General features: G+C 37.6%; 53 protein-coding genes and 1 riboswitch (2 of these 54 cut by a window edge). Of the genes, 2 read left to right on the forward strand and 51 right to left on the reverse strand.

Going from position 1 to position 57,671, the window contains the following annotated elements; all coding sequences use genetic code 11:
• The 25 genes from AC6CHV_RS02585 to AC6CHV_RS02705 form a co-directional block, all read right to left on the reverse strand.
• A protein-coding gene (locus tag AC6CHV_RS02585) for an acyl-CoA dehydrogenase family protein (RefSeq protein WP_498078036.1) crosses the window boundary here: on the reverse strand, positions 1 to 532 show its 5' end (the start). 707 nt of this gene lie to the left of the window's left edge; 532 of the gene's 1,239 nt are visible here — the first part of the coding sequence; its start codon is at positions 530 to 532; the stop codon falls past the left edge of the window.
• A gap of 551 nt (positions 533 to 1,083) precedes the next feature.
• The gene (locus tag AC6CHV_RS02590) at positions 1,084 to 1,407 is read right to left on the reverse strand and encodes a hypothetical protein (RefSeq protein ID WP_246006370.1); all 324 of its coding nucleotides are present in this window, start codon (positions 1,405 to 1,407) and stop codon (positions 1,084 to 1,086) included.
• A gap of 670 nt (positions 1,408 to 2,077) precedes the next feature.
• Positions 2,078 to 2,180, reverse strand: a riboswitch (SAM riboswitch).
• A 296-nt stretch (positions 2,181 to 2,476) separates the two neighbouring features.
• Positions 2,477 to 3,376, reverse strand: a complete 900-nt coding sequence (locus tag AC6CHV_RS02595) for an acetamidase/formamidase family protein (protein WP_498078037.1) — start codon at positions 3,374 to 3,376, stop codon at positions 2,477 to 2,479.
• A 124-nt stretch (positions 3,377 to 3,500) separates the two neighbouring features.
• Positions 3,501 to 4,433 (reverse strand): metallophosphoesterase family protein, encoded by a 933-nt coding sequence (locus AC6CHV_RS02600; RefSeq protein WP_498078038.1) that lies wholly within the window; start codon positions 4,431 to 4,433, stop codon positions 3,501 to 3,503.
• Positions 4,434 to 4,476: 43 nt separating this feature from the next.
• Positions 4,477 to 6,078, reverse strand: a complete 1,602-nt coding sequence (locus AC6CHV_RS02605) for an amino acid permease (RefSeq protein ID WP_498078039.1) — start codon at positions 6,076 to 6,078, stop codon at positions 4,477 to 4,479.
• 124 nt (positions 6,079 to 6,202) lie between these two features.
• Entirely contained in the window at positions 6,203 to 7,219 is a 1,017-nt protein-coding gene (locus tag AC6CHV_RS02610; protein WP_498078040.1) for a phosphotransferase, read from the reverse strand.
• Between the two features lie 59 nt (positions 7,220 to 7,278).
• Positions 7,279 to 8,055 (reverse strand): DeoR family transcriptional regulator, encoded by a 777-nt coding sequence (locus AC6CHV_RS02615; RefSeq protein WP_498078041.1) that lies wholly within the window; start codon positions 8,053 to 8,055, stop codon positions 7,279 to 7,281.
• Positions 8,056 to 8,115: 60 nt separating this feature from the next.
• On the reverse strand, positions 8,116 to 8,874 hold the full coding sequence (fabG, locus tag AC6CHV_RS02620) for a 3-oxoacyl-ACP reductase FabG (RefSeq protein WP_440274039.1): 759 nt from the start codon (positions 8,872 to 8,874) through the stop codon (positions 8,116 to 8,118).
• A gap of 280 nt (positions 8,875 to 9,154) precedes the next feature.
• Positions 9,155 to 10,096 (reverse strand): malate dehydrogenase, encoded by a 942-nt coding sequence (mdh, locus tag AC6CHV_RS02625; RefSeq protein ID WP_498078042.1) that lies wholly within the window; start codon positions 10,094 to 10,096, stop codon positions 9,155 to 9,157.
• Positions 10,097 to 10,219: 123 nt separating this feature from the next.
• Positions 10,220 to 10,540 carry a BMC domain-containing protein gene (locus AC6CHV_RS02630; RefSeq protein ID WP_440274037.1) on the reverse strand — a complete coding sequence of 107 codons (321 nt, stop codon included), beginning with the start codon at positions 10,538 to 10,540 and terminating at the stop codon, positions 10,220 to 10,222.
• A 65-nt stretch (positions 10,541 to 10,605) separates the two neighbouring features.
• Positions 10,606 to 12,129, reverse strand: coding sequence for an aldehyde dehydrogenase family protein (locus AC6CHV_RS02635; protein ID WP_498078043.1), 1,524 nt, complete (start codon positions 12,127 to 12,129; stop codon positions 10,606 to 10,608).
• A gap of 128 nt (positions 12,130 to 12,257) precedes the next feature.
• Positions 12,258 to 12,533, reverse strand: coding sequence for a BMC domain-containing protein (locus AC6CHV_RS02640; RefSeq protein WP_498078044.1), 276 nt, complete (start codon positions 12,531 to 12,533; stop codon positions 12,258 to 12,260).
• 5 nt (positions 12,534 to 12,538) lie between these two features.
• Positions 12,539 to 12,811: a EutN/CcmL family microcompartment protein gene (locus tag AC6CHV_RS02645; protein WP_440274035.1), complete on the reverse strand. Its 273-nt coding sequence runs from the start codon at positions 12,809 to 12,811 to the stop codon at positions 12,539 to 12,541.
• Positions 12,812 to 12,860: 49 nt separating this feature from the next.
• Positions 12,861 to 13,493 carry a hypothetical protein gene (locus tag AC6CHV_RS02650; protein WP_498078045.1) on the reverse strand — a complete coding sequence of 211 codons (633 nt, stop codon included), beginning with the start codon at positions 13,491 to 13,493 and terminating at the stop codon, positions 12,861 to 12,863.
• Positions 13,490 to 14,158 carry a phosphate propanoyltransferase gene (gene pduL / locus AC6CHV_RS02655; RefSeq protein WP_498078046.1) on the reverse strand — a complete coding sequence of 223 codons (669 nt, stop codon included), beginning with the start codon at positions 14,156 to 14,158 and terminating at the stop codon, positions 13,490 to 13,492. Before pduL ends, AC6CHV_RS02650 begins: the two co-directional genes overlap by 4 nt.
• Before the next feature lie 21 nt (positions 14,159 to 14,179).
• On the reverse strand, positions 14,180 to 14,473 hold the full coding sequence (locus AC6CHV_RS02660; RefSeq protein WP_121445947.1) for a BMC domain-containing protein: 294 nt from the start codon (positions 14,471 to 14,473) through the stop codon (positions 14,180 to 14,182).
• A gap of 41 nt (positions 14,474 to 14,514) precedes the next feature.
• The gene (locus AC6CHV_RS02665) at positions 14,515 to 14,823 is read right to left on the reverse strand and encodes a hypothetical protein (RefSeq protein WP_498078047.1); all 309 of its coding nucleotides are present in this window, start codon (positions 14,821 to 14,823) and stop codon (positions 14,515 to 14,517) included.
• 139 nt (positions 14,824 to 14,962) lie between these two features.
• The gene (locus AC6CHV_RS02670; protein WP_165918126.1) at positions 14,963 to 16,228 is read right to left on the reverse strand and encodes an aminotransferase class III-fold pyridoxal phosphate-dependent enzyme; all 1,266 of its coding nucleotides are present in this window, start codon (positions 16,226 to 16,228) and stop codon (positions 14,963 to 14,965) included.
• 1,163 nt (positions 16,229 to 17,391) lie between these two features.
• A complete protein-coding gene (locus AC6CHV_RS02675) occupies positions 17,392 to 17,997 on the reverse strand; it encodes an ElyC/SanA/YdcF family protein (RefSeq protein ID WP_498078048.1) in 606 nt (201 codons plus the stop codon).
• A 464-nt stretch (positions 17,998 to 18,461) separates the two neighbouring features.
• On the reverse strand, positions 18,462 to 19,856 hold the full coding sequence (locus tag AC6CHV_RS02680; RefSeq protein ID WP_498078049.1) for a TRAP transporter large permease subunit: 1,395 nt from the start codon (positions 19,854 to 19,856) through the stop codon (positions 18,462 to 18,464).
• Positions 19,857 to 19,901: 45 nt separating this feature from the next.
• On the reverse strand, positions 19,902 to 20,801 hold the full coding sequence (gene prpB / locus AC6CHV_RS02685) for a methylisocitrate lyase (RefSeq protein WP_498078050.1): 900 nt from the start codon (positions 20,799 to 20,801) through the stop codon (positions 19,902 to 19,904).
• Between the two features lie 17 nt (positions 20,802 to 20,818).
• Positions 20,819 to 21,961, reverse strand: coding sequence for a PrpF domain-containing protein (locus AC6CHV_RS02690; RefSeq protein WP_498078051.1), 1,143 nt, complete (start codon positions 21,959 to 21,961; stop codon positions 20,819 to 20,821).
• A 24-nt stretch (positions 21,962 to 21,985) separates the two neighbouring features.
• Entirely contained in the window at positions 21,986 to 23,185 is a 1,200-nt protein-coding gene (locus AC6CHV_RS02695) for an FAD-dependent monooxygenase (protein WP_498078052.1), read from the reverse strand.
• A gap of 38 nt (positions 23,186 to 23,223) precedes the next feature.
• On the reverse strand, positions 23,224 to 24,342 hold the full coding sequence (locus tag AC6CHV_RS02700; protein ID WP_498078053.1) for a cupin domain-containing protein: 1,119 nt from the start codon (positions 24,340 to 24,342) through the stop codon (positions 23,224 to 23,226).
• 29 nt (positions 24,343 to 24,371) lie between these two features.
• Positions 24,372 to 25,220: a fumarylacetoacetate hydrolase family protein gene (locus AC6CHV_RS02705; protein ID WP_498078054.1), complete on the reverse strand. Its 849-nt coding sequence runs from the start codon at positions 25,218 to 25,220 to the stop codon at positions 24,372 to 24,374.
• 207 nt (positions 25,221 to 25,427) lie between these two features.
• Between AC6CHV_RS02705 and AC6CHV_RS02710 the strand changes: the two genes are divergently transcribed.
• Entirely contained in the window at positions 25,428 to 26,315 is an 888-nt protein-coding gene (locus AC6CHV_RS02710; protein WP_341331402.1) for a LysR family transcriptional regulator, read from the forward strand.
• Between the two features lie 79 nt (positions 26,316 to 26,394).
• On the opposite strand, the gene AC6CHV_RS02715 is transcribed toward AC6CHV_RS02710, so the two are convergent.
• The 10 genes from AC6CHV_RS02715 to dctP all read right to left on the reverse strand — a co-directional run bounded on the left by AC6CHV_RS02715 (position 26,395) and on the right by dctP (position 36,233).
• On the reverse strand, positions 26,395 to 27,975 hold the full coding sequence (locus tag AC6CHV_RS02715) for an AMP-binding protein (RefSeq protein ID WP_498078055.1): 1,581 nt from the start codon (positions 27,973 to 27,975) through the stop codon (positions 26,395 to 26,397).
• Positions 27,976 to 28,065: 90 nt separating this feature from the next.
• Positions 28,066 to 28,464, reverse strand: a complete 399-nt coding sequence (locus AC6CHV_RS02720; protein ID WP_341331400.1) for a Zn-ribbon domain-containing OB-fold protein — start codon at positions 28,462 to 28,464, stop codon at positions 28,066 to 28,068.
• Position 28,465: 1 nt separating this feature from the next.
• On the reverse strand, positions 28,466 to 29,599 hold the full coding sequence (locus AC6CHV_RS02725; RefSeq protein ID WP_099363635.1) for an acetyl-CoA acetyltransferase: 1,134 nt from the start codon (positions 29,597 to 29,599) through the stop codon (positions 28,466 to 28,468).
• Positions 29,600 to 29,622: 23 nt separating this feature from the next.
• On the reverse strand, positions 29,623 to 30,033 hold the full coding sequence (locus AC6CHV_RS02730) for a MaoC/PaaZ C-terminal domain-containing protein (protein ID WP_341331399.1): 411 nt from the start codon (positions 30,031 to 30,033) through the stop codon (positions 29,623 to 29,625).
• 14 nt (positions 30,034 to 30,047) lie between these two features.
• Positions 30,048 to 30,479, reverse strand: coding sequence for an FAS1-like dehydratase domain-containing protein (locus AC6CHV_RS02735; protein ID WP_498078056.1), 432 nt, complete (start codon positions 30,477 to 30,479; stop codon positions 30,048 to 30,050).
• Between the two features lie 60 nt (positions 30,480 to 30,539).
• Positions 30,540 to 31,301: a 3-oxoacyl-ACP reductase FabG gene (gene fabG, locus AC6CHV_RS02740; RefSeq protein ID WP_498078057.1), complete on the reverse strand. Its 762-nt coding sequence runs from the start codon at positions 31,299 to 31,301 to the stop codon at positions 30,540 to 30,542.
• Positions 31,302 to 31,323: 22 nt separating this feature from the next.
• On the reverse strand, positions 31,324 to 33,105 hold the full coding sequence (locus AC6CHV_RS02745) for an acyl-CoA dehydrogenase FadE (RefSeq protein ID WP_498078058.1): 1,782 nt from the start codon (positions 33,103 to 33,105) through the stop codon (positions 31,324 to 31,326).
• A 52-nt stretch (positions 33,106 to 33,157) separates the two neighbouring features.
• Positions 33,158 to 34,462, reverse strand: coding sequence for a TRAP transporter large permease (locus AC6CHV_RS02750; protein WP_341331395.1), 1,305 nt, complete (start codon positions 34,460 to 34,462; stop codon positions 33,158 to 33,160).
• Complete coding sequence (locus tag AC6CHV_RS02755) at positions 34,462 to 34,977, reverse strand: TRAP transporter small permease (protein WP_341331394.1); 516 nt, start codon at positions 34,975 to 34,977, stop codon at positions 34,462 to 34,464. The genes AC6CHV_RS02750 and AC6CHV_RS02755 overlap by 1 nt, the downstream gene beginning before the upstream one ends.
• Positions 34,978 to 35,126: 149 nt before the next feature.
• On the reverse strand, positions 35,127 to 36,233 hold the full coding sequence (dctP, locus tag AC6CHV_RS02760) for a TRAP transporter substrate-binding protein DctP (RefSeq protein WP_498078059.1): 1,107 nt from the start codon (positions 36,231 to 36,233) through the stop codon (positions 35,127 to 35,129).
• Between the two features lie 332 nt (positions 36,234 to 36,565).
• On the opposite strand from dctP, the gene AC6CHV_RS02765 reads away from it, so the two are divergent.
• On the forward strand, positions 36,566 to 37,366 hold the full coding sequence (locus AC6CHV_RS02765; RefSeq protein WP_498078060.1) for an IclR family transcriptional regulator domain-containing protein: 801 nt from the start codon (positions 36,566 to 36,568) through the stop codon (positions 37,364 to 37,366).
• A gap of 5 nt (positions 37,367 to 37,371) precedes the next feature.
• Here the strand turns inward: AC6CHV_RS02765 and AC6CHV_RS02770 are convergent, their stop codons facing one another.
• The 16 genes from AC6CHV_RS02770 to AC6CHV_RS02845 all read right to left on the reverse strand — a co-directional run.
• Positions 37,372 to 39,099 (reverse strand): thiamine pyrophosphate-requiring protein, encoded by a 1,728-nt coding sequence (locus AC6CHV_RS02770; protein ID WP_498078061.1) that lies wholly within the window; start codon positions 39,097 to 39,099, stop codon positions 37,372 to 37,374.
• Between the two features lie 11 nt (positions 39,100 to 39,110).
• Positions 39,111 to 40,553 carry an aldehyde dehydrogenase family protein gene (locus tag AC6CHV_RS02775; RefSeq protein ID WP_498078062.1) on the reverse strand — a complete coding sequence of 481 codons (1,443 nt, stop codon included), beginning with the start codon at positions 40,551 to 40,553 and terminating at the stop codon, positions 39,111 to 39,113.
• 20 nt (positions 40,554 to 40,573) lie between these two features.
• Positions 40,574 to 43,222 (reverse strand): aconitate hydratase AcnA, encoded by a 2,649-nt coding sequence (gene acnA / locus AC6CHV_RS02780; RefSeq protein ID WP_498078063.1) that lies wholly within the window; start codon positions 43,220 to 43,222, stop codon positions 40,574 to 40,576.
• Between the two features lie 27 nt (positions 43,223 to 43,249).
• A complete protein-coding gene (locus AC6CHV_RS02785; RefSeq protein WP_498078064.1) occupies positions 43,250 to 44,188 on the reverse strand; it encodes a hydroxymethylglutaryl-CoA lyase in 939 nt (312 codons plus the stop codon).
• Positions 44,189 to 44,203: 15 nt separating this feature from the next.
• Positions 44,204 to 45,415: a CoA transferase gene (locus tag AC6CHV_RS02790; RefSeq protein ID WP_498078065.1), complete on the reverse strand. Its 1,212-nt coding sequence runs from the start codon at positions 45,413 to 45,415 to the stop codon at positions 44,204 to 44,206.
• Positions 45,416 to 45,439: 24 nt separating this feature from the next.
• Positions 45,440 to 47,374, reverse strand: coding sequence for a TRAP transporter permease (locus AC6CHV_RS02795; RefSeq protein ID WP_341331386.1), 1,935 nt, complete (start codon positions 47,372 to 47,374; stop codon positions 45,440 to 45,442).
• A gap of 32 nt (positions 47,375 to 47,406) precedes the next feature.
• Positions 47,407 to 48,513: a TAXI family TRAP transporter solute-binding subunit gene (locus tag AC6CHV_RS02800; protein WP_498078066.1), complete on the reverse strand. Its 1,107-nt coding sequence runs from the start codon at positions 48,511 to 48,513 to the stop codon at positions 47,407 to 47,409.
• 30 nt (positions 48,514 to 48,543) lie between these two features.
• Complete coding sequence (locus tag AC6CHV_RS02805) at positions 48,544 to 49,728, reverse strand: FAD-dependent monooxygenase (protein WP_498078067.1); 1,185 nt, start codon at positions 49,726 to 49,728, stop codon at positions 48,544 to 48,546.
• Between the two features lie 51 nt (positions 49,729 to 49,779).
• The gene (locus AC6CHV_RS02810; protein WP_498078068.1) at positions 49,780 to 50,901 is read right to left on the reverse strand and encodes a cupin domain-containing protein; all 1,122 of its coding nucleotides are present in this window, start codon (positions 50,899 to 50,901) and stop codon (positions 49,780 to 49,782) included.
• Between the two features lie 20 nt (positions 50,902 to 50,921).
• Positions 50,922 to 51,788, reverse strand: coding sequence for a fumarylacetoacetate hydrolase family protein (locus tag AC6CHV_RS02815; RefSeq protein WP_341331382.1), 867 nt, complete (start codon positions 51,786 to 51,788; stop codon positions 50,922 to 50,924).
• A 47-nt stretch (positions 51,789 to 51,835) separates the two neighbouring features.
• Entirely contained in the window at positions 51,836 to 52,564 is a 729-nt protein-coding gene (locus AC6CHV_RS02820) for a FadR/GntR family transcriptional regulator (RefSeq protein WP_341331381.1), read from the reverse strand.
• Between the two features lie 840 nt (positions 52,565 to 53,404).
• Positions 53,405 to 55,405 (reverse strand): family 16 glycosylhydrolase, encoded by a 2,001-nt coding sequence (locus tag AC6CHV_RS02825; protein WP_498078069.1) that lies wholly within the window; start codon positions 55,403 to 55,405, stop codon positions 53,405 to 53,407.
• 70 nt (positions 55,406 to 55,475) lie between these two features.
• Positions 55,476 to 55,796, reverse strand: a complete 321-nt coding sequence (locus tag AC6CHV_RS02830) for a PTS sugar transporter subunit IIA (protein ID WP_440273100.1) — start codon at positions 55,794 to 55,796, stop codon at positions 55,476 to 55,478.
• A 42-nt stretch (positions 55,797 to 55,838) separates the two neighbouring features.
• Positions 55,839 to 56,156 (reverse strand): PTS sugar transporter subunit IIB, encoded by a 318-nt coding sequence (locus tag AC6CHV_RS02835; protein WP_498078070.1) that lies wholly within the window; start codon positions 56,154 to 56,156, stop codon positions 55,839 to 55,841.
• Between the two features lie 33 nt (positions 56,157 to 56,189).
• Entirely contained in the window at positions 56,190 to 57,089 is a 900-nt protein-coding gene (locus tag AC6CHV_RS02840; protein ID WP_498078071.1) for a DUF7916 family protein, read from the reverse strand.
• A gap of 121 nt (positions 57,090 to 57,210) precedes the next feature.
• Positions 57,211 to 57,671: the end of a PTS sugar transporter subunit IIC gene (locus AC6CHV_RS02845; RefSeq protein WP_121445934.1), read on the reverse strand. It continues 862 nt past the right edge of the window; only the last 461 of its 1,323 coding nucleotides appear in the window; its start codon lies off the right edge, out of view; its stop codon occupies positions 57,211 to 57,213.

Here is a 57,671-nt window from a genome sequence, read left to right on the forward strand (position 1 = left end):
CCAAAACAAGAATCCAATCTGCATAAATGGTGCCTGTCGAATAATATTTTGTTCCGTTCAACAATAGCTGGTCGTCTTCCCCTTTTGTCACGTTCGTTAGGAAGCTACCAGCCTTTGCAGTACCAACTTCCGACCATGCATTGCCAACAATATCTCCCTCTAATATCCGCTTGATCCACGTACTTCTTTGCTCACCCTTTGGTGAGTTCAACACCATCTCTACAAAAGCAAAATGTGCTCGTAGTGCTTGAGGTAGATTCGAATCCGCCTCTGCTAATTCAATTAGAAGATTAAATAACTCGGGTAATGTTGCACCCAATCCTCCTTCTTCACGCGGAATCCGAATAGCTCCGAAACCAGCTTCCTTTAACAAGTTAATTTCCTCAAAAAGTAGTTTCCTATCATTCTCTCGTTGAACCGCACCTTCACGTATTCGATGGAATATATCTCTATACCTTGATGCCAATTGTTCATAGTTATGACTAGGGGCACTCCCCCATACACCTCTTGCTTTTTCAGTTGTTATTGTCATTTTCTCTTCCTCCCTATTCATTCATTAAGATAATAAATTGATAGATGCCAAACACCTTATGTGGCAAAAGCTTCTTTATAATGTACATCTCGATGAGAAAACCTAAATCACCCCCTCCAAAAAGATTGATTGTTAACGTGACTAGTTATTAATCCTGGAGTCATCATTGAATCCTATTTTCCACACATCAAAGAATTTTTTCATCAACAAAATAGACACCTCTCTTTCCAAAAATAGTATGAAAAGAAAGATGCCTTTAGTTGTCTAATCGGCAAATTATATATTTATCTAAAAGATAATGTTAATAGATAGCATCATATGTTCCTACTAACACTTTATGAAAACTCAGTGTATATTTCATGATTAAATAACAGTGAACATTAGTCTATGTGATCAGAACATCTGTGTGGATCTTCCAAAAATGGCTTAAGGCACTAGAATAGATTTCTATATACAGCCAATAGATTAAAACTCCACTTTATCTAACTTACTATTCTTTCATTTTGATGACCTTCTTCATATTTCCATTTTCACTTTATTATCTGATATTTTTACGGCCAGAAAAACTTTTGAAGCTCTCTTGTTAGTCCTCCATTTCCAAATCGTATAAATTGATCATGTTCATGCCTCATTCCTTTTTCAATCGTGTAATCTAGAAAAGCCAAAAGGTTGATACGACGGTAATGTATATTTATTATTCCATTGTCAAAAAACCAGTTGTCAATCGTATTAAAAACACCTCTATTTATCCCATACTGGCTATTACACCATTTATAAAATTGCAAATCAGGAAGATTTAGATGTTCACTTTGCTTAAATGAATGAACTTCACTTGTCTTTAAACGCAACATAGTGGATCTTAATTCATATGACATGTAGAATGCCCTCCTTTGTTGTTCCAATTTAAGTTCGTACAAAGTTTGACGAATGTATCGCCCGAAATAACTGGTGCAAAATAATTATTGATCCGTTGTGGTTGCAGCTACTTCCTCTTCCGGATAACGGCAGCCAATTGCATCCCCAATGACAATCGGTAGGTAACCATTGCCACTTGCTAACAAAACATTCCCTTCTACGCATAATTTAAATAAATTCCTGTAAACACAATGACTTCAACATTTTTACGAGTGAATTTTAAAGGAAGTGGTGTGCCAAAAAAGCAGATCGTAATACCCGTTCATTGAATTTTAGATCCCCTGCTCTTACGAGTTCCTGTAACTCACAACGAGTTCATTGTCTATTTCCTTTTTTTCTTTTGAGAAGGTAAGGTTTTCAATACAAGTCTCGTATTGTACTTTATCAAAAATTGTTTGTGACATTAGATTCTCCTCCATTTTTGTTTTTTTATAAAAAAAGGCATCATGCTATTCATTTGAATAACATAATGCCTTTAGTTGACTAATCAGCATAACTATCTAAATTACATAAACATATGTTCAGTAGTCATAATCTCTTTGCCACCATCAGATATGAACCTAGTAAAAATCAAAAATAAAACCTCTTCTTATAATAAGAAGAGGTTAAATATCCGAACACATTTATCTCTTCTTATCTTTTCAAGCATTCAGCTTGATGGAATTGGCACAGTACTAGAAAGCCTGTTGCCGAGGTGTCATAGGGCCATTCCCTCAACCTCTCTGGATAAGAAATTATAATTATATTAAATTGAATATACAACACATGCATTTGGAAGTCAATACCATTTTAACATAAAAAGAAATGTAGATTTTAATTTAAAGAATCAATTCTCCTTCCATATCTATGCAAATAGCCTACTTTGTATGTAATAATCATTATGGATGCACTTTAGCCATCTCATAAAGGACCTGACCCAAACACTAAAATAAAAAGCATTACTGCACTGAGTGCCGGGCACTAAAAGATCTTTCTTTGAAATTGACAAAGAAGTAGCCCCATTATAGAGGGCTACTTCACGAATTTCGACTATTTTAATTTATAATCATATTTCTCTACTATCCATTTAGGTATTTCCATTCGTGCTGTCATTAATGGATCGACAACCTGACAAATTCGTAAATCACCGACAAGTGATAGAAGCATCCCAGCCTCGTCTATTTCAATTCCTAGTTCGTTCACTAAAAATCGATGCATATTTATAGTTGCTGTTTTTGCAGCTTCATCTAATGTTTCTTCAGATGCAATCGTCATAATACTTTCTTCACTATCAAGCATTGGTAGTGGTAGTTCTTCCCCTTTTAAAACATCTACTTTTACCGTTACTTCGCCTGGGATTTCAAGCCCACATATTACGATTTCTCCATCAGCCATCACCGCATGTAAATCGCCCATTGATAAGAGGCCACCCGCTACATTTATTGGTAGGTATAATGTCGAGCCCTTCACGATTTTTTTGCAATCCATGTTTCCACCATGTACTCCAGGTGTACCCGTCGGAATATCCTCGTCTTTGGGTGCTGTTCCTATAACACCAATCATTGGTTTAATCGGAATTTGTATTTTCTCATTAAAGATTGCTTTATCATCTTTTATCGAGATAATCTTTGTCGTTTCGCCAGTTACTATATCCCCTAGAACTCCAAGATTGGGGGCTGTTGTCATAACACCTTTATTGTCAATTTTTATATCAATAATTTTTACCTTTAAAGTATCACCGGGCTCGGCCCCATTAATATACAAAGGTCCTGTGGCCGGATTTATTTTATCCCATCCTACTGAACTAAATGGTTGATCTTCATTTTGAATTTGATTACTAAAGCAATCTAACGTCTGAAAAACGACAGTACTACCGGACTCTACTATTTTAACAGGTTTGTTTGTTGGAGACATGGTTAAAACTGATAGTTCCCTGCTGATATATTCCATCGTTCACCTCTTCTTTACCTTTATACAAAAGCCTTTACTTCTATTTACAGGATGGGAAGTCGATAACCCGTTCTCAACTATTTACGAATTTAGTATCGACTTCCTTCTTACCTCTATAAAATGGTCACCCCGCTGTCAGTGTATAGTTCACCTTACCATCAGGACTGATATCAATTAGTGCACCCCTTAACATTCCTTGGTCATAGTCAGTGCCAGCGTTGATACAGACTGTTCTTCCTATGTTGGTGACACCACGACTTTCGTGAACATTTCCATGTAAGGAGAGTAATGGCTGGTAGTTTTCGATCGCTTTCCGCACAGCCTTGCTTCCAACAGGTCCAGTTGCAAGTGAATCACCATCTAGAATAGGTTTTAAATCTGAATCATACTGAGTTCCTTGATCCAAGTCAGTGTCATATGGTGGGATATGAATATTAAATATACATTTACTCATATCCTTAACCTGTGAGGCTAATTGATTAATTTTCGTATCTAGTTCCTCCTCACTGAACTCACGTGGATACTTGAAGACGCTCGGCTTACCACCGCCGACTGATAGAATTTCATAGCCTTTTATCTCAATTATTTTCCCATCTCCATTTTGGACATGCCTTCCTGAGTTAAGAATTTCATCAAGGTAAAAATCATCAACACTCCCTGGTATCATGACACATGGCACATCAATAGCACTGAACCGTTCGTCAGCAAGTGTAATCCACTCTTTTAACACTTCGACTTGTTTTTCTTGAATAATTCGCTCAGCATCTTTTTCATTTAGTTGATTTAATTTTTCTTCTGTAATAATTAGTGGGTAAAAACCAGCATCGCGCAGGTTTCTTTCTAAATCTGGTAGTTCACTAGACTTTTTCACCTTTACTGTTGAACCATAATATTTACAAGTATAGACTCCCCGTTTTTCAACAACGGGAACAACCATCTTTCCTGTAAAGTCACCGCCATATATCATTAATTCTGCATGATAAAATGTAGCAGCATTCGTAAATTTCCTAAATGCTGTCTCTGCACCATGCAAGTCGCCTGCGTAGAATAGTTTCAAAGCCCTCACCCCATATCACTTTATTAGCATTTTTAAATAGGAATCAATCAGAAGGTATCTCTTGGAATTGTATATCGATATCAATCCCTTTTTTGGCATGTGAACGCTTCATGATGAAATAGATGATAATTGGAATTAACATTAATAACAACGAAACAATAATCATCGTAAATGGTAAGTCACCCCTAAAGAATGGGATTAATAGGTAATAACAAATCGAAACACTAATCGCAGTTGTTAACCAACCAAGAATCGTAATGAGATGAACACCAAAGATTTTTGTTTTTACAACAGGTGGTGAGGAGTTAAATAAAACTTTCTTTCTCGTTGTAAAGACAATTCCAGCGATTCCTAAGAAAATCCATGCTAAGAACCATGTAAATATGGTGTAGGCAATATTTGCAGTCCAAGATGGAACAAAAATATCAAGCATTAAAAACACCCAAGCACCCGCAATTACTGTTCGTAACGCGTAAGTAGGAGAATTCGTTTTTGGATTAAGCTCCATGAATTTTTTTGGAATTAAACGGTCAAATGACCATGCAACAAAGTTTCGAGAAGGACCAAAACCTAAACCTGCTGCTGAGCCAAATGTTGCGACGGCAAAGGCTACTGCAATTAAGAAAATGAAGATCGGACTCTTTGTCATGATTCCAATCATAATTGTAATAAACGGATCGTATCCTTCAAACGGATAGGCCTCATGACCAGCGTTGTATAGGTAATATAAGCTGTTCGACCAAATGTCTCCAAAGTTCACATAGCTCATACCGTAGAAAATAGCCCAGATGACCATTAAGATAGCTAATGAACCAAATAATGCCAATAATTGAGACTTTTGGACATTTCGAACTTCCCCGGCAAGATTTGCACCAAAGGTTGAACCAAGGGTATTAAGAATGACATACGTAGAACCAGCCATTACGGTTGCTCCGAATAAGAACTCTGTTGTATAACCATCTTGTTTGGCAAGCGTTATAACATCCGAGTAATTTAACCCAGTAAGTTGTGTAAAATTAGCAGCAAATGTTCCTTGCCCAGTAATCAAGTTGGCAACCACAAATACAACTGCCCCTACTAAAGTAGCACTTAATGTAATATAAGCTAAGCGAACCATCCACTTTGTTCCCTTATAGTAGATAAAATAGATAAATAACAATAAGGCTGTACCAATAATTGCATGCATGTACTTACTGTCAAAAAACTCTGCCAAACCTAACCATGTGGCATTATTTCCATTAATGAGGGCCATCGAATAGAAAAATTCGACAATGGACCATTTTATAATCCAGTTTAATAGAATTCCTGTCCACGAGATTGAGGTAAAAGTTATCATAAAGCTAGCCATAAGACCTAAGGAAGGATGTAATATTCGGCTAATGTAAATATATTCTCCCCCGGACCTTGGCATCGAGACTGAAAACAACCAATACAAACCTGCAATGATAAACATTTGTGAAACTGCTAAGATAGCCCAAACCATATGTGCTCCTGGATATAAAAATGGAGCCCACATAATATAAACAAGGGCAAACATCAAACCAGGATTTGCGGCTGAATAAATCATTGTATCAATAGGACTTATCTGACGGGCAGTTCCTCCAGTTGACTTCTGTTCAAACAATGCGAGACCAGCTTTTGACATTTCCTCACCCTACTTTCTTTATATCTTAACTCACTAACCAATCCAACCTGTTTATCTATCTGTAACCTCGCCTCCCTAGATATATAGTAAGTTTTCAAATGATGTTGTAAGGGCTTACATTTGTTTAAATTGTCGTATTTTCTAGGTAGTTATTAGCTAAAGGATCCGTTTCAATTGTAAATCGATCTCCGAGTTCTCTCGTCAAGTCATTATCGCGACTTCCTACCCAAGCAATTAATTGCAATCTACGCATCATAATAAAGGTTGGTATTTCTTGTTCCTCTTCCACGGACAGAGAACGAACCTTACGATATCCCTTTATCCAAGAAGCTACTAAAGAAGGTACATAGGACTTATGTTCGATAAAGCTTAAGGAGGTAGCCAAATCATATAGATACCACCCAAAACCACAATCATCAAAATCAATTACCTTAATCTCTTCACCTTCAACAAGTAGATTAGCAAGTCGCAAGTCTGAATGAATTAAACCATATCTACTGTGGTCCTTCCCAAATCGGTTTAATCTCTCTTTAATCTTGAGGGACACTTTCTCATATAATTCGAGCCTCTCCAGAGTAATGGCTTTCCCATTTTTCCATCTTCCCCATTTAGGCTCTGGCCCTAAAATCGTGTCGTAATCCCATGTTAATCTAGTTATATCTCGTAAGTTTTGATGATGGTTTTGACTATGTTCATGCAATTGTGCCGTAATTTTACCAAGGATTTCAAATTGGCTAATCAGCTTGCTTTCGTTATCTTCCTCTGGAGCACTGCCTTCTAGGAAAGTGAAAAGGGTACAGTTGAAAACCTCATTTTCGTGTTTGACGGTTTGAACATACTCCTGATTATCGCCGGGAATTGGAAGAGATACTGTAATATCTGTGTGTTGTCCAATAGACTCTAATAATTTGAGTTCACTTTCAACCTCAGATTTTGTATGATATCCGGGTCGTCCCACCCGTAGAATATACTTTTCTTTGTTTTCTGCTGGATTATGAACTAAGTAAGTCGCATTTTCCGAGTAATTTAATAAATCAACTTTACTTCCAGCAAGAAACGAGAAATGCTGTATCGCCTTGTTTGCAATTTGATTAAATTTTTCTATGGGATCCTTTAAGGGCTCCGCTGAAGACTGGCTCATGTATGATTCTCCTTTCATTCTAGACTGTCATTCCCTTTAACTAGATTACTAGAAGCTTATTAGATGTCTTCTGCAATTAACAGTTCCACTTCCTTCTTAGCAAGAAGGGTCTTCCACTCTTTTGGACATTCTTTGTCTGTAATAATCATCGATATCTCTGATAAGGTACACATTTGAGCAAAAGTCGTTTGCCCGAATTTGGTATGATCACCCAGAATGATTACCTCGTCCGAACGCTCTATCATTTTTCGAGAAACACTCGAGCCACTGATATCATAGTCACTTATTCCGTTTGTTAGGGATATTCCCCCAGCAGAAATGAATGCCTTGTTTGCCTTCAGCATTTCTAGCATCCGTTCGGATAACGGTCCACTCGTATATTTTTGGCTTCGTCTAAATTCCCCACCAGTAAAAATCACACGTCCTTTAAAATATTCAATGGCAAGTAGCATGACTGGAATAGAATGTGTAATTAACGTGACATTCGTTTTATGGGCTAAATGAGGCACAATTTCTAAAGGAGTCGTACCATTCCCAATCATAATAACGTCACCATCTTCAACTAGATTAGCTGCCGCCTTACAAATGGATTGTTTTTCTTTTTTATGAATGGTCGTTTTCTCATCGAAAGGCAACTCCCTAATTTGCGTCTTCGTTTTGATTGCTCCACCATACATTTTCTTCAGAATTCCTTCCTTTTCTAGCCGATCTAAATCACGGCGAATTGTTTCATCAGAAACCTGAAGCTGACTGGCTAACTCTCGAACGTATACCTTTTCTTCCTTATTTAATTCTGCTAAAATTGTGGATTTTCGTTCTTCGAAAGATACTGACATTTATAAATCACCTACTATAACATGACATAAGGTATAAAGTATAATGTTTAATGGAGTCTTTTAGTTTTCTGGTAATATTTGACCACCATCTACGATAATTGTTTGACCTGTGATAAAACCTGCTTCCTTGGTTGCTAAAAATAATGCTGCATAGCCAATATCTTCAACTTTACCAAGCTTTTTCATTGGAATTGATGCCGCCATTTCTTTTAAATACTCATCCCCCATACCTTCTAGTCCTTCAGTTAAAATATTTCCTGGCAAGACTGCATTAACGGTAATGTTCTCACTTGCTAATTCCAGTGCTGCTGTTCTCATGAATCCCAGTTGAGCAGCCTTACTTGCCGCATAATGAGACCATCCTGGATATCCAGTAACAGGACCTGTAATTGATGAAGTGATAACAATCCGACCATATTCGGCTTGCTTCAGGTATGGAATGCATGCCTGTACGGCGTGAAAAGTCCCTTTTACGTTTGTATTCATTACAAGATCCCAATCTTCATTGGTCATATCCTCAAGATTTGCAGAAGGAAAAATCCCGGCATTCGAACATAATACATCAATACTTCCAAACTTTTCATAGACGTTTTTCATTACCTCGCCCATTGATTCACGATTTGTTACATCACCACCAACTGCAAATACATTCCCATTATCACCAGCTAATTCAGTGGCGCAAGCTTCTGCTGCTTCAAGATTACGGGCTACAACTACAACATTTGCTCCCTGCTTTGCAAAAGTAGCTGCGATTCCCTTTCCAATCCCCTTACTACCACCAGTAACAATTACCGTTTTTCCCTTTATTGATTGATACACTTTACCATCTACCCCCTCTTAAACTAGTAAAGAACTGATAACCACACCATCATGAAGGAAAAATGTCTGTACTCTATGGTTGTTGTGTAATGTTGTGGATTTTAAACTTAGTTATTTGTATGCCCCCAAAATACCTAATATTCTCAAAATTGTTACAAGTCATATTGAAAGGCTGCGTTTACATTTTGTTTAGAATTGTTGTGTTTTGTGGGTCATTTTTATAAAGTAGGAATTGTAGGAGTGCAAATAGGATCAGGATAATATCTCCTTTCCTATAAACTTATGAAATTATGTTTATAGTCCTTTTTACATCACTTGCAGATTTATCCAGGAGTTTCGTCTCCTCATCTGTTAGAGGAAGCTCAATGATTCTTTCAATTCCCCTTCCACCTAATACTGTTGGAACACCAAGATATATATCATGGTATCCATATTCCCCTTCTAGGTAAGCTATAGCTGGTAATACACGTTTTTTGTCTTTGACAATGGCTTCTGCCATTTCAACTAGAGAAGTAGCTGGGGCATAATATGCACTCCCATTTCCGAGAAGGCTTACAATTTCTCCTCCTCCGTTTCTAGTTCTTTGGATAATCGCTTCAATTTGTTCTTCCGTCATAATTTGATTCAATGGAATTCCGCTTACATTGGAATAACGAATCAGCGGTACCATACTGTCTCCATGACCCCCAAGTACAAATCCTGTTACATCTTCCACTGATATTTGTAAAGCCTCTGCTACGAATGTATTGAATCGAGCGGTATCAAGAACACCCGATTGGCCAATCACACGATTCTTAGGGAAACCCGTTGTCTTAAAACATGTATATGTCATAGCATCTACCGGATTACTCAGGACAAGGACATAACTGTCTGGTGCGAATTCTTTAATCTTCATTGAAACGGTGACCATAATGTCTTTGTTTGTTAACACAAGATCATCACGAGACATGCCAGGCCTTCGTGCAATACCTGCAGTAATTATAACCATGTCAGCGTCCTTAATTTGAGAGTAATCGGACGTCCCTTTAATCGAAACATTAAATTTCTGAACAGGTCCAGATTCAAGCATATCTAGTGCTTTTCCTTGTGTTGGTTTCTCCATCTCTGGTATATCCACTAATACAATATCACCTAGTTCTTTCTGGGCTAACATAAGTGCACATGTTGCTCCTGTGAATCCAGCTCCAATGACAGCAAACTTTCTCCGTTTAAAAGTTTTCATCTTTATTCACCTCAATTCTTTAAAAGACTACTCTATCGTTTCATTTTCATCATAATCCTTTTTATACCATTTATTAACCTTATTCATTTCATCTTTCTGTCCATTAGAACCTTCAACTTTCATCTATAGTTCCTTTTTCTCCATATCTATGTCATCAGTATTACTGACTGGGTTACTCTTTTTAATAAGCTCCATTGTTTCAACATCTGGGTGGGGAATGACTAAATAGGACACTACTGCACCAAATCGATTTGCCGTTTCTCTTCCGACCTCTATTGCAGCTTGAACAGCACTAACATCGCCTTCTACTAAAATAGTAACAAGAGCTGCATCCACCTTCTCCTGACGGACTAGCGTTACATCGGCCGCCTTCACCATTGCATCCGCTGCTTCAATCGAGGCAATCAGTCCCCTCGTTTCGATCATCCCTAGTGCTTTCCTCATTTTTATACCCACCCTTATGATTCTATTTTTTACCATTCATTACGTAATTTATTTTTCCTATCGTTTTAGCTTTGAATTTGTGAAACAACTTTCTGAACAAGTAACTGTAACTCTTTCCTATCAATAGTGTTATTATCAAACGTAAGATTTCCTAAAACACTTTCAACAACCTCTTGCACCTTATGATCAAATGTGGCAATTGATCGAGATGACTCATTGGATTCTTGTGGAATTGTAACCTCTTTCGTGGAAAAAGCTAATCTCTTCACATTCATAAGATGCCTTACGGAAATATTATCACCCGTTATATTACCCCCATATGATCCACAGCCTAAGGTAAAGGAAGGCTTTAGACCAGTAGTTGCCCCAACTGCTCCCATTGTAGATAATGTATTCACAATGATACGAGACACAGGCATTTCATTTGCAAATTCTTCGGCAATTTGATTTTCGTTCGTATGGATAGAAAGACTATGCCCTCTTCCACCAAGGTCCAACAAACCTTTGCAAATTTCCTTTGCGTTCTCCTTATTAGCTGCTGTAAAAAGGGCAAGAACAGGTGACAGTTTTTCGATTGAAAATGGCGCTGACTTTTCAAGACGACTCTCTTCCGCCATGATTACACGGGTATCTACAGGTACTTTAATTCCGGCCATATGTGCAATTTCTACCGGAGACTTTCCTACAATTTCCGGATTAAGCTGTCCAATAACTGGTGAAATAATCTTTTCCATCTTTTCTTTTTCTTCGCCTTCAACAAAATAGACCTTATTCTTTTTCAGTTCTCTAATTGCCAATTCCTTCACATGTTGATCAACTACAAGTGCTTGCTCCGTTGCACAAATTGTCCCATTATCAAACGTTTTACTATCGACAATATTTTTTATAGCCTTTGCCACATTCGCCGTCTTCTCTATATATACAGGTACGTTACCTGGACCAACACCGTATGCTGGCTTTCCCGAACTATAAGCTGCCCGAACAAGACCGATACCACCTGTTGCTAAAATGACATTGGTTAGCTTGTGTTTCATTAGTTGTGTAGTTGCTTCTAATGTTGGGTTCGTAATCCAACCAATTAACCCCTCCGGTGCGCCAGCCTCAATAGCTGCCTCGTTACACACCTTTAATGCTTCAATCGTGCAATTGGTTGCCCGTGGATGGGGACTTACAACAATCCCATTTCCACTTTTTAAGGATATCAACGTTTTAAAAATGGCAGTTGAAGTAGGGTTTGTCGTTGGAATGATCGCTGCTACAACTCCAAAAGGATAAGCAATTTCCGTTATTTTTGCATGATGGTCACGATGAATAACCCCAATCGTCTTTTCATCCTTTATAGATTCATAGACATTACGAGAACTGACTTCATTTTTCATTTTTTTATGCAAGACAACACCCATTTTAGTCTCTTCCACGGCCATCTCTGCAAGTCTTTCTGATGAACGAAAAGCAGCATCAGCCACGTTTTTTACAATACGATCTATTTGCTGTTGTGAGAAATTCTCGTACACCTTTTGAGCGCGATGCGCCTTATTCAATGCATTTCTCATTTCCTGGATTGACAGAACGTCCTTGTCCAATCGCATTTTCTATCCTCCCCTCTACTAATGCTTGGTTTTGGATCCTTCACCACAAGAAGAATGAGCATCAGTATTTTTGTATTGAAATATCCATCTTCCGCCTTTGGGTGAGAGTTCAGAGATCTAGCTATTTATTATCGTTCGATAATCAACTGCTTAATGGTTAGATTATCCGCAGAATGGATGACGGAATACGCAACGAGAGCACCTGTGCGTTCAGCTACCTGTTTTCCAGCCTCAATTGCTAGTTTTACCGCGCTGACATCTCCAGTAATATACGTTGTAACTAGGGCTGGGTCCGTTTTATTTAGTTGAAATACTGCTACGTCTGCGGTTTTAAGCATCATATCCGTTGCTTCTATTGTCGTTGCAATTCCTAACGTCTCTATCATCCCAACAGCTATTCCCACTGATTTCACCCTTTCTGATCTTCTGGGTCAATAATTCCAATAATGATTGCATCAATTGGTACAGGCCGTTCGAGAAAGGTTGATGCTGATGTTCCTCTTGTTATGATGACTTTATCTCCTGCTCCAGCACCAATCCGATCAACTGCTACGAGAATTGAATCAGATATGGTATCTTTAGCGCCTAAAGCATCTATTTTCACCTTTAGCAATTTTACCCCTGTTAAACCTTCCTCTTTTCTAGTGGCCCATATGCTACCTATCACCGTTCCAATGACCATTCTTCAAGCCTCCTAGGCTGTTAACTATTTTTCAATCAGCCACATATACCTAAAAAGAAATAGTAATACCACGTTCTTTTGCTTTATCTATTGCAAGTGGGGTGATAATCATCCCGGGTTCAACAATAAGCTGACTACTATTGAAATTCTCAATATCTACTTCAGTAATTAATGTTTTAGTTGGTTCCACTTTCTTTTTACTACTAGACTGCATAACTGGTTGGAGCTCCTCCAGAACTTTAAACGACACTCCAAACTTTTCAATCATTTCCTTATATGCATTCATTTTTTTTATATATACAGCATATTGGTGTAACGTTGTACTAGCCTGTAATAACTTCTCCAAGGAAGGTTCAAGTACAAATATAATCGGTATTTCATGATAAATTAATTGTGAAAAAAGCATACTTTCTGGAGTATCGGTTAACCCAAGCGCAGCCCTAACTAGGGTATCTTGGTTAACATGGATAAAAGCAGCTTGTTGTATATTCGTATAAGACTGCTGTTCTGAAGGGTTTGCTTTTATGACATTCCAATAGCGTTGTAAATAATGCAGATCATCTTCTAAATTTTTTGTCTCATTATACATAACAAGAAGACTTGGCTTATATTTAAAATGTCCAGTCTCAACTTGGATAATAATTTCTTCTACGATTCTTTCAATCATCTTAGAATCTATCATCGTGCGTCACCTGAATGAACTAGTTCCCCAAATTCACCTGTACGAATATTTGCAGCATTCGCCTCGTCCGTATCAATATGCATCTCTAGAACGTAATTAGGTGATATACGCACCTTTACCTTTTCAAAAGAAATAGGTCTATATTCATTTCTTATTTTTATACGTACAAAATCCCCATCCTGAACTCGGAACCTGTTTGCATCATTTGGAGACATATGAATATGAGCTTGGGCGATAATAAGACCCTTTTCCATAAAGATACTTCCTTTTGGGCCAATTATCGTAAAAGGAGACGAGTGTTCAATATTACCGGACTCTCTAATAGGTGGTTTTAAGCCTAGCTTGATAGAGTCCGTTATACTTACTTCGACCTGTGTATGTTTTCTAAATGGACCTAGTATCCTCAGGTTTTGAATGCTTCCCTTCGGCCCTGCGATTGTCACAGTTTCATTTGCTGCAAATTGACCAGGCTGTGAAAGGTTCCCTTTTTTTGTAAGGGAACCTGTTTTTCCGAAAAGCGTTGCAAAATCTTCTTTTGTTAAATGACAGTGTCGGCCTGAAACACCGATTGGGACAAGTGTATCGTCTTTTTGATACTTATTTTTTGAATGAGTTAGTTCTTTTACGATACTATCTACTAAATGATCAATCTCGCATTTTTTCATTTAGTACCACCTCGAAAAAAATTATTTGCTCTCTCCTGTTACCGGTAAGATCCCAATTAATTCATTATGAGGGCGAGGAATGACATGTACAGAGAGAAGCTCTCCGACTCGTTGTGCTGCTGCACTACCCGCTTCAGTAGCAGCTTTTACAGCACCTACATCACCTGTAACAAGAACAGTAACTATCCCGCCTCCAACATGAACCTTACCGACAATATTTACATTCGCCGCTTTTACCATGGCATCTGCTGCCTCAATTGATCCTACAAGTCCTTTTGTTTCAATCATTCCAAGAGCGCCGTTTAATCCTGACATATCTATTCCTCCATTTTTTATATTTTTTTATTCATTATTTACTAACAATAGTTGGTAAATTTCACCTTAGATGTATTGTTATTCGACCCTTTACTGCTAATTGAGCCTCCAAAATTAGAAGTTAAATTGGCAATATGGGCCCATTCATCTATTTCCTTCTCTGTTAGAGCTACATCATATTGTCTTTCACCATTTTTTTCCTTACCCCCACTGCCTTTAGCAAAATGTATCATGTTCCACTCCGTTATTTCATTGTCAGTAAGCGGTATTGAATATTCCAATTGTTTTTCCATCATGCCCATTTTCTTAAGTACAAGTTTTGTTATCTCCTCAATTAATGCTTTATCCATCTCTTCACCTCTTATTACTTGGCGGGAAAACCAACGTATTGGTATTCCTTATACCATTTCGACTTTTACTTACGTAATTTATTTAAATCTAAAAGGGCTTTATTTTACTCCACATATCATCCTCCTTAATCGAGAAAAATTAATTGACAAACGCTAGTTGTCTAGAAGCCTCTTTTATGCTCTTTTCACAGCGTTCTAACAATTCATCACAATATTTTTTATCTAATAACAAACCTGGCTTGAACTGCAGCACTTTTGTATCAAGCATCGAATAAATTGCCCAAACACCGTTGTTGTAGAGATGTCGCATAACATCCTTAGCTGCATCTTTTTCGCGAAACTCAAGACCCATAATAACCCCAAGCTGACGGATTCCAACGAAATAATCTGGATATCTATTTTTTATTTGTTCTAATCCTGTCCTCAAATAACGCGATACATATTCTACATTTTTTATAACCTCCGGACGTTGGGAGATCTCTAATACTTTATCCGCAACAATACATCCCAGTTCTGCCCCACCAAAAGTAGAAATATGTGCAAGACCATCTTCATTCATCCAACCACCCGCACGTTCGCTTACAATAGTTGCTGCAATAGGATAGATCCCTCCACTTAGTCCTTTTGCGGTGACAAGAATATCAGGCTCTACCCCATAATGTTCAATTGCCCATAGCTTACCACTTCTCATCAAACCAGTTTGGACCTCGTCAGCTACATAAAGCGAACCATATTTTTCACAAAGCTTTTTCACACTTTTTAAATAGCCTTCCTCCGGCATCGGAAAACCATATGTCGCTGGTACCGTTTCAATTACGACACAAGCAACATCTTCTTCATAAAGTGCTTTTTCCATTTCATCAAGATCATTGAATGGAACTTGTTTAAATAATCCTGGCTCTCCCTGACTTAGAAAAGGGCCGGAATATCGGATGTGTCCTAATGAGACCGCCAACCCACTATGCCCATGGTATCCATTTTGGATGGAGACCACTTTTTTCCGTTTTGTTGCATACCGAGCACATTTAATTGCAGCATCTATTGCTTCACTGCCTCCAGATGCAAAAATTGAATAGCGAACACTATTTGGAGTGGAACGAGAAAGCGATTCTGCTAATTTTGCACGTCCGATTGATGGAAAATGGTGGTTTCCAATATCGAAGTCTTCCATTGATTCTGTCAAGGTCTGTATAATTTCTGGATTTCGATGTCCCAGATTAAAAGTTCCTCCATTTAAATGAAGGTTCATTAGTTCTTTACCGTGCATATCAAACACATAATAGCCCTCACGTTTGCCCATCACAAAGTCAATACCATCTTCCTGCCATTGGCGGGTTTTACCTGGATTCCATGACTGTATTGATCGATCTAAAACTTGTTTTTTTGTCATATTTACTTTTACCATTTGATTTAACTCCTTTGTTCTATTTAATAGTTTTTGTTATCTACCAACCATGTATTTTATGTCAAGCGAATCTAGTATTTTGCCTCACCATTCAGTTTATAGCGATTTGACGGTTTGGATGTTTAATTGAATGCCTCTCTGATTGCGCTATCATGAACGTTTAGATAAAAACTGTTCATTCGATCTTCAAAATCTACTACAACACAGAATTTAATGTAGTCTAGTACTCTCTTACAAATTTGGTACCACTTAAAGAAATCAAAATTCCTTTTTTTCAAAAGGCTGTTTTCGCAAACTTTGTTGTTTTTATATCGTTGACTTCCACTTCAGGTGGACGCTTTCCGCGGGCGTGGCTTGATCCTCCTCAACGAAATGTGAAGGCGGCTTGCACAGAAACGAGAAAATTGGCCACTCCGACAAAGAGGCGTAATTTGCCTCTGAAGGAGGAGTTGAAATTTCTCGAGTTTCTAGCCGCTACAACTGGACAAGTCGCTGCCGCTCCTGCGGGGTCTCAAGTCTCACGCTTTTCCCGCTGGACATTGAATTTGCTTCTTTGAAATAACCCACGCACGAAGAAAATGTGAATACATTTTCGAGGAGTCGCCACCTTCCGCTCCAACTAACTTGGTTTGCAATTTATTAACAAAAAGCAACAATCTTTTAGAAAAGAACCTTTTAAAAAAAGATTGGTATCAAAATCACCTACCCCCTAAGAAAGAGAATGAAGTGGCCCCGGCACATAAAAATAACCATCAATTTGAGGTTTCATTTGAACTTTTGTTGTTTTATTTTGATTTTATGATTTACTAACAGAAGATATTCGGAGATTGTCCAACATTTTAAGAATTTACACAGTTGAGCTGTAGGTGTAGAGGTGCGTTTGTTAGCTTCTTACGGTGACGATTTTGCACTTTACATGAAAAACGGCACAACGAGGGGTAAAATGAGCTACCCGTTGTGCCTTGAAATACTTTCTTCTGAATATGAAATAGATTGAATTGGCATGTATAGGAGTGTCCTTTCCTTTAAATTCATTATTGGTGGATGACTATATAATCCTTTATCGCTGTTTTTTAAAGTTTGTTGTATTTCTTCATATTAAAAGGGAACTTCCAATTATTAAAGTTCCCTTTGTTCTTAGTCCTCCTAATATGTGAGCGATTTTACAAATCTACTTTCATGTCACGCAATGCACCTTGTTTAACGTATTTTATTAGTTTAGCAGCCTCATCTCGAACACGTTTTCTTCCTAATTCGGATAAAAACCAGTTATCCTTTCTGGTGAAAGTATCATCAGCTGGACATAACGTATAGGTGATCCAATTAGGCATATATGTTTGTAATGTCAGATGTAATCGTTTCATATGGTAAGATGTCGTTACTACCAAAATTCGTTTGATCCTGTATAGATGAAATTCTCTGTTTAATACGAATAGAGAGGCTACTACATTTTCTAGTGTGTGCAATGACTGATCCTCAAGTAGTATATCTTTTTCGGAAACCCCTAACGCGATGGCTTCTCTTTTCATCGAATCTGCTTCTGAGAAATCACTTTCGTTCCACTTCACACCACCAGAAAACAATAGTTTATTGGCTCTACCTTGTTTATATAATTCTACTGCTTTTGGTACGCGATATTTAACGGCTTTACTGCTACCTGCGACCAATATACAATCTCCGTTCGCGAAATCATCTTCTATATCCGAAAATAAAAGCTTGGTCACTTGTGCGTCTGAGAGTTTTTCAACCTCTAACTCAGACAGATACATTTACATGTTTCCCCCCTTTACATAGTTACCCTATCTAAAATATACCACATTTTGGAAGCTTAACAGTATGTACAAATGCATCAATAAAAGTAAAACCATTAAATAGACCAGTAAACATCCTAAAAAATTAGCGAAAAAAGTTGATAATCTCTTGCATAGAAAGACAGTTTAAAAAAATGAGTATTACCGAATGTAATTTGTTATTTTTTCGAAGGAAAAAGGATAATAACAATATAATTAACAAACTTGTTAGCACACAAAACAAGAACGAATTAGCAACAAACAAAAACGCTCAGATTATTTCTGAGCGTTTTTTGATAATGTTTATTGTGCAGACATTTACTGCAAGTGTAATATTTACGCGTTGAGTCTTTATAAAAATGAAAGTGGAATGAAAAATCACGTAATTAAAAAATAATTTTTACATGCCAATCGTGTTGTGATAGTATGAATCGTTTGGTTTACTAATGAATTAATAAATTCATCGTGTTAATAAATAAAGCAGCTGTAATTACGATTATCACTACGAATTTCCAATTCCACTGCATTAATTGAAAAGGTCGCACTCCTATTAAATTACCCGCTACTAACGATAAGACTGATAACGGGGATAATTGGGAAGCTAGTGAATAACCGACTGTAATTGTAATAGCAAATAGTGTTCGGTCTAAGCCTAATAGATCCGGAGAAATGCTTGATGCAATAATCACCATTAAAATCAGTGGGTGAATCCCAAGTAATGATGGAACTAGTATCAATAAAATGATCAAAAATATCGTAATTAAGGGTGAAATACCAGTTGAAGATGAAAGAAACTCAGATAAGTAATCAGGCACCCTCGTTAGTTGCATCATTTTTGAAAGAATAATAGCAGAAATGATTAAAAACATGTGATTGTATATATTTGGCAAGGTATTATTTTTGTAGTTTACTATTTCTTTCTTGAGTTGTGTGAATTTCCTTACAAATAATAACCATAATATTGGTACTGTAAACGCTATTAGGGTAACAATAATGATAAAGCTTGTATGGAGTATTCGTTCTAATAAAATAACACCAATAAATATACTTGTGAACCCAATAAGTAACTGTATCCCTAAGCGATGATTCATAGGTTTTTGTGTTTTTCTGGAAATTTCATCCCTTTCGATGGTTAAGGCTGTTTCGTCTTGAGCGGCGACTAATTCATGCCTGCTTCTTAACGAAAGTCTGATAATAATAATCATTAAAAAAAGAAAGGCCAGAATTATTCCATAAAAAATAAATGGTAATAACGATAAACCCAAGAGACTTAATACAATCGCTACTCCATTAATATATGGTGAGAATAGTAGAGGAATAGCAGAACCCTGAATAATCATTTCACTTGCAAGCCTCTTATTTTCTTGCAACTTCATCTTAAATAAATCTTTTACGATATATAAAGCTCCTATTGTCATGAAATACCCTAAGATAGCCGATAATCCGGCGATCATTGTATAAGTGAATGTTTGATTTTTTAAATAACGATCGGCTAATCCTTCGAAATACTCAATATACCCTCCACCCCGTATTGGTATAGATAATAGCGGTGCGGAAACAAATAGACATATATAAGTTAAACTTTCTGTTATTGCATTACTCCAAAAACTATAGTCTCTACCACTGTTGAAAAATATTAAGTGACTTATAAGCAATAGTAACACTACCATTATTTTCGGCATCATAGACATCATTGGTAACGAGATGATTATGGCGATGAAAGCAGCGATAATGATGAGAAAATTTGGCACAGCTGCTACAAAGGAATTGACAATAAAAGAAATGGCTAAAAATAAGAATAGATATGCCCTGCATGTAGACAAATGTTCCTTACTCAATTTCTCCCTCTATTCTATCTACTAGTGATGGTTACTATTAGGTACTTAATCTTTTAAAATTGTCTTCGTTATTGTTACATCTAATTCTTCATACTCGAAGTATTGAATTGTTTGATATAATTCTTTCCGTGTTTGCATATGATTCAATGCATTTTTTTGGCTACCTGTTTCCTTAATTAATTGATATACTTCTTCAATGGCTTTTGATGCAACGCGTAAGGAAGTGACAGGGTAAATAACCATTTTGTATCCCCATTCTTCAAATTGCTGTGCTGTTAGGTATGGCGTCTTACCAAACTCCGTCATGTTGGCAAGTAAAGGAACATCCGTTTCCTCTGCAAACCTTTTGAATTCTTCTTCTGTTTCTAAAGCTTCGGGAAAGATAACATCTGCACCTGCATTGATATAAGCTTTCGCTCTCTCTATAGCTGAGTCTATCCCTTCAATAGCTTTGGCATCTGTTCGTACAATAATAACCATTCGACTATCAGCATTCCTAGCAGCAATAATTTTCTGAACCATCTCTTCCTTTGTCACCAGTTTCTTCCCATTCAGATGTCCACATTTTTTTGGTAAGTCTTGATCTTCCATTTGAACAGCAGCTGCTCCTGCCTCGGCCATTTCCAAGATTGTCCTGGTAACGTTTAATACACTTCCGTAACCGGTATCAATATCAACAACAATCGGTAAACCAGTGGCTCTGCTAATTTCTCTTGTTCTTGTAGAAAGTTCAGATAAAGTGGTAATTCCTAGATCAGGAAATCCCAGGCGCGCCGCAAATGCAGCCCCCGATAGGTAGATAACTTTAAAGCCTGCTTGTTTAGCCAATAGTCCTGCCATGGCATCATGAGCTCCTGGAATTTGTATAATCCCATTCTTACTCTTAAGTAGGGAGCGTAATTCCGTTATGGGATCCGACTCACTTTTTCTTGTTAACCAACTCACTATACACCCCTGCTTTCCTAAACATGTTTAGGTATGAATAGCTCACCCTTCATTATTTTTCTGGCTGTCCGATCCATTCCTACAAATGCTATGTCTTTTCTGTCCTCTGTCAAGGAGACGCGAACGTTTACTATACCTTCCGGGTGGCCAATTCTAACCAATCGCTCATCTATTTCATGCATCTTACCATTACATTTGTTTGGAACCGTTCCTTTCAATAATAGAGCAGCAGCTAAATTGTACAATCCGCTTGCAGCAAAGGTTCTATGAAATCTTCCCATTGAAACCATCTTGGCACATATATCAACTTCTTCTTTCTTTATTTCTCTTCCATCCCTTGTAACATAATCCTGTGGTTCCATAACAATTGCAATCTTTGGAATAGATGGTAGATTTCTTCCCTCTTCTAGTGTCTCAACTAAATTTGAGGCTACCGCAGCTTTACAACGTATTTCCTCTAATACATATTGCAGTTCAGAATTTCTATCTAAATCACGATAAAGATCATTAGCTGTTAAACCAAGCGAATCTGCTGATACATAGACAAATGGATTAATAACATCGACAAAGGAAGTCTCGTAGATTGATTGATTTACCTCTAACATGATGGTTGCCTCTGAAGGGAGAGTTTTACCTGTTTTGCAACCTCCTGGATTGAGAATATCAACAATAACCTTCGCACCAGGAGTCACAACACCAGGCATTAAATAGTCACCTGAAACCTTCGCTTTTCCATTTAACACAGGAACCTGCAACCTAAACAATTTCTTAATATTCGTGTTATAAACAGAAACTGTTACTACACTACTATCCGTATCTGTTATTACTAATCCCTCATCAATAGCAAAAGCACCCACTGCGGCTACTAAATTTCCGCACGTTCCATGATCATCTACTATTTCTTCACCTATTCCAATTTGGTAAAAAGTATAATCAACGTCTGCCTCTTCGTAAGTTGATGGTGCCACAACAACCACTTTACTAGTATGTGAAGTGCCACTTCCTAACCCATTAATTTGCGAAGGGTTGTAAGCATCAATTCCGTGAATAAAAATTTTCCTTTGTAGGTCTAGATCCTGAGGTAAATCTTTTTTCTGAAAAAAAAGACCTCGACTTGTCCCGCCACGGTACACAGAACAAGCGAGAGAAAATTGACTCATTTTTATACCAACTCCTAGGAAAGATTATTTTTGAGGGCTATAAAGATATTCCATTAATGAATAATCATCTGGTTTTCTGTTTTCCATAATATAATCCCTCATTAAAATAGTTGTTGGATCTTCGGCATGTATGATGTCTCCCATTTTCCGAGCCATCCCTTGTACTTTCGTTGCCCGCGGAATTCGCTCTTCTTGATACGCCTGAAGAGCCTTTTCGTAGTTGTCTCCAAACATTTGAAACTTCTCCACTATTGAATCTGCATCCTCAAAACTTTGACATGCCCCCTGTGCTAGATATTGAACCATGGCATGTGCCGCATCACCAAGTAACGTAATCCTGCCTTGTGTCCAATTATAGATAGGGTTACGGTCAAACATCGGCCAACGTCGCTGCCTGTGCATAAAGGTCACAGCTCTCCTAACGGTTTCACAACTTGTACTAAATCGTTCATCTAGTTCTTCTGGCGTTCCCCACTTATCGTTATTTTCATTTCCCTTCTGATATTTGGAGGTTTTAAATACAGCCACTTGATTAAAAATTTCCTTTCTTCGAAGTGCGTATTGAACCAGGTGTATATTTGGGCCGATCCAAGTTAATTTTTCATCTTCTTTAATGTTGACGTCTCTTGCTATTTCTTCTATTGGTACTGTTCCCCTGTACGCAACATAGTCAGAAAAGACTGGTTCATCTTCAGATCCAGCAATGATTTCTCTTGTTTTAGATTTAACACCATCAGCCCCGATTACAACTTCACTCTCATAACTAAGTCCATTTGTACATGTAACAAATACACGATCACCATCGTTTTCAATGGACTCCACTTTATGATTTGTTAACATTGTTACAAGTCCAGTATCTTTACATGCTTCAACTAATGCACTTAATAAGTCTGCACGATGCATTAACGCATATTGATAGCCAAATTTTTTAACAAATTTATCTCCGTATTCAATAGCAGATAGTTCCCTACCTGTAATGGCACACATTGCAACATTTCGCCTTGGAAAAACTGAGAAATCATATACATACTCAAGAACGCCCAATTTATCTAGAACTCTTAATGCATTAGGAGCTAACTGTATCCCAGCACCAACTTCTTTAAATTCGGGTGCTTGTTCTAATACATGTACCTCTTTCCCTAATCGAGCAAGGCCAAGGGCTGTAGAAAGGCCCCCAATTCCCCCTCCAATAATTAAGATTGTTGTTTTATTCGTATTTGACAATATTCTTCCCCCTTTATATAAAAGTAGTTTTCTATTAATTATGGAAGGATTGGTTGAAAGACTTCCTTAATTTCCTGATGACCATCATTTACTTGATAAACTTCATGACGTTCAAAATCAAAGGCTTCCATTATCGGCAAATCGTTGGTTGAGAATAGCAAAGCTTCTTCATCATTAGATGTGTTTACGTGTTCATGCCATGTCCAGGCAGGCAAAGCAAAGAAGTCCCCAGCTTTCCAATCAAACCTTACACCATTCATTACTGTATAGCCCTCACCTTTATAGACATGATAAACACAACTATGGACATGTCGATGTGCAATTCCGCGGAAGTTTACCGGAAGCTTTTGCATTCTCGCACCAATTCGATTGTTCGCATCCTTACCATTTGTTGGGTTGAAGTATTCAACAGCAAACCCCTCAATCGGATCAGGTTCAAATTGACTCATTCCATTTAATGATTTTTCAGTCAACTCCCATTTGTATCTTCCTAGGGGAGCGATTGATGGTTTACGATCTGTTAAAGGTCTTACCATTCCACCCTGGTATACTGATGTTGAATAATCATCAGGATGGGTTAAAGGTTGCTGTGGTTCTGGGTACGGCTCAAAGAAAGAGGTGCTCATCCCCATAACAAATGGGACATCTAGACAGTCCATCCAGGTTACTGGTTGTTCTCCTTCATTAATATGATCATGCCAAATCCATCCAGGAGTAATTAAATAATCTCCAGGTTCAAATTTATATTTTTGTCCATTTACTAGACCTGATGCACCGTAACCATCCATAATGAAACGTAATGCCGATGATGTGTGACGGTGACTTGGTGCTATTTCTCCAGGAGCAATTGCTTGAACAGCAACATAGAGGTTTTGTGTGGCACCACCCCACCCATAGGGCTGCAGTTGCTTCATCCCAGGATTAATCAAATATACCGCTCGCCGTTCCACCGATCCAAAGCCTACCTGAAGCATTTCTTTTGATTTTTCTAACTTGCTATCAAGCAATTCCTTTTTCCATAAATAAGGAACTGGTCTTGGCTCCGGTTCTTTTGTACTAAATGCAGACGCCCATAATGGTCCTAAGTTAACTTCATCTAACTCCTTGTGAAAGTCTACTAATTCCTTGGGCCAATCTCTTAATTTGTGATCTGCCATTTTCTTTCCTCCATTCTATTTTTTCCTTTTTACACTCCAGCTTTATATTGAACATTTACCGAAAATTCCCCAATTCGATCTATGTGAATTCGTACCGTATCTCCTTCTGTAATGGGTCCCACACCTTCAGGAGTTCCGGTTGTCACGATATCTCCTGGATATAATGTCATGACACTTGTGACAGCCTCGAAAAATTTATAACAGTCATATATGAGATTTTCTGTATTGGTTGATTGGCGAAGTTCATCACCAACCCATAAATTCATGTCAAGTTGATTTGGATTTTCTACCTCATCTCCAGTTACTATCCATGGACCTATTGGTGTAAATGTATCGAAGGACTTCCGCCATGGTCGGTCTTCTTTCCCACGTACCGTAATATCCATTAATGCTAAATAGCCAAAAATATAGTTATGTGCTTCATGTGAAGGAACATCCTTTGCTTTTTTTCCTACTACAAAGGCAATCTCTGCTTCATGATCTGTCCTTCTATCCCTAAAAGGCAATTCTACTGTTTCACCCGGTCCAATAATGGATGAAGGCGATTTCAAGAAAAATCCTAATTTATCAACAGTTGACGGTGAGGTTTGAAATTGTTCATTCATTTCTTTCCGATGCAATAAATAGTTTATTGGTGCTGCTACGATTTTGCTTGGTTTTGGGATGGGCGCACGAAGCTTGACTTTTGATAATGAATAGGTACTTCCATAAGGAATGTGCTCTTCTATTTCCTTTTTTAAGGCATCAAAGTTTTTCATAAAATGTTCAAGCGATTCTTGAGGACAATTTTTATCCCAAGAAATAATATCACCAATGTCTATGACTACATCATCCTGCACAATCCCAATTTGGTTGTTATTGAATAAAGCAATTTTCATTAACAATCTCCTTTTCTATAAAATTAATAAATTCTTTTAACTAATTAAATTTTAGTATATTACGAACATTTAATCTAATTTATTATTTTTATAATAATCATTTATTTGAATCTATGATTGATACATTTATTATTGACTTTGTATACATGGTAGCCCATCATGTAAAGTAGGCTAGTACCCTACTAAAACGACAATCGGGTGATAAAAATGGAGCTACAACAACTAAAATATTTTCAGGCGGTTGCTCGATTAGAACATATGACTCGTGCAGCTGAAGAACTAAATATCACACAACCTTCTTTAAGTATTACGATTTCAAGACTAGAAGAAGATATCGGGGTTCCTTTATTTGACCGTTCTGGCAGGCAGATAAAATTAAATGAGTTCGGAAAGATCTTTTTAAAACGAGTAAACCGTGTTTTCTCCGAACTTGATGAGGGGTTTCGTGAGGTAAATGATTTAGCTGGACTCGAGTACGGTACGGTGTCATTAGCCGCTACAAATCTGGTCTTACTTCCAGAATTATTAAACACATTCTTATCACAATATCCTCAAGTTAAATTTCGACTTTTTCAGGACACTACCATAAAAATGCAACAGCAGCTAGAGAAAGGTGAGGTCGATCTTTGCATAACGTCCCCGCCTGTTGAAGGACGTGGAGTTAAGAGTATTCCTCTTTTTATGGAAGAAATTATCCTAGTCGTTCCTAAGCAACATCGTTTTGCAAACCGGGAAGAAATAGACCTACATGAGTTAGAAAACGATCCTTTTGTTAGTTTAAAAACAGGGTATGGGATCAGAGACACTGCCGATTCTTTATGCAAACAAGCAGGTTTTGCTCCCAATATCGCATTTGAAGTGAACGAACCATCCTTGGTTTCGTATCTTGTCCAGTCTGGAATAGGAGTTGCCTTTTTGCCTATGAATGCTTGGAAAGGGAATTTAGAACAAACTACTTCATGTCTACACATTAAAGCACCCCTATTCCAACGGACGATTGGGTTGTCCTGGTTGGAGGAGCGCTATTTTTCAGCTGCATCACAACGTTTACGCCAATTTGTGATTGACTATTTCTCTCGTTTTTCGATGGATTAATCGAAAAGAAAATTATATAAAAGGCCTTGGAAACATCAATCTACTAATGTGCCTTTTATATAATTTTCATCTTTTCTTTCTATCTTAACGCTACAAGTTTTTTGTTAATAAGTATATCTTTCAGTTCATGCTTTTTCACTTTTCCTGTTGGAGTCTTCGGGAATTCATTTACAATTACAATATGATCAGGATGTTTATAGTCAGCCACTTTGGGTTTAATAAATGATTGAAGTTCTTCCTCTGTAACATGTCTTCCAGGTTTTAGCATGATCGCTGCACAAGAAACTTCCCCGAGAACACTATCGGCTACACCTACAATTGACACTTCTAATACATCTGGGTGAGTATAGAAAACTTCCTCAATCTCTCCTGGATAAATATTATAACCACCCCGAATAATAAGATCTTTTTTACGTCCAACTATTCGGATATATCCTTTCTCGTCTTTCGTTGCAAAATCACCTGTATAATACCAGCCTTCGTCATCAATTACCTCTTTAGTTTGTTCCGGCATTTTATAATAACCCTTCATTATACCAATTGTATGGCAAGCAAGTTCTCCAACTTCGCCACAAGCAACTTCTCTTCTCTGTTCATCAACCACTCTCAATTTTACATTTGGAAGAGCTCTGCCTACAGTCTCTGATTGGGTTATATCATCATCATTGATACTTGTGTAAGTTAAATACGGCGAAGTTTCAGTCATCCCATAGCTTACTAGAACCGCACATCCCAATTCTTCTCTTACTCTTTTTACAATTTCAACCGGACAAGGTGCCCCACCCATTAACGCTAAACGTAAGGAAGATAGATCATACTTTTTCAATGCTGGATGATTTAATTCAAGAATAAAATTCGTTGGTACTCCTGGGTGAATAGTGATTTTTTCCTGATCAATTAGTTGCAATGCTCGTTCGGCTCTAAACGATTCCATTAGGACTGCCTTTCCTTGACAAATTAGCACTCGTAATATTGCCGAAATTCCCATTATATGAAAATATGGCGTTAGATGTAGGATGGTGTCATTATGATTCGTTTCAATTGCAGTACTACACGATACGTTTATATCCACAAGGCTGCTATGAGTTAACATGGCACCCTTTGGCTTGCCTGTTGTCCCCGAAGTATATACAAAGGCAAATACATCTTCTTTAACATCAATCTTTGCATGCTGAAACTCATTTTCACGACCAAGTTCCCGCAAATGCTCTAAGCTCATCATTCCATCAGATTCAAACCTGACAGAGATTATATGTTCGATGGTCTCTACCCTGCTCTTAATCGATTGAATTTGACTCAGGTGATCTACTTGATCGTATTCTTTAGGAAAAAATACGATCTTCGCTCCTGAATGATTTAAGACATATTCTGCTTCGTCTTCACGGTAGCGAGTATTAAAAGGAACTAAAATTGCACCTAACTTTGCAATGGCAAAGAAGATGAGAACAAATTCAGACCATACAGGTAACGTTACTGCTACACGATCACCTTTCTTCACTCCCAATAAACTAAGGCCAGAAGCAATCTCAGTAGAGATCATCTCCATCTCTCGATAGGTGAATCTGTGCTTCCCATCATACAAAGCTTCTTTGTCTGGAAAATTTCTATAGGCGTCTTCAAGTAATTGAGGTATCGATTTACCATAACACGAAGTTAGCATATTCAGCTCTCAACCTTTCAACTTTTAAATTCAACTTATAAAATAGTAAAAAAAAAGGAAGAGAAGGTTCCTTCCTTTGATTTTGACTAATTACGATAGTTCAAAATAGGGCAGTGTTAACTCTTCATCTATTGTTTCATAAATAACGGTAACAGGCATATCAATACTAATTTTTTCTCGGTTCCCTTTGATTCGACTAACGATACGAACACCCTCATCAAGTTCAACAATTGCTACCACATATGGTGTTTCTTTATCAAAGGGTGGCGCATTTCTATGAACAACCGTATAGCTGTAAATTCTCCCCTTTCCACTAGCTTCAACCCAAGTGATGTTTTCAGAAAAACAGTGTGGACAGAGATATCTAGGATAAAAGATATGATTCTTACAATCTTCACAATATTGAATGATTAGTTTGTTGTTTTTTACACCTTCCCAAAATGTCCGATTGTCATTATCGACTAATGGTCTCGGTTTTCGTTGTTCCATATTAATCCCTCCCCAGTATCAATGTAGATGTAGAGGAAAGCGTACCGCCAGTACCATTAACTAATGCAATTTTTGCATCTTCGACTTGTCGTGCACCACACTCACCTCGTAATTGCTGAGTTGCTTCAATTATTAAGAAAATACCGTACATTCCTGGATGACAGTAGGAAAGGCCTCCTCCATTCGTATTTAAAGGGAAACTGCCACCTGGCGCTGTTCGTTGGTTACTTACAAAGTCGCCTCCTTCTCCGGGCTTACAGAAACCAAGAGATTCTAATGTTAATAGAACAGTTATCGTGAAAGAATCGTAAACTTGCACGATATCAATTTCATCGTGAGTAACTCCGGCCATTTCCATTGCACGTTTCCCAGATTCACGGGCTCCAGTTACAGTTAAATCAGGCATTTGTGCAACCGAATTATGCGTATGCGTTTCCCCATGACCCAAGATCCAGACTGGTCTGTTCTTTGCTCTTGCAGCAGCCTCTGCAGATGCGACCACAATTGCACCCCCTCCATCATTAACCAAGCAGCAGTCTAGTAAATGGAGTGGTTCAGCGATCATGGGTGAATTTAGAACATCATCAATAGTGAGCGGTTTTTGCATCTGTGCTTTCTCATTTAACATTGCCCATTTCCTCGTTGCAACCGCAATTTCAGCAAGATGTTCTGAGGTTGTTCCATACTGATGCATATGCCGCATCGCAGCCATTGCGTAATGCCCTACTGGAGTCGGAAATCCGAATGGCTCTTCATACGTTAAAGTTAATTCTTTAAGAAATGGATAGCGATTTGTTCGATTGGTACTGCCATATGTAATGAGTGCAACATTAAAAAGGCCCGCTTTAATTCCCGCTACTGCATGTGCTACATGTGATTCGAAGGATGAACCACCAATATTCGTACTATCTGTATATTTAGGTGAGATTCCCAAATATTCTCCTAACATTAAGTTTGGAAATTGGGCCCAGTTTCCTGCAGTGAACAATGCCTCTACATCGTCTTTTGTAAAACCTGCATCATCTAGTGCCCGCTTCGCTGCTTGTGCTTGAAGCTGCAACACATTACTCCCTGGTAATTTGCCTAAATCCGCTTCAGCTACACCAACAACGGCAGCTATACGTTCAGATTTCATTGTCTTCACACCCTTCTTCTTTCTTATTCATGATAAAATGTAATGGTAGCATCCCCTGTAATAACTTGTTTTTCTGGTGTTTCTGATGAAATCTTAAAGACAACAGTTCTATTAACCTCATCCTTTGCAACCACCTTTGCACGGCATGTAACGACATCGCCCGGAAATACCATGCCTGTAAATCGAACGTTTAGATTACTTACAAACCCTTTATTTCCGGCCAAATTCGTGAGCAATTGGCCGATATACCCAACACTGAGCATTCCATGTGCAATGACGCCTGGTAGGCCTGCGTTTTTAGCTGTTTCTTCATCAGTATGAATTAAATTAAAATCCCCTGATGCACCAGCATATTGAACCAAATGAACCTTTTCAATTGGAGGTTTTACAAGCGGTTTTAATTCTTGATCAATTTCAAATTCACTCCATTGCATCTAAGCCATCCTCCTTAACGATAGATAATCGTTGTTTTTGATGAAAACACATATTCCCCTTCTAAATCTTCACCTTTTGTTTCTAAAATGATGAATAACATTTTCCCACCATTTTTACCATCCTTTTCAAAAACATCTACCACTTCACTTACACATCGTAGAATATCTCCGGCAACAATCGGCCGCTTATATATAAACTCCTGTCCCCCATGCAATGTACGGCTTTTATCCATATTACTTAATCCTGGTTTAGGGATTGTAAGGGTCATTGGAAAGGTCGGTGGAGCTATCAAGCTTCTATACCCTTGTTCTTTTGCTGCAGTTTCATCATGATAAATGGGATTATCATCTCCAATAGCTCTTGCAAACGCTCGAATAGCACCTTTTTCAATTTCAAACTCGTAAACTTCACTCTTGCAACCGACAATGCTTTTATCTACTATCATAGCTATCAACCTACCTTTATTTCATTCTATTAATGAAAGTTGTAAAATTTAGCGATAATGTTAGCTTTCTCCTCCACCAATATTAATGCAGTCTCCAGCAACATAACTAGATTCATCACTAACCAAAAATGCAACCACATTCGCAACATCCTCTGGATTTCCGACTCTTCGCATTGGAATGCGCTTACTAGCATCACTTACCATTTGCTCAAAAGTAATACCACGTCTTTCTGCTGTAGCTCTTGTCATATCAGTTGCAATAAAACCAGGGGCTACGCAATTAACGTTGATATTGAACTGACCAAGTTCTAATGCTAATGTGCGAGTCAATGCTTTTATACCTGCCTTAGCTGATGAATAATTCGCCTGGCCTCGCTTACCAGATGATCCTAAACTGCTAGTATTTACAATCTTTCCATAACGCTGTTCTACCATATACTTTTGAACAGCTTTGCAAAATAAAAAGCTTCCTTTTAAATGGGTATCCAGTACGATATCCCAATCACTTTCTGACATCTTAAATACTAGATTGTCTTTTGTTACACCTGCGTTATTTACGAGAATATCAACTCTTCCAAAATGAGATACTACTTTATCAACAGCATTTTCTATTTCTTCCGCTACCGTTACATTACATCCAACTGCGATAGCTTCTCCGCCAGATGCCTGAATTGTACCAACAGTTTCCATTCCAAATTCCTCTTTTAGATCAATAACTGCTACTTTTGCTCCTTCTGCCGCTAATTTAATGGCTGTCGCAGCTCCAATACCTTTCCCAGATCCCGTTACAATTGCTACTTTTCCTTCCAAACGTCTTGTCATACTTTTAACATCTCCCTTTGATTTAATAGGTATAACCTTCTTTATTAATTACGCTTTCTGCAATGCATCGTTTTACTGGTACAGTGTTAATTAAATACGCACGTAACCAATTATCAATTGTCGAAAGATCAGTCGATAATTCTTGCCCTTTTACGACAGCCATTAGACTTCTTTTCGCAAATCGAGCTAAAATTTCAAATGACTCATTGATAAATGTATTGGTTATTTGAACTGCTAACTCCGCATTATGTTCCCCCTGGTTCTTTATTATTTTTTTTGTGCGCAACAAAGCTGAGTCCATCGCATACAGCTGAATAATCATATCTGCAAGATTACTACTTATCTCCTGTTCTTGCTTTAATTGTTCTCCATAATAATCCATAACCTTACCAAGGGTATAAGCATATAGTTTTCTTGAAAATTGAACTAATTGAGCAGAGTTGTTTAAAGAAGATTCAGATATTTCTTCAGCGATTTCTGGTAGTGTGATATCCAAACTTTCCCGTAACTGATTGAGTTGACCCTTTGTTATTCGACTAGTAATGGTATTGGTAATAAATAAACGGTTTATTTCATTCGTACCTTCAAAGATCCGCTTTATTCTTGAATCACGATAAATTTCTTCTATTATATATTCCTGCATATATCCGTATCCGCCATGTATCTGTAAACCCTCATCTGCAGCAAAATCGAGTGTCTCTGAACCAAACACCTTATTAATTGCACACTCAAGCATGTATTCACTAATCGCTTTTCTTGAAATTTCCCCTAAATCGGGATTTCCAAAATCAAGTTGACTCAATCCTGCATCAAAAAGATGGGCTGTTCGATATACCATACTTTCTAAAACAAATGTTTTAATGTTAATATCCGCTAACTTTTGAGCAATTAATGGAAAGGAGGAAATTTTCTTACCAAATTGAATTCGCTGATTTGCATACTTACAGGATACAGTTAAAGCTTCTTTTGTTGTTCCTAAGCAATTTGCACCCACCGAAAGACGGCCAAAATTTAATACATTAAAAGCTATTAAATGGCCTTTTCCTATCTTTCCTAATAAGTTAGATGCCGGTACTTCCACATCCTCAAAGGTTATAGAACAGGTTGAGGAGGCTTTTAATCCCATCTTTTTCTCTTCAGGACCTATTGTTAAACCTTTTGATTCTCTTTCTACAATAAAGGCACTAAAATCAGTTCCATTTACCTTTGCAAAAACAACAAAGATATCTGCAAATCCTGCATTTGTAATAAACACTTTATTCCCATTTAATATGTAGTTTTGGCCATCATCAGAAAGCTTCGCACTCGTTTTTATACCAGATGCATCAGTACCCGATGATGGTTCAGTTAATGCAAAAGCTGTAGCGAGACTACCGGAAACTAGCCCTGGCAAATATTTCTCTCTTTGTTCCGATGTACCAAAAAAGACAATCGGAAGAGCTCCGATACCTACTTGACCGCCAATCGTCATGGTTAGTGAGCTAGTATGGACGTTGAGCGATTCTTTCATTAATGCAAACCTTACTCCATCAAGGCCTAATCCCCCATATTCTTCTGGAAGGGAAGCCCCAAGCAGTCCCACGTCCCCTGCTTTTTTTAATATTTTCCTAGTTAGATCGTAATTTAATGTTTTTGCTGCCTCACCAAGAGAAATAACTTCCTTTTCAACGAAGTCTTTAGTTGTCTTGGCAATCATATGGTGTTCTTCCAAGAAATCCTCTGGTGTAAATACCTCATTGAAGTCCGTTTCTTTGGTAATAAACAAACCACCTTTATCATTTGTAAGCTCATTTGTTACTTTCAATATCAACACTCCTCGATGATTCTTAATCTTTTTCCAAATCTACTAATATACGTTAGAACATTTTATCCGGAATAAACAGAGCAAGATTAGGGAACAAATAAAGAACTAAAATCATAAATAAAATAGGAAGTAAGAAAATTAAAGCACCTTTATAAATCGTACCTATCTTCAACTCAGGAACAACACCATTTAGAATGAGAATATTCATACCATATGGTGGTGAAATAAGCGCTGCCTCAACAAGTAGAACAATGATGATCCCAAACCAGATTAAATCATGTCCCATACTTAGCATGATAGGCATGATAAAAGGAATGGTGATGACAATAGCCGCAATTGAATCCATTACCGCTCCAAGAAATAGATATAACAAGACAATAAACAGGAATGTTAGATAATGTGGAATATCCCAACTCGTAATTGTAGTAGAAACTAAGATTGGCACTTTCGATATTGTTAATAAGTAATTAAATACGAAAGCACACAATACCGTGGCGTAGATAAAACCGGCGGTTCTAGTCGTTCTAACAACTGTTTCTAGAAAATTCGTCCATGTTAACTTTTTCTTAATCATTGCGATAATGATTGCACTAAAAGCTCCTATACCTGCCGCTTCGGTAGGTCCAAACCAACCAAGAAACATCCCGCCGATTACGATTGCAAATATAATGAAGACCATAATGGTACTTTTTAATGAAATAAAGCGTTCCTTCCACGTACTCTTCTCTTCTATAGTTGGTGCCATTTCTGGCTTTACTACAGCAATAAGGTAAATCGTGACGATAAAGCATGTAGCCAGCATAATCCCAGGTATAATACCCGCTAAAAGCAATTTACCAATTGATTGTTCGGTTAACATTCCATAGATAATTAATACTGTACTTGGAGGAATTAGAATCCCCAAACTACCTCCCGCAACGATTGACCCTCCTGTTAAACTCTTAGAATATCCATACCTCAACATTTCTTTCGAAGCCATAACACCAATCGTACCAGTGTTTGCAAGACTTGAGCCTGATGCTGCTGCGAATAAAGTGGATGCCCCGATCGTTGCCATTCCGAGACCACCTTTTAACCTTCCAAACCACGTACGAAATGATGCATATAACTCGCTGCTAATACCTGTTACACTAAGCATTTCTCCCATTAATATAAATAGTGGAATGGTACTTAATGTGTAGTTAAAACTGTGGTCAAAGATAATGGATTCGACTGCTGTAAAGAGTACGGTCTCATTTCCTAAAAATAAGATTCCAATAACTGCAGGTACAGCCATAGAAATTGCAATTGGAATCCGTAACATCATCAAAACTAACATGATTACTATAGCGATAAAACCAACTGTTTCAGCAGACATTAACCACTTACCTCCTTCTCAAGCTGACTGACTTGCTTCACTAATCCTAGAAATGACTTGATAATTCTATTAACAGCTTCCATCCCCCATAGAAAAAAGCCTAAACAAGTAATAAATTTTAAAAAATAATGGGGAAACTCTAAAAGGAGGGTCTTCTCATGAAATTCTGTCAAGTTATGATATCCTGCTTTGAAAAAAATATAGGCAACAAGAAAACAAAATAAAGCCGTTACCGTATAACCAATTCGATCAATCATGACTTGAACTTTAGTTGGAAAATTGTCTACAATAATGCCTATCGTTATATGTCTATCCTCTGATTGGGCAAATGCAAGTGAAAACATAATTAGGAAGACTTGAAATATCGCGACAATTTCGTCGTTACCTATAATTGGTACACCAAACATTCGAAAAACGACTCCAACAAAAGTTGCAAGAACCATAAACAATAGACAAATCATCGAAATCCACTTAATAATACTTGTTGAACGGTCTATTACTTTTGTAATAATCATATTTCCTCCCATTATCGATTGACTTCGACTATATGTTCCAGTGCGAATAAAATAGGAGGGGCTATAGACACTACTTAAATAATCAAGCTATTTCTCAGTTCTACTAACCCTTTCCTATAAATCTCACTTTAACTTAGAAATCAATCTCCTTATTTAAAATAAAACGGTACCGGGAAGCCTGATTCTTTTACCGTTTGCTCATATTTACTCATCATCTCTTCGCCGTTATATCCTTTTTCCTTCGCATCATTCAACCATTGATCCCAAGCAGATCTGGACAGTGCTTGAAGTCTTTCTAATTCTGCATCATCAAACTGAATCACTTCTCCATCTTTTTTGAGCGTTTCTTTAAGCTCATCGACAGCGGCCTTTGAATCTTCTGTTAAATATTTATTAAATAATCCTTCTAATTCGGGAATTAAATCTTCTTGAAAAATGGTTTTAATATCATCTGGGAGTTTATCGTAAGAGGCTTTATTCATAATTGGCATAACTTGAATAACTTTATAAGGAATTTCTACAAAATATGGTGCTACTTCATATAAACTCATATCTCGATATTGGGTAGCAGAAGTAAATGCCCCATCAATAACGCCCTTTGCAAGTGAATCATATAGTTCTTGTGCAGGTACGGAAACTGGAACAGCACCCCATGCTTTAATGTCTTCCACATCACTCTTACTTGCGGCTCGTATTTTCATTCCTTTAAAGTCTTCAAGTTTCCTGACAGGTTTATTCACAAAAATGTAGGATGGAGATCCTGTTGAAAATCCTAGTGAAACAACATCTTTAAACATTTCATCATGATAGGGTTCCGTATATTTTTTAATAATTTCTCCATATTTTGGCACATCATCTGCTGTTACTTGGAATGGTAAATCTCCTAATGTCAATGGAAACATTTCAGTATCCGCATAATAGTGTGAGAACATATAGCTAATATCAGCTACGCCACCTTTTACATCCGTTAAAACAGAATTAGCTCCTCCTAATGTTCCTCCATGAAATAAATTCAGCTTCACTCTACCGTCAGTCTTTTCTTCGACGGATTTGGCCCAAGGTTCTAAAATATTAGCACCAATGTTTGCCGTACTTGATCCATAGTTACCAACGTTAAATTCATATACTTCTTTTTCCTTTTCATTAGAAGATGAACCTGAAGTCTCATCATTGCTATTACTACAAGCGACAAGAGATAACATGATAACCATAACAAAGGCTAAACTTTTGATTAGATGCTTCTTTCCTACTTTCATTAAATGATCTCCTCCTTGCAGATTGTTTGAATACGCTTACAAATCAAGTAGATTTCTATTATGCAGCCCCCTTCTAACTCACTAGGTGAATTACTAGTTCAAAAATATTGTATATGTTCCTAAGTATTATGTCAATAAATTCTAAATTATTCGTTAATTATTTTTGCACTATCGATATATTGTAAATTACCGACTACTGTTTCACCTATTTGGAAAAATATGAGAGTTTGACAAAAATAAACCAAGAATATATGATTTAACATAATATTATGATTTGTAACAATGCAGTGGATTCAACTTCTAAAAAAATAATATATAGGCAGGTTAGTAGAATGAGAGATATTAAAGTGCAATCTATCCGTGTTATTGATCGGCTAATCAGTGTCTTAAATTGCTTTAGCAATGAATATCCAACATTGTATATTGAAAACATAGTTGAAAAAACTAAGTTACCAAAAGCAACTGTTTATCGAATTTTATGGTCGCTAGAGCAAAACGGTTTTATTCAATATGATGATAAAGAAAACAATTATAGCCTTGGACATAAGTTTTTAGAATTTGGTGAAATTGTGAAAGAAAATCAAGATGTTCTGAAAGAAGCCGGAGCCATACTCTCGAAAGTCCATATTGAATTAGGATTTCCGATTTTAATGGCAGTTAGGCAAAAGGAAAGTATTCAATTCTTACTTGCATTTGAGAATCCAGATGGTATTCAATCAGGCTCTTATGTTGGGAGGAAAAGAGCACTCAATATTGGTGCTCTAGGTATTGCATTGATGGCTTATTTACCCTTAAAAGAATGCAAAAAAATACTTAATCAACTACCTTTAGAAAAAAGAACACCCTATACTTTAGTTGATGAGGATAAATTCCTAGAAAGATTAGACACAATTCGACAAAAAGGTTATTTTGTTGAAAAAGATGAGGTAAATGTCGGATTTTCAGGTATAGGCGTTCCTGTTTTTAATCGAAATCAAGAAATAATTGCTGTAATTGGAACTTTCGGTTCTAACTTTGATATGAATCCAAAGGTAAATAAAAAAATAATTAAGACATTAAAAGATACAGCAGATCAACTCTCTAAACGAGTTGGACATTTAATTAGTTTACAAGGAGACTTGACCTTTTTCTAAACGACTTAATCTACTTGATAAGAAATTGGCTGCATCTTCACGTCTATTACGGCGGACTGGCCTGAGTTTACTATTTCAATCGCATTCTTTAATGCAGATTCTAATTCTTCTGGTTTTGAAATGGTTTGGGCAAAGGCCCCGCCTGCTGCTTCAGCGATTTTTGCAAGATCTGCTGGTTTGTCAAAATTTACCCAATAATGATCGTCACGTTTTGCAATGCCGTCGGGATGTTGCTTTAAGAGATTCATTTTTGTTGCATTCCAACCTTGGTTATTAAAAATAATTGTCAAAAATGGCGCATTGTATTTTCGTGACATCCAATGAACAGATGATGGCACACTAAATAAATAGGTTCCGTCTCCAGTAAGACTCACTACTGTTTTGTTAGGCTGTGCCAACTTAGCACCAATAGCTGCTCCCCCATTCCAACCTAATGATGAGCCTCCATTACCAAACATAGTCCCTGGTTTTATTCGTGGTATCCCTTTAAAAATTGCACTTGTACTAGTGATTGTTTCATTTAAAATAATCGTATCTTCGTCAATTACATTCCTTAAACAACGTGAAACCCATTCGGGAGTTATCACACCATTTGTTGGAAACACTTCTCTCTGTCTCCATTCTTTCCTTTGGGAATTATGACGTTCTTTTAGTCGACTGAAACGTTCTTCAATAGTAGAGTGGTCTAAGTTTATCTTCTTCGCATAATTTAACAATTGTGTAAGTGCATGATATGAATCTGCTTGGAAGGTTAAATCTGCTGGTATATACGCTAACGGGATTTTTTCTTTTATTGGATCATTATCAATAAAGATGACTTTACATGAATCATTTAGATCGTTGACTGTGGGAATCCAAGGCACATCACAATCCAATACGACAACCACGTCTGCATTATCAAGTAGGTCACCACCCTCAAATCCCATGTGCAGAGGATGTTCAGTCGGGTAATTCATATAACTAGGATTACTTTCAATTACAGGAATAGACAGTAATTCACAAAATTCTACAAGTAAATCTACGCTTTCTATATTTCTACCTAAATATGAGGTTATTAAAATAGGATTCTTGGAATTGGCCAACGTAGAAAAGATTTGTTCAATTCCTGCATCTGTTAATGCTGTAGGTTCCTTTGGTTTCCAACGAGAGGTAAGATCTTTCTTTGGCTGAACTTCTTCTTCTAATACTTCCCTAGCGCCAGTTAAATAGACTGGCCCTTTCGGTTCTGTATTAGCAATTTGCATTGCACGATAAACTAGTTGTTTCACGTTTTTTCCTGTTCGAATGTCATATTCCCATTTGACATAACCCCTTACTATACCACGTTGATCATATACATTTTGCAGATAATTAATTGGCGAATTACGGCTCCCCGCTAATTCACCCTCCATTGTTGAAGGAGTCTCACCTGAGAAGATAAAAACTGGCACTCTCGACCGTGCGGCATTATGTAAGCTACCACCCAAGTTTTGTGTACCAACATCCGTATGTACAATCACCCCCTGCGCCTGACCACTTAGTTGATAGTAGCCATGTGCAGCACTCAGTGCAACATATTCATGGGGAGAAATAATGACTTTTGGTAATGGTCGACCTAGTGCTTTCGCCTTTGCAAGTCCCTCGATGAGTGCAGGGTGATCACTTCCAAGATTGCTAAATAAATAGGATATACCTGTCTCTTCAAATGCTTCTAACAAGGCATCTGCTGTTGTATAACGACTTAGACTTTCCATCGTACTTCCCCCTAGTTGGTCGTTTTATAGTAATTAATAGCATGAAACTCTGTGAACTCTTCAAAGATTGTTTCGGAATTCTCTCTTCCTATGCCACTTTGCTTTACTCCGCCAAACGGCATATATTTATGTCCAAGAGGAGATTGATGTGAAGAATTAATAATGGTCATACCAGCTTCTATTTTTCTTGCCAACTGAAGCGACCTGTCATAATCTGATGACCATATTGATGAACTTAATCCCATTTCGCTGTCATTCGCCATATGAATGACTTCTGCTTCACTTTTGTATGCGATTAATGGAATAATTGGTCCAAATTGTTCACAGGTGACAAGGTCATGGTATGGATCTATATCCCTTACAATAACAGGATGCATATAGTATCCATTTTCCCAATTATCTGGTTCTAGCTTCTGACCTAGCTTCATGATGTTTGCGGAACTATTATCTAACCTTTCTAATAATCTCTTTACATTTTGAAATTGATTTGGATTATTCAAAGGTCCAAATGTTGCGTTTTCATTCAATTGATGTCCAATTTTATATTGGTCCGTAATTGTACACATTCGTTCATAAAATTCATCATACAAAGTTGTAGGGAGATAGATTCGTTTGATAGCAAAACAAAATTGTCCTGAACGACGAAAAACACCATTAACAATTTTCGGTACAATCTCATCTAGATTTGCGTCATCTAAAATAATTGCCGGGTCATTTCCACCTAATTCAAAGTGAATTCCTTTTAAAGTTTCTGCAGCAGATTTCATAATATGCTTGGCAGTCTCTCCTCCGCCAGTAAACGAAATTTTACGAATGAGAGGATGTGTGGATAATGCCGTCCCTACATCTGCATCCCCATGTACAATATTGATTACCCCAGGCGGGAAAAACGTAGCAATGTTTTTTAAAGCTAAAGTGACCCCAAGTGGTGCAAAAGGAGATGGTTTTATTACAATAGTATTTCCTGCAAGTATGGCTGGAACAACCTTCTGCATAGTTAAAACAATAGGAGCATTCCAAGGCACAATCCCTGCAATAACGCCAATTGGTTTTTTCTCAATCAGGACACCGCTAAATTCATCCTCAATTGTCTTCGTCTGAAGAGCATTCCTTGCTAATTCTGCACTATTTCTCATCACAACAGCTGCCATAGCAAACTCGCTTTTCGATACGTCCAGTAACATTCCATTTTCTAAAGAAACAACATTAGCCAAGTGTGTTGCATCGGTTTCAAATTGTTGAATTGCTTTTAACAGTTTGGAAATACGGACTTCCAATTCAACATTACTCCAACTTTTAAATGTGTTATATGCTTCCTGAATTGCCTTGTCTACATGCTGTACTGATCCTTGTGCTACTAAGCCTACAACATTCGACAACTTACCTGGGTCTCGGACTTCTGTGTATTGGTCCGTTTCTATTTCTTCATTATTGATTAACAAATTAACTTTCATATCTCCGCATCTCCCCAGCCTTACTTTTGATCTACTGTACTTTTCTTATTATGTTCATTGGCAACCTTTTGAAATATGCCCCCCTGTTTGAATAACTCAATCTCTATTTGAGTATCTAGTCGCATCTTTACTGGAAAAATGGTTTGTTTTCCATTTGAATGAATTGCCATTACCTTTAGAGTCTGTTGGGGCGTTGAAATTCGGTCTAGGTCTAATATTGTGAAAGTTTCTTCCCCACTTAACCCTAGAGTTACCCAGCCTCTTCCTTGAGGAAATTCCAAAGGTAGAATTCCCATCATTGCAAGGTTACTGCGGTGAATGCGTTCAAAGCTTTCTGCAAGTACTGCCTGTACTCCAAGTAAATAGGTGCCTTTGGCTGCCCAATCTCTGGCACTTCCTGTTCCGTATTCTTTCCCTGCTATGATAATAAGAGGAATATTTTCATGCTGATATCTCTGTGCAGCATCAAAAACATTCAGGCATTCACCACTTGGCAGATGTCTCGTAAACCCGCCTAGTTTATCTACTAGCCTATTCTGCAGTCTAGGATGCGCAAATGTTCCCCTCACAAGCACCTCATGATTTCCTCTTCTCGTACCGTATGTATTGAAATCAGTACTTTCCACACCATGTTTCATGAGATAAGCTCCTGCAGCACTCTCTTTTAAAATAGACCCAACTGGAGAAATATGGTCCGTTGTGATTGAATCTCCAAGTGCTAATAATGCCCGAAATTCTTTTGGGTTTCCTTTAGGAGAAGCATTTTCTCTTTTACTGAAAAAAGGAGATGGTTTAAAATAGGTTGATTGTGTATCCCAGTTATATAAGGGACCCTCCATATAGTCTAATTTCTTCCATAAAACATCGCCATCGAACACACTCTGATACGCATCCAGGAATAATTCCGGATTTATATAATCTTGTATACAGGTTCTTATCTCCTCTGTATTTGGCCATAAATCTTTTAAATAAACTGGTTGACCCGACACAGTTTTCCCTAATGGTTCAGTATCCAAATCTATATTTATCTTTCCAGCAATTGCATAAGCAATCACTAGAGGTGGAGAGGCAAGATAATTAGCTTTTACTAGTGAATGAATCCGGCCCTCAAAATTACGGTTCCCACTCAAAATAGCGACAGTAGATAAATCATTTTCCTGAATGGCTTTCTCGACTTTTTCATCTAAATTACCACTATTACCGACACAGACTGCACATCCATAACCTACATGATAAAAGCCGAGTTTTTCCATATATTCCAATAGACCTGTACTTTTCAAGTATTGTGTAACTACTTTTGAACCTGGCGAGAAACTGGTTTGTATATGAGATGGTACGGTTAGACCAAGTTGAACGGCTTTTTTAGCAAGTAATCCTGCGCCAATCATATTAATTGGATTAGAAGTATTCGTACAGCTTGTAATAGCTGCAATAACAATGCTGCCATTTTTAAGCCCATGTTTCTCATGATTTTGAGATATATTAACCTTTGTCATCGATTCACCAAAATCACTTAAGAACGAGGCTTTGACTTTTCGTAACGGCATCGTGTCCTGAGGACGTTTTGGCCCGGATATACTTGGCTCAATATCTGATAAGTTAATCTTTATTACTTCAGAATAGGTAGGTATTTTCATAGAATCCGAGTAAAATAAGCCCTGTTCTTTCGAATACCGTTCTACTAAATCAAGTACGGTCTCTGTTTTTCCTGTTAATTCTAGATATTTCAATGTTTCATCATCAACTGGAAAAAAGCCCATTGTCGCACCGTATTCTGGTGCCATGTTAGCAATGGTTGCTCGATCCGGAAGAGAAAGCTGTTTTAATCCTGGTCCAACAAATTCAACAAATTTTCCAACCACATTTTTACGGCGTAACACTCTTGTGATAGATAATGCAGCATCTGTTGCGGTGACGCCTTCTTGCATTTGCCCAGAGATTTCAACACCAACCACCTTTGGAACCAACATACTAATCGGATAGCCAAGCATGACAGACTCAGCCTCAATACCGCCCACACCCCATCCTAAAATACCCAATGCATTTATCATCGTAGTATGTGAATCTGTTCCGATTATGGCTTCGGGGTGTGCAATCATTTCACCATTATCATGACTGATTTGAACTACATGAGCCAAATATTCTAAGTTGACCTGATGGATTATCCCTTTTGAAGGGGGAACGGCACGAAAATTCTTAAATGATTTTTCGGCCCATTTAAGAAAACCATATCTCTCTTTATTACGGGAATATTCAAGATTCACATTTTTCTTGAGAGCATTTGTATTGCCGAAGTGATCAACTTGAAGTGAATGGTCTACTACCAGATCTACTGGAATACTTGGATTAACCTCACTCGGATTGACTCCTTCAGAAGCCAATCTTTCCCTGAGAGAAACGAGGTCGACCAATGCAGGAATCCCGGATGCATCTTGCATAATTACTCGTGATGGCATAAATGGTATTTCATTAGTCTGATTTGAGTTGGTAGCAACCTCAAATAAATCATTTTCTGAAACGGAGAATCTTTTCATCCCCCTCATCATTGCTTCTAAAAAAATCTTAATTGAAAAAGGTAGACTCTCAACATTGATCCCTAAGTTCCCCAAAGATTTCAAGTCATAAAACTGTACTGGGCCCTGTTTTGTTATTAACGTTTTTTTATACAATAGTAACCTCTCCGTTCAAATAGTAAATTACTTTACTATTTTTTGTTGCTGTGTTGGAGCAGCTTGTAAGTCTGAACATTTACCTGCTTTCAATAGAAAACTATCGGAATATTCCGGATATTTTTTTTGCAACTCTTGTGCAAGATTTAGTACCTTATCTATATATACCCCTGTATTTAGCCCCATTTCTTCAATTCCGTGAATTAAATCTTCTGAAGAAATATTCCCACTGGCACCTGGGGCATATGGACATCCGCCAATTCCGGCAATTGAACTATCAAAATCAATTATTCCCTCTTGCCAACCAGCAAAGGCATTAGCAAATGCCATCCCCCTAGTATTATGAAGATGTAGAGAGAATGTAATAGTAGGAAACAACTGTTTTAACCCTCTTACAATCTCTTTCGTTTTTATCGGGTTCGCCATTCCAGTTGTATCAGCAAGTGAAATTTCATTTATCCCCAATGACTGATAATATTCACAAATCATGATGTGGCGTTCAAGAGGAACATCTCCTTCATACGGACATCCAAATGCCACAGAAATAGATCCTGAGACCTTCATTTTGCTCCTATCTGCAAGATTTACTAAACTCTCAAAACCTTGTAAAGCCTCTATCGTTTTACAATTTGCATTCGATATACTATGTGAATCAGAAGCAGAAAGCATCAATTTGACTTTATCAACACCAGCATCAATGGCTCTTTCTAATCCTCTGACATTAGGTACAAGTGCCCTTAATTTAACCTTATCTGAACGCTTAATATTTTTTAGCACTTCATCTGCATCTCTCAATTGAGGGATTGCTTTTGGATGGACAAATGATGTTACCTCTATCTGCTTAAATCCACAATCGATGATCTTGTTTATGATTTCTACCTTTTCTTCAGTTGGAATGAATCCATTTATACTTTGAAAGCCGTCTCTTGGGCAGACTTCTGTTATATTTATATCAACTTCTTGCACTATGCTATCTCTCCTCTATATGACGCCATTTTGTTTTAAGTTTTCTATAGAATCAGCATCCATTTCTAAAAGATTACATAAAATATCTTCTGTATGTTCTCCCAAGTCTGGGGCAATTTGTCGTATTGTCCCAGGGGTTTCTGAAAATTTAGGAGAAATACCAGGAATTTTCACTTTCCCTAACCTTGGATGATTTACTTCGACAATGTTTTCTCGTTCTTGATAGTGTGGATCTTCAAAAATATCTTTAATACTATAAATAGGGCTCATTGGCACACCATTCTCGTCTAGTATTTTTTGTAATTCACTCTTTGTCTTTGTTTTTACCCAATCCGCTAATATACCATTTACTTCATCAAAACGCTGCAGACGAACCGAATTCGTTTTATATCGCTCATCAGTAAGCATATCTTCCCGATTCATAGCTTCCGCTAATCGTGTAAAGGTTTTATCTGAACTCGTAACAATAATTACCCAGTGGCCGTCTTTTGTTAAGAAATTACCAGCAGGTGCTGAATGTCCACTTAATCCAGGGGATCGCTCCTTAATTGTTCCTGTTTGGTCATAGTCGGTAACTAAAAACTCCATCATTCTAAACATTGATTCATATAAACTAATGTCAACATACTGACCCTTCCCTTCCTCATGACAGTCTCGATGATACAATGCCATAGTGGCAGCAAACGCCACATAAATACCAGTTACATAATCTGTTAGAGAAAAAGAGGGACTTATTGGAGGACGATCAGGATATCCATGTAGATAAGTAAATCCGCTAAACGCAGTAGCTGGTGTCCCAAAGCCTGCTTTATGGGAATATGGACCTGTCTGTCCGTACCCTGTAACTCGTATCATGATTAAGTTATTATTTATTTTTTTTAGTTCTTCATAGCCAATTCCCCATTTTTCAAGCGTCCCTGTTCGAAAGTTTTCAATCACAATATCTGACTTGGCTACTAGCTTTTTTAAAATTTCTTTACCATCTTCTTTGTGTAAATCTATGGTTATTGATCTCTTATTTCGTGCAATCCCCGCCCATCTTAGCCCTTCACCGTCTTTATACGGGCCAAGATTTCTAAGAGGGTCTCCCACATTTGGCATTTCAATTTTAATCACTTCAGCTCCAAAATCCCCCAGAAGTGTTGCTCCAAATGGAGCGGCAATAACTGTTGATATATCTAGTACTCGTACACCATCGAGCGGACCAGTTTTTCTAGAGTAATTCATGCAGAGTCACCTCTTGAAATTATTTTAGACAACTTCAGTTTCTACAGAGCTCATCATTTTTTTATGAATGGTTGTAATGATCAACAAAATGATGGACAAGAGTGTGGCTGCTCCATTCAAGAATAAAGTTGAATCGAAAATCGTTATTGGTGCAAAAATCAACACAGAAAGCAATAAGAAAATTATACGTAGTGGCAAGGACAACTTAGTTTTAAAATATCCGACAATCGATACTGCAAGTAAGAAGCAGGAAAATAGAGCAAACAAGACGGAAATTATAAACGTTACCCAACCATATTGATAATTCGTTGATAAAAGAATTTGTGGCTGATACACAAAAATAAATGGAACTATAAAACCAACAATCCCTAATTTCATAGCCTCTATACCAATTTTATTTGGGGATGCTTTGGCAATTGGACCTGCAGCAAAACAAGCCATGGCAATTGGTGGTGTGAAATTACAAAGAATCGCAAAATAAAACACAAATAAATGAGCGGCTATTGGCTCTACACCCAAATCTGCTAGAGCTGGAGCAATGAGCACAGCCACCATCGTATAGGCAGCAACTGAAGGCATTCCCATACCAAGAATAAATGCAACTAATGCACTAACAACCAAGAGAATAAATAGTCCATGATCACCGACAGCTACTAACAACATGGCAAGATTAAAACCAAGTCCGGTAATACCAGTAACACCTACAATAATTCCAGCTGCCGCTAACACGACTGTTATATCAATAAGTGTTTTACCAGTCTCAACAAAAACATTGTGAATAAGTTTAAGCCAATTTTTTCGAACTTGAGGCTGTAACATTAAAAATAGTAATGCGGTAGCAGTAGCATAGATTCCTGAAATTTGAGCTGTATACCCTTTTACAAACATGCAATAAATCAATATAACAAAGGAAGGAATAATTAAAATTACTTTCTTCAAATTCTCTTTTTTTGGCAATTCGCCTTTTGTTAACCCTTTTATCCCATTTCGAATGGCTAATAAATCAACTTGAGAAAATAAGCAGAAGTAAAATAAAAGAGCCGGGATTAACGCAGCAAGAGCAATTTCTGCATAGGGTAAACCAAGGTATTCTGCCATAACGAAGGCCGCAACCCCCATTACAGGCGGCATAATTTGTCCACCTGTAGATGCGACAGATTCAACCGCTCCCGCTTGTTCTCCAGTATAGCCGTGTTTTTTCATTAATGGGATTGTAATAGATCCAGTTAGAATCACATTTGTTACCGGACCTCCCGTAATGCTTCCTACTAAACTAGAGCCAAACACAGAAGCTTTGGCAGTTCCACCGCGATATTTACCGAAGGAGAATAAAGCTATATCATTCATGATATCTCCACCGCGAAATTGTAGCATGACTTGCCCGAAAAGGATGAATGCAAAACCAAGTGTAGCTGCTATACCAATTAAACTGATCATTCCACCGCTAGCATCAAAATACAAATAGTTAAACAATTGGCTTGTATCCGTTGCATTCCCTTTTAAAGGTCCACCTAAATATGGAGCAACGTATGCATAACTAATAAATACGGCTACTATTACGACTAAAATCCAACCAATTACTCTTCTTAATGCTTCTAGAACCAATAAGGCGGAAATTAAACCGACAATAACTCGCTCCGTAGTTATATAAGCAAAGTCAAATACAATGACAGGATAAAAAATGAACAAATACAAACCGACAATTAAACCAACTATAGCGAGGACCCAGTCATATAAAGGAACTTTTGTGCCATCCTCTCCTTTTCTTGCCGCAACACCGATAAATACAGAGAACATGATTAAAGCAAAGAACATTCCAATATACTGTTCGTTATAAAGTGAGATTCCTAACTTTTGATGAACACCCAAAATATATAAAAGACCTATACTAACTAGAAGGAAGAGGGCACCTTTCCATATAACGGAAGTCACCCCACTTAGATTTCGATATCGTGCCATTAGGTTTGATACCCCATTTCTTCAAAAGAGTTTTAGTTAACTAGTTGTAAAAGCTCCTCGTTATATTTTTCTGCATCTTCTGTCCATAAGCCCTTTTCTTTAAAGTACTTGATAGCACCTGGATGATATGGTGCTGGTGGCTTCTCTTCAAACATGGATTGGTCAGACCATTCTTTTAACCAAGAAAATACAGGATGGAGCTCTTCATAATTTTCAAAAAGTGTTTTTACAATTTCATATGCAGTTTCGTCACTCATATTAGTTGACGCATTAAGAATAACGGGATATTCAAAGATGATCACAGGCTCTTCTACGAATCCACCACCTTGATACACGAAAGGTCTTGTACCAGGTATACCTTCAGCAATCTCAGCAGCTACCTCTTCAGGGAAGTTATCAAAATCCTCCGGTGATACATCCGCAATATTTAGAACTTTTAAACCTCCGACAGCAGCATCCGTTTCAATTGCTGCAGCTGTTAGTGGACTTGATCCCATTGCAGCGTCCACTCTGCCATCTCGAAGTGCTTCTAATCCTGCAGTTGGTGATGCTACTGGCACTGCTTCGACATCATCCCACGTTAAACCGACACTTTTCAGATGTAGTTCTACGAGAGATTGTGCTACCTGATTACCAGCGTAACCGGATGCTATCCTTTTACCCTTTAAATCAGCAGTTTTTGATATACCTGAATCTTCTCTAACAATTAAGCCATTCGTAGGGGGATAATTTCCAATTACTAAAGTACGGATATTTTTATGAGCATTTTTATACCCGAATTCACCTTTAATTCCCCAAACAAGGTCTGGTGCAGAACTTAGACCCATATCAATCTGTCCATCATCTACTAATGGGAAAAAAGCATTTGTTCCTGCATAAGGTTTAATTGAAGCTTTAATTGAAGACTTTGTACTTAGCACTTTAGCTATCCCTGCACTAGTAGAATTATAGGCAGATCCTTGAGGGTGCGTACCTAGAATGACATTTTCCTTCACACCCTCGCTTGTCGCTTTATCTCCATCAGATGAAGAGGACTTTCCAGTGTTAGAACTTCCTTCACTACTGCACGCGACTAGTAAAACGGACAAAAGCATAATTATACTTATTAAAGAAATATACTTCTTGCCAGTAAATTTCATAATTATATCCTCCAAGAATGTTTTTTTGGGTTACTTTGCAATGAACGCTTCTTTGCTATAGAGCCAATCAACATATTTAAAGTCGTCTTCTGTCCGATTTAACATAACTGTATTGCGTAATAAGATTGTCACAGGGTCTTCTGCATGTTTCATTTCACCCCAAGTCCGAGCACCTCGTTGAACAGCTGAAGTTCTTGGAATTCTTTCATTTTGGTATTCTATTAATGCTTTTTCAATATCTTCCTGATACATAAGTACCTTTTCTGTTAAACAGCAGGCATCTTCGAGGGCCTGACATGCACCCTGTGCCAAGTACTGCAGCATGGCGTGTGCTGAATCACCAAGTAGAGTCACGCGTCCTACGGTCCAATTTGAAACAGGCTCTCGATCAAACATTTTCCAATTACGATCACGGTTAATATACTTTAACGAGTGCTGCAGTGTTGGGCAACATTTACTAAATGCCTCATCAAGTTCTTCTGGTGTTCCCCAATCCGCTTCACCATTTTCATAACGTGTACTTTTAAAAACGGCAACCTGATTTATGACCTTTTTTTCTCGTATTGGATACTGTACCATATGTAACCCAGGCCCAATCCACGTATACTTTTCATCCCAATCAATTTGCACCTTCATTTCATCCATCGGGACAGTCCCACGATAGGCAACATATTGTGATGTTACCGGTTCATCATTTACAACAAATTTCCTAACTGTAGACCACAATCCATCTGCTCCAACAAGGAAACCACCATTGTAAATATTTCCATTTTCACATGTTACCCTAACACTTCTATCGAGGTTCTCAATAGTTGACACCTTGTGATTGACATAGGTTTTGACATTCTCTAACGAACGGCATCCTTCAAGCAAAACGCTATGTAAATCCGTGCGATGCATAACTACATAAGGGTAACCATATCGTTCACGAAAACCCTCCCCGAAGTTGAGGGCTGAGAGTTCTCGTTGTTCGATTGCATCCATAAATACATGCCTTTTAGGGAGGACTGAATACTTATAAACTTCTTCTAATAGTCCGATAGAGTCTAAGGCTCTTAATGCGTTGGGACCTAGTTGCAATCCCGCTCCTACTTCAGAGAATTGCGGTGCTTGTTCTAGTACAATAACTGTTTTACCTACTTTCCCTAAACTGTAGGCTGCTGCAAGACCGCCAATCCCACCTCCGACGACAATTACATCTGCTTCATTCGTCATATTGTATTCACCTCGTTAAAGTTAGTAATTTCCAAGCGTTCATTGATACAACTAAGCTAATTCTGGATTAAATACTTCCTTAATTTCCTGATGACCATTGTTCTCCTCGTAAGCTTCTTCTCTTTCAAAATCGAATGCTTCCATAATAGGCAAATCATTTGTAGAAAATAAGAACGCCTCTTCAGATTGGGATGTGTTTACGTGTTCATGCCAAACCCATGCCGGTAATGCAAAAAAGTCACCAGCTTCCCAATCAAATCGCTGTCCATCCATTATTGTGTAACCACTTCCTTTGTGTACATAATATACACAACTGTGAACATGTCGATGAGCTTTACCTTTAAAATCAATAGGTAGCTTTTGCATCCTGGCTCCAATTCTACCGTTAGCATCTTTGCCTGTTGAAGGGTTAATATACTCAACTGCATACCCATCAAAAACATCTGGCTCAAATTCAGATTGACCATCGATTGCCTGTTTCGTTAAGTCCCATTTATATCTTCCAAGTGGTGCTAGAGAAGGTTTGCGATCAGATATTGGTCTAACCATTCCTCCTTGATAACGTTTTGTACTATAGTCATCAGGATATTCTAAAGGCTGCTTCTCCTCAGGATGACGCTCAAAAAATGAAGTGCTTAATGCTTGGAGGAATGGAATATCTAAACAGTCCATCCATAGTACTGTGTCGTCACCCTCATTTGCATGGTCATGCCACGTCCACCCAGGAGTAATCATATAATCACCTGGTTCAAAATTATATTTAATTCCATCTACAGACCCTGTTGCTCCTTGGCCTTCCATAATAAAACGAAGAGCAGATGTTTTATGACGATGTGATGGAGCGACTTCACCAGGATTGATAGCTTGAACTGCTGCGTATAAAGTTTGAGTAGCTCCACCCCAACCATGAGGCTGCAAATGTTTCATACCTGGATTGATTAAATAAACAGCTCTACGATCAATTGAACCCAAACCTACACTTAGTAAATCTTTTGCTTTTTCAAGTTGATTCACTATTGTTTGTTTTTTCCATAAATAAGGTATTGCTCTAGCTTTCGGTTGTGTAGGACTAAATACCGAAGACCAAAGTGGTCCTAAGTTTAAATCATCTAATTCCTGATGGAAATCTACTAGCTCTGGCGTTAGTTTGAGTTTTAGTTTATGTTCTGACATGCTAATCCCTCCAAATTTCTTTATATTTGGTTAACCTTTACCTTGTTTGTAAGTTCAGCATCCTCTTTATAGTCAACAGACACGGAGAACTCTCCTATTCTTTCAATATTAATTCTGATAGTATCCCCTTTTGTAATAGGTGCCACCCCTTCAGGTGTACCTGTTGTTACGATATCTCCTGGATAAAGAGTCATTACTTTTGAAGCTGCTTCCAAAAACTTATAACAATCGTATATTAAATCGCTCGTATTGGCGGATTGTCGAATTTCTTCATTCACCCAAAGATTCATCTGTAAGTTATTAGGATCTTCAACCTCGTCACCTGTAACAATCCATGGTCCTATCGGAGTAAATGTGTCAAATGATTTCCTCCAAGGGCGATCTTCTTTTCCACGAACTGTAATATCCATTAGTGCAAAATATCCAAAAATATAATCCGCTGCTTCCGATGCAGGAACATCTTTCGCTTCACGTCCTATTACGAAAGCAATTTCCGCTTCATGGTCTGTTCTTCGGTCTTTAAACGGTAATAAAACCGTTTCATCTGGGCCGATAATTGATGATGGCGCTTTCAAGAAGAAACCTAAACGATCTACTGTTAAAGCCACATTCATTTCCTCTTGGTGAAGAACATAATTTATAGGAGCCGCAACAATTTTACTAGGATTGGGTACAGGTGCACACAATGAAACATCCTTTAATAGGTACGAGGGTAATGTTGTTAATTGTTTTTCTATTTCGTTTCTCTTTTCTTCAAAATCGGCCATAAATTTTACAAGTGACTTTTGAGGCTCTTTTTTATTCCACTCTACTAAACTACTAATATCAATTATGAATTCTCCATTAACAATACCTAGACAATTATCATTAAACAGTCCAATTTTCATCTACTAAACCTTCTTTCGTATGCCATTTTTTCAAATAGTTTATATGATTATTCTACCGGCTTAGAAATTTGTATATTTTTCAGCACATTTTTGCGTAAACTTTGTAAATGTATGTTGGTAGCGTCAATTGCAGCTTGAACATCACGATTTTTTACAGCCTCTAAAATAGCTCTGTGCTCAGCTAATGATTCAATATATCGCTCTGGTGATATCAACGTTTGTTTTCGAACTTGACGAACCAAATTTAAATTGGTTTCCATCATACTGACAAAAACAAAATTCTTTGTTGCCTCAGCTAATGCCATATGGAAGTTACTATCTTCCTGCACCGCTTCGTTTGGATACTTAAGCTTTTCTTCCATCCTAAATAGAACGCTTTCAATTTTTTGTATATCTTCATCATTAGCCCTTAAGCTAGCTAATTCTGCAATTTTGGGCTCTAACGTTTCTCTAGCCTCTAAAAAGTATAAAATCGCAGTTTTCTCTAACATATCTACAGGATTAAACCGGTATTCCATCACCAAACCCTGATCAAAGTGCTGTATAAATCTACCACCGCCTGGCTTCGATATTACAATCCCCTCAGACTCTAAAACTCTAAAGGCTTCCCTTAACGAAGTACGACTGCAACCCAAATCCTCAGCTAACTCACGTTCACTTGGCAACCGATCGCCAGGCTTTAATTTTCCTTCTTGTATTAAATCTCGTATCTGCTCTACGATTTTTTCATACAATCTCTCGGTTCTACGAACGCCAGAAAAAATAGACTTGCTCATCTTATTTTGTCACCTCCTCACAAAGTGGGTTAATGGGCTATTGGCTAGCCCAGTTTAGTTAAATTTTATTATTACCATTTTGAGTTGTCAATATATTTAATACATTCAAAATCTTACTAATCTTAAATATACTATTTCGATAAAATATAGTTTTCAACCTTACTACTATTATTCTCCAAGATGCAGCCTACAAATAGGTACCACTAAATGTGCTACCTCCCCTAAAATCAATAAGATTAAAAACCTATACTTTTAAGGGGATTACACCTATTTTTTACTACACCTAGACAAATAGCAACTAAAATAGGAAGTAGTTCAAACCGCTCAATTTCTAACATAGTTTGTCATAGTTTGTCATTTCATTTTTTTAAAATTAAGGATTGAAATTATTACAATATAGAGAAAAATTTCTGTATTTTTACAAAATTTAATTTCTTTTCGTCTTATATAACTGTCTTTATTATCAAGTTCTACACAAATTTTAAGTTAACTTGATATATTTTTTGTGGGCCTTTTCTACCTTCAAGTACCAGCAAACCTAATCAATAAAAAAAGGTGTTGATCAGTTAGAATCTCTTGATCAACACCATTATTCTTTATAGGGACACCTTTACCTATTCAATTTCAAATACACCAAATTATTAATAAAGTCTGTTTCGACAGTTATTTTCCCGTCTTTGTACTCTCTGCCAATGACTTCCCGATTCTTCATTGTTTCGTTCTAGTAGGAGACCTTCACATTCTCAAGAACAGATGACTTTCCCGCAACTTTTGATTAGCTCTTAATTTGATTGTAAAGTCATCTCTAACTAAAACGGATTCACTTAATACTTTTTCATCCTACATTTTAAATTCTGTTTCACTGTCAGGCAAATCAGCTGCCTGAATTTGAATCTTTACTACGCCATTTGTGATAACAAGAGTTGGATTTACTTCTTTTAGCTTTGTAATCGCTTCTTTCGTTAGTACGACTTTGGCATTTTTATGCTCAGCAATCTCAACAACTACAGTAGTAATTTTCTCCAACTCATTTAATGTATCACCATCCACGGTATATTTGTTACCCTTCCGCTCAGGTTTTACAATTAATTCTGGTTTAGGTTCCACGGTTAATTTTACAGTTTTTCGCGTTACTTTAGCCGAAAGATCCTCATTAAGATCTACACCTTTAGGAAAAGCACTATAATGAATATTGTATTGACCCACAGGAAGCTCCGAAATTTTCTCCATTTCATGCTTACCTTTAACTAGTAATTGAACATTTGTGTTGCCTCCTGTTGAAGAAAACATATATTCATCATCTATCGAAAAGTCGATTTCGTTATTCTCCTCTGTTTGTAATCCTGCAACTAAATCAATACTTTCACCTTGTGTAATGGTAATATCTTTAACACCATCAAGTGTTGGTGCAGTAGCGTAATATTTCTTCGCATCCTCTTCTTGTTCAGCAGATTTCATGTATTTTACATAATCGATTTCAAATTTGGTACCTGCTAAATCAGTTCCAACTGGACCTGGCCAAGCTCCCCCCATTGCTAAATTAAGTTGAATATAGTGAGGCTTGTTAAAGACTGACATTGCTAATGGATCATCAGAATAATCAACCACTCTTACGATTGTATCATCTACATACCATTTGATTAGTCCCTCTGACCAGTCGATACCAAACACATGAAAATCATCGTTGAAGTTTCCTTCAGGAATTGTATATCCTGTTCCATTACCTGCATATTTTCCGTTATTTTCTGTACCTGCACCATAGTGAATCGTCTGCCATACCGTACGGTTATACCACGATCCATCTGTAGCTGAACCAACTAACTCGGTAATATCGATTTCACCCGTTCTTGGCCAACCACGTCCTTGTAATCCATTAATTTTTCCATCCAGTACAAAATCTGATCCTAAGGTCCAGAAGGCAGGAAATACGCCTTGCCCCTTCGGCAATTTAGCACGAATTTCGATTTTTCCATATAAGAATTCACGCTTACCATGTGTCCGAAGACTTCCAGAGTTATAGATTACTGTTCTGTCAGGATTACGAGGATTATTATATTGATCTTCTACCGCTCGATCCGTTGCTTGTAGAACGAGTTTCCCGTCACTGAGATATACATTTTCCGGATTATTCACATAGTGCTGCTGTTCCCAGCCACGAATTGATCCAAGCTCATAACCCCAATCGACCATATTTAATTGATCTTGATCGAAATTGTCTTCCCAAACCAAATTATATTCAGGGCTTTCTTCTCCTTCAGAACTTCCATCAACCTTCACCATTGTTACATGATCGATATAGAGATTTGCACTCTTTGTAGCTTCTTGATCAGACCATTTTACTAATTGGATTAAAACTTGATTATGATTTCCAGAGTTGAACTCATAGGAAACTTCTTCCCAATCCAAACTGGTAATGGCTTGATCGACAATCGTTCCACCCTCGCTTAGGTCCGTTCCTTCTTTCGTAATAACAGAACCTTGAGTCCCATTATTCCACCATCTACCTGTGAAGATTCCTGCTGCACCTTCAACGTCCACTTTACCCATGGCCGTTACACGATAAGTCGTGTTAGGTTCTACGTTCACAATTTGTCCAATATAACCACTGCCAAAATCCCCTGATAGCGCTGTATTTGGCACACTACCTGATTTGTTTCCATCTCCATAGCTTACGCCTGTAGCAATTACACCTTGATTTCGACTATTCCAGCTATTATCTTCCAATTCAAAGTCACCATTTTTAATCAAGTTAACATTCTCTTCTGCAGATACAGCCATTGAAAATATGAAACTAAATAAAACGAGAGTAATAAGGGTTACAAGAAATTTACTATTCTTCAAGAAAAGCACCTCCATCGTTTTTTTAAAATCGTTAGACTTTGTCATATTCAATGCGTTTTAAAAGAATCATCTATTTAAAACGCTTATACATTTCAATCATCTCTGTAACTAAAAGCGTAATCGTATCTACATTCATCAGCTGATCTTCCGCATGCATAAGCATAAGTGAGAAATCTAGCTTTTCTCCACTAGCTTCTTTTTGAATGAGTGAAGCATGCATTTTATGACCTTCTACATAAAACTTTTTAGATTCAGACAATTTTTCTTCAACCACTTCAAAATTGCCTTCTTTTGCTGCATAAAGCGCCTCCATTGCCAGACTTTTAGCCATTCCTACATTACTAATGATTTGAAACGACAACTCATAATATTGGTTCGTATCAATTGTCATAAATTCTACCTCCCACAACTTACAAGGTTTATTTTCTAAAACTTATTTACTAGCAATTATTTGTAAGGCTTGTTCAAGAACTTTTTGTCCGTTCATCATCCCGTAATCCTGCATATTAATGGCTTCAATCGGGATATTCTTCCCTTTTAATTCTTCTTCAATTTGTTTTCTCATATATCTTACTTGCGGTCCTAGTAATAGTACATCTACATCATTTTGTTCGAGAGCAAATTCAATTTCTTGCGCTGATCTCGCGAAGATATTCGCTTCAACACCTTGCTCTTCAGCTGCTTTTTGCATCTTTGAAACTAGTAAACTCGTACTCATTCCCGCCACACATACTAACATAATCGTTTTCATCACATATTCCCCCTTTTAATCATTCATTAGCTATTATCTATTAATCGAGCGAGATACCATAGAGACGGTATGTCGAATGCCTCGGATTGCTTTGCTCATTGCAAAAATATTTTCTACAGGCGCAAGTCCCGCATACCCTGCATCACCGATGTGTTGAATATCTACTCCGCAGATTTTATTTCGAATGGCGATTTGCTTAATCGTGTCTTCATCTGAGCTTTCTTGGCTCGTTCCAATAGCAGATAATACCAAAGCACCATGTTGGTGAGCTTTTTTAACAATTTTCTTCAGTTCCTCTTCATCAAAGCCTGGAACAGTCCCCACCGCAGGAACTAAAATGATGTCTGCACCTGCCTCAATAAATCCTTCTACCACATCTGCATCCGCAACAGGTTCATCGACTCCTGCTCCATGCATTTTTCCAGCGATTATCAGTCCAGTAAAATGCTCTTTGGTAAGTTGGATTGTTCTTTGAATTTGCTCATTTGTTACGCCAGTACCAGGGTTGCCTGTCAAACAAACAAAATCAAGCCCTAATCTTTCAACTTCCTGAATGCTTTCTATATTGGCTTGGCGGCCTTTTGAGATGATTAGTCTTTCTTCCTCCATATTTGCTGCATTATCCACTGGCTCTAAATTTATACCAATCGGACGACCGACTAACCGACGAAGTTCATCTACGAAAGAACCTTCTTCGATTTCTAGTCCAGCAATCTTTGGTGAAAACACATCAACACCATTCAATAGAATCAAATCAGCACCAAACGCACGAGCGATTTCTGCATTGGTAATATCGCCAATATATGATTCACGGACAGCAACATTTTCAGACATGATCACACGTCCTGCACTTGCTTTGATGCTTTGCTTCAGTTCTGCTGCCGTCATTTCTACTATTTCTGATGTATTTGCACTAATCAATCGTTTTACCATCTTTAACTCATATCCCTTCACTTGCTTATTGTAGTTGTTCTCAGGTCCATTTTTGTTTTTTAGTCATTTCAATAGTTTGCTATATTTAAAGGTGGCGACTCTTTAAAATAAAAGCCTCACCTTACGACACAATACCTTTGTCAACATTTACTTTTTTTACTGTTGATTCTTCTTTTCGTTCTAGTGCTTTATAGCGTTTTTCAATCGCTAGTACAAATGGTAAGTAAAGCAAGATATCCAAAGTAATTAATACAATTTGTAGGATTGACCCACTTATGCTACCTGTTATTAAAAATCCGCTAATGATTGGTGGCATTGTCCAAGAGGCTGCGGCTTTCGTTAATGGTACAAGTCCCATCGCTAGTGCTGAATAGGCAACAATCACGTTAACGATTGGAGCAAGAATAAATGGAACGATTAACATCACGTTTAGAACAACCGGAACACCGAACATGGTTGGTTCATTAATGTTAAACAAGCCAGGTGTTACAGTAATCGGTGCCAAGGCTTTTGTTTGTTTGCTCGTATGCTTTTTACGAGCCAAATATCCTAAAACCAGAACTAAACCAATTGTCGCACCAC

The sequence above is a fragment of the Ferdinandcohnia sp. GQ5 genome (assembly GCF_059759275.1).

Coding starts and splice junctions, on each gene's coding strand:
- AC6CHV_RS02590 (WP_246006370.1), bottom strand. CDS start 1,407: ATGTCATATGAATTAAGATCCACTATGTTGCGTTTAAAGACAAGTGAA.
- AC6CHV_RS02595 (WP_498078037.1), bottom strand. CDS start 3,376: ATGGAATATATCAGCAGGGAACTATCAGTTTTAACCATGTCTCCAACA.
- AC6CHV_RS02605 (WP_498078039.1), bottom strand. CDS start 6,078: ATGTCAAAAGCTGGTCTCGCATTGTTTGAACAGAAGTCAACTGGAGGA.
- AC6CHV_RS02610 (WP_498078040.1), bottom strand. CDS start 7,219: ATGAGCCAGTCTTCAGCGGAGCCCTTAAAGGATCCCATAGAAAAATTT.
- AC6CHV_RS02615 (WP_498078041.1), bottom strand. CDS start 8,055: ATGTCAGTATCTTTCGAAGAACGAAAATCCACAATTTTAGCAGAATTA.
- mdh (WP_498078042.1), bottom strand. CDS start 10,096: ATGAAAACTTTTAAACGGAGAAAGTTTGCTGTCATTGGAGCTGGATTC.
- AC6CHV_RS02630 (WP_440274037.1), bottom strand. CDS start 10,540: ATGAGGAAAGCACTAGGGATGATCGAAACGAGGGGACTGATTGCCTCG.
- AC6CHV_RS02635 (WP_498078043.1), bottom strand. CDS start 12,129: ATGCGATTGGACAAGGACGTTCTGTCAATCCAGGAAATGAGAAATGCA.
- AC6CHV_RS02645 (WP_440274035.1), bottom strand. CDS start 12,811: ATGGTCATTGGAACGGTGATAGGTAGCATATGGGCCACTAGAAAAGAG.
- AC6CHV_RS02650 (WP_498078045.1), bottom strand. CDS start 13,493: ATGATAGATTCTAAGATGATTGAAAGAATCGTAGAAGAAATTATTATC.
- pduL (WP_498078046.1), bottom strand. CDS start 14,158: ATGAAAAAATGCGAGATTGATCATTTAGTAGATAGTATCGTAAAAGAA.
- AC6CHV_RS02660 (WP_121445947.1), bottom strand. CDS start 14,473: ATGTCAGGATTAAACGGCGCTCTTGGAATGATTGAAACAAAAGGACTT.
- AC6CHV_RS02665 (WP_498078047.1), bottom strand. CDS start 14,823: ATGGATAAAGCATTAATTGAGGAGATAACAAAACTTGTACTTAAGAAA.
- AC6CHV_RS02670 (WP_165918126.1), bottom strand. CDS start 16,228: ATGGTAAAAGTAAATATGACAAAAAAACAAGTTTTAGATCGATCAATA.
- AC6CHV_RS02675 (WP_498078048.1), bottom strand. CDS start 17,997: ATGTATCTGTCTGAGTTAGAGGTTGAAAAACTCTCAGACGCACAAGTG.
- AC6CHV_RS02690 (WP_498078051.1), bottom strand. CDS start 21,961: ATGAGTCAATTTTCTCTCGCTTGTTCTGTGTACCGTGGCGGGACAAGT.
- AC6CHV_RS02700 (WP_498078053.1), bottom strand. CDS start 24,342: ATGGCAGATCACAAATTAAGAGATTGGCCCAAGGAATTAGTAGACTTT.
- AC6CHV_RS02705 (WP_498078054.1), bottom strand. CDS start 25,220: ATGAAAATTGCTTTATTCAATAACAACCAAATTGGGATTGTGCAGGAT.
- AC6CHV_RS02710 (WP_341331402.1), top strand. CDS start 25,428: ATGGAGCTACAACAACTAAAATATTTTCAGGCGGTTGCTCGATTAGAA.
- AC6CHV_RS02715 (WP_498078055.1), bottom strand. CDS start 27,975: ATGCTAACTTCGTGTTATGGTAAATCGATACCTCAATTACTTGAAGAC.
- AC6CHV_RS02720 (WP_341331400.1), bottom strand. CDS start 28,464: ATGGAACAACGAAAACCGAGACCATTAGTCGATAATGACAATCGGACA.
- AC6CHV_RS02725 (WP_099363635.1), bottom strand. CDS start 29,599: ATGAAATCTGAACGTATAGCTGCCGTTGTTGGTGTAGCTGAAGCGGAT.
- AC6CHV_RS02730 (WP_341331399.1), bottom strand. CDS start 30,033: ATGCAATGGAGTGAATTTGAAATTGATCAAGAATTAAAACCGCTTGTA.
- AC6CHV_RS02735 (WP_498078056.1), bottom strand. CDS start 30,479: ATGATAGTAGATAAAAGCATTGTCGGTTGCAAGAGTGAAGTTTACGAG.
- fabG (WP_498078057.1), bottom strand. CDS start 31,301: ATGACAAGACGTTTGGAAGGAAAAGTAGCAATTGTAACGGGATCTGGG.
- AC6CHV_RS02750 (WP_341331395.1), bottom strand. CDS start 34,462: ATGTCTGCTGAAACAGTTGGTTTTATCGCTATAGTAATCATGTTAGTT.
- AC6CHV_RS02755 (WP_341331394.1), bottom strand. CDS start 34,977: ATGATTATTACAAAAGTAATAGACCGTTCAACAAGTATTATTAAGTGG.
- dctP (WP_498078059.1), bottom strand. CDS start 36,233: ATGAAAGTAGGAAAGAAGCATCTAATCAAAAGTTTAGCCTTTGTTATG.
- AC6CHV_RS02765 (WP_498078060.1), top strand. CDS start 36,566: ATGAGAGATATTAAAGTGCAATCTATCCGTGTTATTGATCGGCTAATC.
- AC6CHV_RS02770 (WP_498078061.1), bottom strand. CDS start 39,099: ATGGAAAGTCTAAGTCGTTATACAACAGCAGATGCCTTGTTAGAAGCA.
- AC6CHV_RS02775 (WP_498078062.1), bottom strand. CDS start 40,553: ATGAAAGTTAATTTGTTAATCAATAATGAAGAAATAGAAACGGACCAA.
- AC6CHV_RS02790 (WP_498078065.1), bottom strand. CDS start 45,415: ATGAATTACTCTAGAAAAACTGGTCCGCTCGATGGTGTACGAGTACTA.
- AC6CHV_RS02795 (WP_341331386.1), bottom strand. CDS start 47,374: ATGGCACGATATCGAAATCTAAGTGGGGTGACTTCCGTTATATGGAAA.
- AC6CHV_RS02800 (WP_498078066.1), bottom strand. CDS start 48,513: ATGAAATTTACTGGCAAGAAGTATATTTCTTTAATAAGTATAATTATG.
- AC6CHV_RS02805 (WP_498078067.1), bottom strand. CDS start 49,728: ATGACGAATGAAGCAGATGTAATTGTCGTCGGAGGTGGGATTGGCGGT.
- AC6CHV_RS02810 (WP_498078068.1), bottom strand. CDS start 50,901: ATGTCAGAACATAAACTAAAACTCAAACTAACGCCAGAGCTAGTAGAT.
- AC6CHV_RS02815 (WP_341331382.1), bottom strand. CDS start 51,788: ATGAAAATTGGACTGTTTAATGATAATTGTCTAGGTATTGTTAATGGA.
- AC6CHV_RS02820 (WP_341331381.1), bottom strand. CDS start 52,564: ATGAGCAAGTCTATTTTTTCTGGCGTTCGTAGAACCGAGAGATTGTAT.
- AC6CHV_RS02830 (WP_440273100.1), bottom strand. CDS start 55,796: ATGACAATTGATACGAACCAATATTATGAGTTGTCGTTTCAAATCATT.
- AC6CHV_RS02835 (WP_498078070.1), bottom strand. CDS start 56,156: ATGAAAACGATTATGTTAGTATGTGTGGCGGGAATGAGTACGAGTTTA.
- AC6CHV_RS02840 (WP_498078071.1), bottom strand. CDS start 57,089: ATGGTAAAACGATTGATTAGTGCAAATACATCAGAAATAGTAGAAATG.